General features: G+C 40.4%; 65 protein-coding genes and 4 tRNA genes. 13 read left to right on the top strand and 56 right to left on the bottom strand.

The window, feature by feature from the left end; translation table 11 throughout:
• Positions 1-162: 162 nt before the first annotated feature.
• The 5 genes from IE080_RS17900 to IE080_RS17880 all read left to right on the top strand — a co-directional run bounded on the left by IE080_RS17900 (position 163) and on the right by IE080_RS17880 (position 6717).
• A complete protein-coding gene (locus IE080_RS17900; protein ID WP_189586042.1) occupies positions 163-678 on the top strand; it encodes a CPBP family glutamic-type intramembrane protease in 516 nt (171 codons plus the stop codon).
• Between the two features lie 75 nt (positions 679-753).
• A complete protein-coding gene (locus IE080_RS17895) occupies positions 754-3615 on the top strand; it encodes a M16 family metallopeptidase (RefSeq protein ID WP_189586039.1) in 2862 nt (953 codons plus the stop codon).
• Positions 3616-3828: 213 nt separating this feature from the next.
• Positions 3829-4446 (top strand): hypothetical protein, encoded by a 618-nt coding sequence (locus IE080_RS17890; protein ID WP_189586036.1) that lies wholly within the window; start codon positions 3829-3831, stop codon positions 4444-4446.
• Between the two features lie 404 nt (positions 4447-4850).
• Positions 4851-5537 carry a hypothetical protein gene (locus IE080_RS17885; protein ID WP_189586034.1) on the top strand — a complete coding sequence of 229 codons (687 nt, stop codon included), beginning with the start codon at positions 4851-4853 and terminating at the stop codon, positions 5535-5537.
• Between the two features lie 4 nt (positions 5538-5541).
• Positions 5542-6717 (top strand): hypothetical protein, encoded by a 1176-nt coding sequence (locus IE080_RS17880; protein WP_189586031.1) that lies wholly within the window; start codon positions 5542-5544, stop codon positions 6715-6717.
• A 52-nt stretch (positions 6718-6769) separates the two neighbouring features.
• Here IE080_RS17880 and eno read toward each other — a convergent pair whose 3' ends face one another.
• The 49 genes from eno to IE080_RS17635 form a co-directional block, all read right to left on the bottom strand.
• A complete protein-coding gene (eno, locus tag IE080_RS17875; RefSeq protein ID WP_189586027.1) occupies positions 6770-8050 on the bottom strand; it encodes a phosphopyruvate hydratase in 1281 nt (426 codons plus the stop codon).
• Positions 8051-8080: 30 nt separating this feature from the next.
• Positions 8081-9178, bottom strand: coding sequence for a glutamine-hydrolyzing carbamoyl-phosphate synthase small subunit (gene carA / locus IE080_RS17870; RefSeq protein ID WP_189586025.1), 1098 nt, complete (start codon positions 9176-9178; stop codon positions 8081-8083).
• A gap of 121 nt (positions 9179-9299) precedes the next feature.
• Complete coding sequence (rplQ, locus tag IE080_RS17865; RefSeq protein ID WP_189586022.1) at positions 9300-9785, bottom strand: 50S ribosomal protein L17; 486 nt, start codon at positions 9783-9785, stop codon at positions 9300-9302.
• A 5-nt stretch (positions 9786-9790) separates the two neighbouring features.
• Positions 9791-10780, bottom strand: coding sequence for a DNA-directed RNA polymerase subunit alpha (locus IE080_RS17860; RefSeq protein WP_189586019.1), 990 nt, complete (start codon positions 10778-10780; stop codon positions 9791-9793).
• Between the two features lie 31 nt (positions 10781-10811).
• On the bottom strand, positions 10812-11417 hold the full coding sequence (gene rpsD / locus IE080_RS17855) for a 30S ribosomal protein S4 (protein ID WP_189586016.1): 606 nt from the start codon (positions 11415-11417) through the stop codon (positions 10812-10814).
• A gap of 19 nt (positions 11418-11436) precedes the next feature.
• Positions 11437-11835 (bottom strand): 30S ribosomal protein S11, encoded by a 399-nt coding sequence (gene rpsK, locus IE080_RS17850; protein ID WP_189586013.1) that lies wholly within the window; start codon positions 11833-11835, stop codon positions 11437-11439.
• Positions 11836-11850: 15 nt separating this feature from the next.
• The gene (gene rpsM, locus IE080_RS17845) at positions 11851-12228 is read right to left on the bottom strand and encodes a 30S ribosomal protein S13 (RefSeq protein WP_189586010.1); all 378 of its coding nucleotides are present in this window, start codon (positions 12226-12228) and stop codon (positions 11851-11853) included.
• A gap of 5 nt (positions 12229-12233) precedes the next feature.
• Positions 12234-12350 carry a 50S ribosomal protein L36 gene (gene rpmJ, locus IE080_RS17840; protein ID WP_189586007.1) on the bottom strand — a complete coding sequence of 39 codons (117 nt, stop codon included), beginning with the start codon at positions 12348-12350 and terminating at the stop codon, positions 12234-12236.
• Between the two features lie 6 nt (positions 12351-12356).
• Positions 12357-12575: a translation initiation factor IF-1 gene (infA, locus tag IE080_RS17835; protein ID WP_040480068.1), complete on the bottom strand. Its 219-nt coding sequence runs from the start codon at positions 12573-12575 to the stop codon at positions 12357-12359.
• Between the two features lie 2 nt (positions 12576-12577).
• Positions 12578-13351 carry a type I methionyl aminopeptidase gene (gene map, locus IE080_RS17830; RefSeq protein ID WP_189586004.1) on the bottom strand — a complete coding sequence of 258 codons (774 nt, stop codon included), beginning with the start codon at positions 13349-13351 and terminating at the stop codon, positions 12578-12580.
• Positions 13348-14670 carry a preprotein translocase subunit SecY gene (gene secY, locus IE080_RS17825; RefSeq protein WP_189586001.1) on the bottom strand — a complete coding sequence of 441 codons (1323 nt, stop codon included), beginning with the start codon at positions 14668-14670 and terminating at the stop codon, positions 13348-13350. Before secY ends, map begins: the two co-directional genes overlap by 4 nt.
• Positions 14671-14676: 6 nt before the next feature.
• Positions 14677-15123 carry a 50S ribosomal protein L15 gene (gene rplO / locus IE080_RS17820; protein WP_189585998.1) on the bottom strand — a complete coding sequence of 149 codons (447 nt, stop codon included), beginning with the start codon at positions 15121-15123 and terminating at the stop codon, positions 14677-14679.
• A gap of 2 nt (positions 15124-15125) precedes the next feature.
• Positions 15126-15305 (bottom strand): 50S ribosomal protein L30, encoded by a 180-nt coding sequence (gene rpmD / locus IE080_RS17815; RefSeq protein ID WP_189585995.1) that lies wholly within the window; start codon positions 15303-15305, stop codon positions 15126-15128.
• A gap of 5 nt (positions 15306-15310) precedes the next feature.
• A complete protein-coding gene (gene rpsE / locus IE080_RS17810; RefSeq protein WP_189585992.1) occupies positions 15311-15829 on the bottom strand; it encodes a 30S ribosomal protein S5 in 519 nt (172 codons plus the stop codon).
• A gap of 5 nt (positions 15830-15834) precedes the next feature.
• Positions 15835-16185, bottom strand: a complete 351-nt coding sequence (gene rplR / locus IE080_RS17805) for a 50S ribosomal protein L18 (protein WP_189585989.1) — start codon at positions 16183-16185, stop codon at positions 15835-15837.
• 5 nt (positions 16186-16190) lie between these two features.
• Positions 16191-16748, bottom strand: a complete 558-nt coding sequence (gene rplF, locus IE080_RS17800) for a 50S ribosomal protein L6 (RefSeq protein ID WP_189585986.1) — start codon at positions 16746-16748, stop codon at positions 16191-16193.
• Between the two features lie 9 nt (positions 16749-16757).
• Positions 16758-17153, bottom strand: coding sequence for a 30S ribosomal protein S8 (rpsH, locus tag IE080_RS17795; protein WP_189585983.1), 396 nt, complete (start codon positions 17151-17153; stop codon positions 16758-16760).
• 84 nt (positions 17154-17237) lie between these two features.
• On the bottom strand, positions 17238-17507 hold the full coding sequence (rpsN, locus tag IE080_RS17790) for a 30S ribosomal protein S14 (protein WP_189585980.1): 270 nt from the start codon (positions 17505-17507) through the stop codon (positions 17238-17240).
• Between the two features lie 4 nt (positions 17508-17511).
• Positions 17512-18069 (bottom strand): 50S ribosomal protein L5, encoded by a 558-nt coding sequence (gene rplE, locus IE080_RS17785; RefSeq protein WP_189585977.1) that lies wholly within the window; start codon positions 18067-18069, stop codon positions 17512-17514.
• Positions 18062-18406: a 50S ribosomal protein L24 gene (rplX, locus tag IE080_RS17780; RefSeq protein WP_189585976.1), complete on the bottom strand. Its 345-nt coding sequence runs from the start codon at positions 18404-18406 to the stop codon at positions 18062-18064. The genes rplE and rplX overlap by 8 nt, the downstream gene beginning before the upstream one ends.
• A gap of 2 nt (positions 18407-18408) precedes the next feature.
• Positions 18409-18777 (bottom strand): 50S ribosomal protein L14, encoded by a 369-nt coding sequence (rplN, locus tag IE080_RS17775; protein ID WP_189585973.1) that lies wholly within the window; start codon positions 18775-18777, stop codon positions 18409-18411.
• Positions 18778-18779: 2 nt separating this feature from the next.
• Positions 18780-19043, bottom strand: coding sequence for a 30S ribosomal protein S17 (gene rpsQ, locus IE080_RS17770; protein ID WP_189585970.1), 264 nt, complete (start codon positions 19041-19043; stop codon positions 18780-18782).
• 7 nt (positions 19044-19050) lie between these two features.
• A complete protein-coding gene (gene rpmC, locus IE080_RS17765) occupies positions 19051-19245 on the bottom strand; it encodes a 50S ribosomal protein L29 (RefSeq protein WP_189585968.1) in 195 nt (64 codons plus the stop codon).
• 8 nt (positions 19246-19253) lie between these two features.
• Positions 19254-19673, bottom strand: coding sequence for a 50S ribosomal protein L16 (gene rplP, locus IE080_RS17760; RefSeq protein ID WP_189585965.1), 420 nt, complete (start codon positions 19671-19673; stop codon positions 19254-19256).
• Between the two features lie 23 nt (positions 19674-19696).
• A complete protein-coding gene (gene rpsC, locus IE080_RS17755; RefSeq protein ID WP_189585963.1) occupies positions 19697-20437 on the bottom strand; it encodes a 30S ribosomal protein S3 in 741 nt (246 codons plus the stop codon).
• Positions 20438-20450: 13 nt separating this feature from the next.
• On the bottom strand, positions 20451-20837 hold the full coding sequence (gene rplV, locus IE080_RS17750; protein ID WP_189585960.1) for a 50S ribosomal protein L22: 387 nt from the start codon (positions 20835-20837) through the stop codon (positions 20451-20453).
• Between the two features lie 2 nt (positions 20838-20839).
• Positions 20840-21118, bottom strand: coding sequence for a 30S ribosomal protein S19 (rpsS, locus tag IE080_RS17745; protein WP_009034213.1), 279 nt, complete (start codon positions 21116-21118; stop codon positions 20840-20842).
• 2 nt (positions 21119-21120) lie between these two features.
• Positions 21121-21945 (bottom strand): 50S ribosomal protein L2, encoded by an 825-nt coding sequence (rplB, locus tag IE080_RS17740; protein WP_189585957.1) that lies wholly within the window; start codon positions 21943-21945, stop codon positions 21121-21123.
• A gap of 17 nt (positions 21946-21962) precedes the next feature.
• Complete coding sequence (gene rplW / locus IE080_RS17735) at positions 21963-22250, bottom strand: 50S ribosomal protein L23 (protein ID WP_189585954.1); 288 nt, start codon at positions 22248-22250, stop codon at positions 21963-21965.
• A 6-nt stretch (positions 22251-22256) separates the two neighbouring features.
• Positions 22257-22883: a 50S ribosomal protein L4 gene (rplD, locus tag IE080_RS17730; RefSeq protein ID WP_189585951.1), complete on the bottom strand. Its 627-nt coding sequence runs from the start codon at positions 22881-22883 to the stop codon at positions 22257-22259.
• 4 nt (positions 22884-22887) lie between these two features.
• Positions 22888-23520: a 50S ribosomal protein L3 gene (gene rplC, locus IE080_RS17725; protein ID WP_189585948.1), complete on the bottom strand. Its 633-nt coding sequence runs from the start codon at positions 23518-23520 to the stop codon at positions 22888-22890.
• Between the two features lie 248 nt (positions 23521-23768).
• Positions 23769-24074, bottom strand: a complete 306-nt coding sequence (gene rpsJ / locus IE080_RS17720; RefSeq protein WP_009183381.1) for a 30S ribosomal protein S10 — start codon at positions 24072-24074, stop codon at positions 23769-23771.
• Positions 24075-24087: 13 nt separating this feature from the next.
• Positions 24088-26208, bottom strand: a complete 2121-nt coding sequence (fusA, locus tag IE080_RS17715) for an elongation factor G (RefSeq protein WP_189585945.1) — start codon at positions 26206-26208, stop codon at positions 24088-24090.
• A gap of 6 nt (positions 26209-26214) precedes the next feature.
• Positions 26215-26682 carry a 30S ribosomal protein S7 gene (gene rpsG, locus IE080_RS17710; RefSeq protein ID WP_189585942.1) on the bottom strand — a complete coding sequence of 156 codons (468 nt, stop codon included), beginning with the start codon at positions 26680-26682 and terminating at the stop codon, positions 26215-26217.
• 19 nt (positions 26683-26701) lie between these two features.
• Positions 26702-27109 (bottom strand): 30S ribosomal protein S12, encoded by a 408-nt coding sequence (gene rpsL, locus IE080_RS17705; RefSeq protein WP_189585939.1) that lies wholly within the window; start codon positions 27107-27109, stop codon positions 26702-26704.
• Positions 27110-27210: 101 nt separating this feature from the next.
• Positions 27211-27528, bottom strand: a complete 318-nt coding sequence (locus IE080_RS17700) for a DUF3467 domain-containing protein (RefSeq protein ID WP_189585936.1) — start codon at positions 27526-27528, stop codon at positions 27211-27213.
• A gap of 63 nt (positions 27529-27591) precedes the next feature.
• Positions 27592-31902, bottom strand: coding sequence for a DNA-directed RNA polymerase subunit beta' (gene rpoC / locus IE080_RS17695; protein WP_189585934.1), 4311 nt, complete (start codon positions 31900-31902; stop codon positions 27592-27594).
• A gap of 47 nt (positions 31903-31949) precedes the next feature.
• Complete coding sequence (gene rpoB, locus IE080_RS17690; RefSeq protein WP_189585931.1) at positions 31950-35825, bottom strand: DNA-directed RNA polymerase subunit beta; 3876 nt, start codon at positions 35823-35825, stop codon at positions 31950-31952.
• 158 nt (positions 35826-35983) lie between these two features.
• Entirely contained in the window at positions 35984-36364 is a 381-nt protein-coding gene (gene rplL, locus IE080_RS17685; RefSeq protein WP_189585928.1) for a 50S ribosomal protein L7/L12, read from the bottom strand.
• Between the two features lie 53 nt (positions 36365-36417).
• Positions 36418-36954: a 50S ribosomal protein L10 gene (gene rplJ, locus IE080_RS17680; RefSeq protein ID WP_189585925.1), complete on the bottom strand. Its 537-nt coding sequence runs from the start codon at positions 36952-36954 to the stop codon at positions 36418-36420.
• 2 nt (positions 36955-36956) lie between these two features.
• Positions 36957-37655: a 50S ribosomal protein L1 gene (gene rplA / locus IE080_RS17675; RefSeq protein ID WP_189585922.1), complete on the bottom strand. Its 699-nt coding sequence runs from the start codon at positions 37653-37655 to the stop codon at positions 36957-36959.
• A gap of 10 nt (positions 37656-37665) precedes the next feature.
• The gene (gene rplK / locus IE080_RS17670; protein WP_189585919.1) at positions 37666-38109 is read right to left on the bottom strand and encodes a 50S ribosomal protein L11; all 444 of its coding nucleotides are present in this window, start codon (positions 38107-38109) and stop codon (positions 37666-37668) included.
• Between the two features lie 3 nt (positions 38110-38112).
• Complete coding sequence (gene nusG / locus IE080_RS17665; RefSeq protein ID WP_189585916.1) at positions 38113-38670, bottom strand: transcription termination/antitermination protein NusG; 558 nt, start codon at positions 38668-38670, stop codon at positions 38113-38115.
• Positions 38671-38687: 17 nt separating this feature from the next.
• Positions 38688-38876, bottom strand: coding sequence for a preprotein translocase subunit SecE (secE, locus tag IE080_RS17660; RefSeq protein WP_189585913.1), 189 nt, complete (start codon positions 38874-38876; stop codon positions 38688-38690).
• A 16-nt stretch (positions 38877-38892) separates the two neighbouring features.
• Positions 38893-38963, bottom strand: a tRNA-Trp gene (locus IE080_RS17655).
• A 112-nt stretch (positions 38964-39075) separates the two neighbouring features.
• Positions 39076-40263 (bottom strand): elongation factor Tu, encoded by a 1188-nt coding sequence (gene tuf / locus IE080_RS17650; RefSeq protein WP_189585910.1) that lies wholly within the window; start codon positions 40261-40263, stop codon positions 39076-39078.
• A gap of 60 nt (positions 40264-40323) precedes the next feature.
• A tRNA-Thr gene (locus IE080_RS17645) sits at positions 40324-40395 on the bottom strand.
• Between the two features lie 29 nt (positions 40396-40424).
• Positions 40425-40497: transfer RNA gene (locus tag IE080_RS17640), tRNA-Gly, on the bottom strand.
• Positions 40498-40524: 27 nt separating this feature from the next.
• Positions 40525-40607: transfer RNA gene (locus tag IE080_RS17635), tRNA-Tyr, on the bottom strand.
• A gap of 323 nt (positions 40608-40930) precedes the next feature.
• On the opposite strand from IE080_RS17635, the gene IE080_RS17630 reads away from it, so the two are divergent.
• Both IE080_RS17630 and IE080_RS17625 read left to right on the top strand, forming a co-directional pair.
• Positions 40931-41695 carry an SDR family NAD(P)-dependent oxidoreductase gene (locus IE080_RS17630; protein ID WP_189585908.1) on the top strand — a complete coding sequence of 255 codons (765 nt, stop codon included), beginning with the start codon at positions 40931-40933 and terminating at the stop codon, positions 41693-41695.
• Positions 41696-41701: 6 nt separating this feature from the next.
• Positions 41702-42463, top strand: a complete 762-nt coding sequence (locus IE080_RS17625) for a M15 family metallopeptidase (RefSeq protein WP_189585905.1) — start codon at positions 41702-41704, stop codon at positions 42461-42463.
• Positions 42464-42577: 114 nt separating this feature from the next.
• Here the strand turns inward: IE080_RS17625 and IE080_RS17620 are convergent, their stop codons facing one another.
• Positions 42578-43300, bottom strand: coding sequence for a head GIN domain-containing protein (locus tag IE080_RS17620; RefSeq protein WP_189585902.1), 723 nt, complete (start codon positions 43298-43300; stop codon positions 42578-42580).
• 128 nt (positions 43301-43428) lie between these two features.
• Positions 43429-44808, bottom strand: a complete 1380-nt coding sequence (locus IE080_RS17615; protein ID WP_189585899.1) for a TolB-like translocation protein — start codon at positions 44806-44808, stop codon at positions 43429-43431.
• A gap of 92 nt (positions 44809-44900) precedes the next feature.
• Between IE080_RS17615 and IE080_RS17610 the strand changes: the two genes are divergently transcribed.
• Complete coding sequence (locus IE080_RS17610) at positions 44901-46760, top strand: BACON domain-containing protein (protein WP_189585896.1); 1860 nt, start codon at positions 44901-44903, stop codon at positions 46758-46760.
• Positions 46761-46762: 2 nt separating this feature from the next.
• Here the strand turns inward: IE080_RS17610 and IE080_RS17605 are convergent, their stop codons facing one another.
• From IE080_RS17605 to IE080_RS19660, 3 genes are all read right to left on the bottom strand, one after another.
• The gene (locus IE080_RS17605; RefSeq protein WP_189585893.1) at positions 46763-47179 is read right to left on the bottom strand and encodes an META domain-containing protein; all 417 of its coding nucleotides are present in this window, start codon (positions 47177-47179) and stop codon (positions 46763-46765) included.
• Positions 47180-47240: 61 nt separating this feature from the next.
• Positions 47241-47837 carry an N-acetyltransferase gene (locus IE080_RS17600; RefSeq protein ID WP_189585891.1) on the bottom strand — a complete coding sequence of 199 codons (597 nt, stop codon included), beginning with the start codon at positions 47835-47837 and terminating at the stop codon, positions 47241-47243.
• An 11-nt stretch (positions 47838-47848) separates the two neighbouring features.
• Positions 47849-47980, bottom strand: coding sequence for a hypothetical protein (locus IE080_RS19660; protein ID WP_262893065.1), 132 nt, complete (start codon positions 47978-47980; stop codon positions 47849-47851).
• A 346-nt stretch (positions 47981-48326) separates the two neighbouring features.
• Between IE080_RS19660 and IE080_RS17590 the strand changes: the two genes are divergently transcribed.
• On the top strand, positions 48327-48767 hold the full coding sequence (locus IE080_RS17590; protein WP_189585886.1) for a very short patch repair endonuclease: 441 nt from the start codon (positions 48327-48329) through the stop codon (positions 48765-48767).
• Positions 48768-48789: 22 nt separating this feature from the next.
• Here IE080_RS17590 and IE080_RS19565 read toward each other — a convergent pair whose 3' ends face one another.
• Positions 48790-49359, bottom strand: coding sequence for a hypothetical protein (locus IE080_RS19565; RefSeq protein ID WP_229800718.1), 570 nt, complete (start codon positions 49357-49359; stop codon positions 48790-48792).
• A gap of 92 nt (positions 49360-49451) precedes the next feature.
• Between IE080_RS19565 and IE080_RS17580 the strand changes: the two genes are divergently transcribed.
• Genes IE080_RS17580 through IE080_RS17570 form a run of 3 tightly spaced genes read left to right on the top strand, consistent with a single transcriptional unit; the run spans position 49452 to position 52410 of the window.
• Complete coding sequence (locus IE080_RS17580; RefSeq protein ID WP_189585883.1) at positions 49452-49658, top strand: helix-turn-helix domain-containing protein; 207 nt, start codon at positions 49452-49454, stop codon at positions 49656-49658.
• 11 nt (positions 49659-49669) lie between these two features.
• On the top strand, positions 49670-51055 hold the full coding sequence (locus IE080_RS17575; RefSeq protein ID WP_189585880.1) for an McrB family protein: 1386 nt from the start codon (positions 49670-49672) through the stop codon (positions 51053-51055).
• Positions 51052-52410, top strand: a complete 1359-nt coding sequence (locus tag IE080_RS17570; RefSeq protein WP_189585878.1) for a 5-methylcytosine restriction system specificity protein McrC — start codon at positions 51052-51054, stop codon at positions 52408-52410. The genes IE080_RS17575 and IE080_RS17570 overlap by 4 nt, the downstream gene beginning before the upstream one ends.
• A gap of 7 nt (positions 52411-52417) precedes the next feature.
• On the opposite strand, the gene IE080_RS17565 is transcribed toward IE080_RS17570, so the two are convergent.
• Entirely contained in the window at positions 52418-52693 is a 276-nt protein-coding gene (locus IE080_RS17565; protein WP_189585875.1) for a hypothetical protein, read from the bottom strand.
• Positions 52694-52830: 137 nt separating this feature from the next.
• Between IE080_RS17565 and IE080_RS19655 the strand changes: the two genes are divergently transcribed.
• The gene (locus IE080_RS19655) at positions 52831-52962 is read left to right on the top strand and encodes a hypothetical protein (RefSeq protein WP_262893064.1); all 132 of its coding nucleotides are present in this window, start codon (positions 52831-52833) and stop codon (positions 52960-52962) included.
• Positions 52963-52986: the final 24 nt, after the last annotated feature.

Genomic DNA, 52986 nt, shown 5'->3' with positions numbered 1-52986 from the left:
TTCCAACATAGGGGCTTACTTTTCATTCATAACAGAAAGAGTAGCTATATTTATTCCTTTCAAACAATTTTCACTAATGGCCGACTTTAGTCGGACACTAGTGAAAAATTATTTATTACAATTCAACGGGAAAATACTATTGAGCAAATACTTATTCCAACCATGACAAACTGGAAAGACCCGATCCGTTTATTCATCGAAAATCACAAGCATCGAGTACCATTACAACTTCTCCTTTGCTTTTTTGCTATAGAGGTGTTTTACACTATTACGTACTCCTGGGTAGTTAATTGGCTCGTAGATGATTCTGTATTTGAAATTGACTTTCTACAGGACATGTCCACCGCGGAATTATTTTGGGTTGCGGTATTTGTAGGCCCACTTTTGGAAACTTTCCTTTTTCAATATCTTATAATTGAATTAGTCTTTTGGTTTGAATCAATCATTAAAAAACAGATCCCATTGTTGATTCCAATCCTCCTTTCAGCAATACCATTCGGACTTACGCACGATTACAACACCTATTATCTTGTGGCCGCCACCATCTCAGGGGTCATATTCGCTTTCTTTTATATCATGGCCAAGCAGGTAAATGGTCTTAACCCTTTCTGGTCAGTATTTTCAGTACATGTTTCTACGAATTTGGTGAGCTTTATTCTCAACCAATTCTTTGAATAAATCAGCTAGCAATTATGAAACCTAAAAACGAAACCTTTATTTATAAAGCCCGTTGGAAAAATAAAATTTAAACCTATGAAAAAGCTATTTTTACTACTCTTTTTTCTACCCTTAGGTATTTTCGCCCAACAATTACAAGTAGAAACCTATCAATTACCAAATGGACTCACCATCTATCTGCACGAAGACAAAACTAGACCTGAAGTACTCGGTGCGGTAGTCGTTAATGGTGGGGCTATTTGGGATCCAGCGAATGCGACAGGCATGGCCCACTATCTCGAACATATGCTCTTCAAAGGAACTACCGAGATCGGAACCATTGATTTTGAAAAAGAGTCCATGTACCTGGCAAAAATCGATTCTCTCTACGAGGAACTTGGAAAAACAAGATCAGAAGAGCTCCGAAAAGCTATCCAACTCCAAATCAATGAACAAAACTTGCTCGCCTCCGAATTTGCGGTAGCCAATGAGTTTGACCGACTCATCAATAGCATCGGAGGTAAAGGACTGAACGCCTTCACCTCCCACGACATGGTGATGTACTACAATACGTTTCCTCCCCATCAATTGGAAAAATGGTCCGAAATCTACTCGCATCGCTTCATCAACCCAGTTTTCCGCTTGTTTCAATCCGAATTGGAAACGGTATATGAGGAAAAAAACATGTACATGGACGATCCTTCCTACAAGGTAATCGAGACCTTTGACCGGGCTTTTTACAAAAACCACCCATATGGGCAACGGGATATCCTAGGAGAAGTGGAGCACCTCAAAAACCCATCCCTTAAGCGTATGTACGAGTACTACAACACCTACTACGTACCAGCCAATATGGCCCTGATCATCAGTGGCGATATCGATATTCAACAAATCAAGCCAATTTTGGAAGAAAAATTCGGTCGATGGGAAGTCAAGGACAAGCCTGCCCGTGAGTTTATAGCAGAAGCAGATTTCAATGGCAAAGAGGTCATCAAAGGTCGCTTCCTACCCATCAAAGCAGGAATTGCTGGCTACAGAACTGTGCCCGTAGGACACCCTGATGAAGCTGCCCTTACCGTCATTAATGAACTGCTCAGCAATCGTAGCGAAACGGGGCTTTGGGACAAACTAACCTTGGACAACAAACTCCTTGCCGCTGAAATGGAAGCCGATATCCAAGTGGAACATGGGCGTACACTTGTCATCTTTGTCCCTAAAATAGTGGGACAGTCGCTGAAAAAGGCTGAAAACATGATGTTGGCGGAATTGGAAAAACTCAAATCTGGAAATTTCGATGAACAGTTATTAGAGGACATCAAACTAAATTACACAAAACGTCAGCAACTCAACTTGGAATCCAATTTCCAAAAAGCATACCTCTTAGCAAATGCATTTATCAGCGAACGCCCTTGGGAGGAAGTGCTCAGCATGACCGAGCAAATTCAAAACATCAGCAAAGAGGATGTAGTAGCCAATGCGAATAAATATTTCGGGGAAAATAGATTGGTCTTGTACTCTAGAACAGGATTCCCAAAGAAAAACAAACTACCCAAACCGCCATTCACTCCCGTTAGCCCCAAAGGCACAGAGTCTGAGTACGCAAAAGCATTTAAGGCAATGCCTGAGCTTCCGCTAAATCCAAGCTTCGTGGATATAGCAGAAGCTGTTCAAATCACGAAACTCAACGACTTGGTACACCTTTACCATTCTCCCAACCCTATCAACAGTATTTTCAGCTTTACGGTAAACATCCAACGGGGAGACTTTCAGGACAATCAATTGGAATACTTGGCTTCCATGCTGAATTCAGCTGGAACAGCTACCAAAAGTCGAGATGAGTTTAAGGCAGCTTTAGCACGCTTGGGCACCAGCTTATCATTGTACAGCTCTGATTTACAGTTTACGATTTCCATGCAAGGGTTAGAGGAAAACTTTCAAGCAAGCATTTCATTACTTCAGGAACTTCTTTCGGAACCTGTTTTCACAGAGGTTGGAAAAAAGAAGTATCTGTCTGGAGTTCGATTTGAACGTCGAATTGAAGGAAAGGACTTGGATGCCAAATCGGATATCATCAGCGATTATCTTTTATATGGAGAAAACTCGCCCTACCTTACACGCATGTCTACCAAGGAAATCAAGGCCTTACCATTCAGCGCCCTCCAAGAAAGCTTGAATACATTGTTAGCTACGGAAGCATTACTTTCCTATGTAGGCAATACTCCCAATCAAGAGGTTGAGCAGATGCTGAAAAATTCTTTGGGCACTATATTGACAGGGAAAGAAGCAAAGATGATGGAGGAGCAGCCACTTGCAACGCACACCAAGCCTACCGTTTTCTTTATCAATGATAAAAAGGCTATTCAAACCCAAATTTACTTTTTAAGTAAAAGTAAGCAGTCTCGCGTGAAGGAAGATCAATATGCCATCAATGCATTCAATGAGTATTTCGGCAACTCCATGTCGGGCTTGGTATTTCAAGAAATCCGGGAATTCCGTTCTTTAGCTTATGCAACTTGGGCACGATTAAATAACGGCTCTATCCGTGGACGAAATGCATATACCATCGGTTTTGTAGGCTGTCAAGCAGACAAAAGCGTGGAAGCCATGAGCGTGTTCCGGGATCTACTTCATGAACTCCCGAAAAAAGAAGATCGCCTACCTGAAATCCAAAAATCATTGGTGCAGACTGCGGCGTTTTCAAAACCCTATTTCCGAACCATGCCACAGACGATATATAATTGGCAACTACTAGGCTTCGATCAGGATCCGAACCAATTGTTTTTTGAGCACTACCAAAACATTGGCTTTGATGCTATAGAAAGAGCCTACGAAACTTATGTAGAAGGAAATCCAATGAGTTTCAGTATTGCCGGGAATAAAAAATCCATGGACATGAAAGCCTATGAAACATTTGGCGAAGTAGTAGAAATGGACTTAAAGCAAGTGCGCAAAAAATAAACCTAGCATCATTCACTAGTATACTTATGAAATCGTGGAAGAGGATTAAAAAAATCAGCCTCTACTTTATAGCTAATTTAGTGGTCGTTTTAATCGTAGGAAAATTAATTGAGCACTACATCCACGGAGGGCCTTTAGGTACTGGCCACTATGCTGCTATGTTCGCTGCTTCATTTTGGGTTAATTATTCTATTGTGAAAAAATAAAAATCACATGTATAAGCTCAAAAGTGTTTATTTTAAAATCATTGTTATATGGGTAGTATTCCTGCTACCCACTACTTCTTTTTCTCAGGATATTATCTGGAAAGAAGATGGAGAAGTATTGGATGTATTTATCCATAAAATGAGGTTCGCGCGTGTAGTATATCGATTGGAAGACGATAAAAAGGCCCCTAAATTCCGCCTGCGCTATCAAGACATATCCAAAGTAGAGCGCGTGGACGGTACTATTCATTATTACATGGAAGGAAGGGAGATCAGTATGGAACCTACGGAGCTATTTATGTTGGGCTGGACGGATGCAGATTTTCATTATAAGGTACATCCTCTTGCCCAAACAGTATCACTGCTAAGCATGGGAGTATTCTCATACGCCTCACTTGCCTATTCCTCTCTCTTTGTTATTGGCTATAACACCCCATTTTCAATAGGTAGTTCCCTACCAAAAGATCATAATCTAAGATACCCAGATATCAATTTATTCGCAGATGAAGCATATGCTGCGGGATATAGAGATAGAGCTTCCCGGATCAAAGAACGTAGAGTAAATACCATGGGTGGAGTAGGCTTTGGAATCGGAGCTATAGTATTTTTAGCTTTAACCCTATAATAGATTATCACAATGATATTCCTCGTCGAATTAATAATTGACCTGATCATGATTGGCATCATCCAATTTGCAGGCTTTGTATCAAGAACTTTTGCATTCAAAAAGTCCAAACCCCAACTTTCTGATTTCAAAAGAAACTTCGTGGCAGCACTTTTCCTATTTATCCTTATCGTGAGCGTTTATAGCATATTTTTCAAAAGTTAATACCCCATCAACTAAAAAGATATGTTTTACCCATTAATAGATAAGAAGTTAAGTGATTAGACAAACATTAAACTAAGCCAAGCATATAAATCATAAAACAATCCTTATTACCTCCCCATGTAATTTTTCCAATATTTTTTCTTACATTTTTCAGCCAGTCACTGAAGTTATTCGTACATCTAAAGAAAAAAACTTCCATTATGCTTACATCTTTTAAAACTCTAGGCTTATCGGCCTTTGCCCTTTTTGTAATGGGTTCATTTAGTGTTCAAGCTCAATTTATTTCCCGAATGGGACCGGTTGATGGATTCACTAAACCAGAGGACATCACAATCCTCCATGATTACAGCGAAACCAAAGATCTCATCAAAATAGGAGAAGCACACTCCAAGGCTAGAGGTGCTTGGGTATTCACAGCTATCAACGCCATAGATACGAGGGCCAGAAAAAAACTCTTAGAAGAAGCAAGTTCCAGAGGAGCTTCACATGTTTGGATCACCCAGCGTATGCCCTACGGAGGCTTGGAAAAGTTTTACAGTTATCAAGCAGTATTGTACCAAGCTCCTGAGAAAAAAATCACCGAAGCACAGGTTAGAGAAGTACTAAGCAAAGGCACATTCGCCCATCAGCAAACAGCCAGAACAAATCGAAATGGGTATGGAATAAAGCTGAAGTCAATCAATAAAGAAAATGTCATCACATTGCACGAGGGTTCAGATATATTCAGTACAGATCAAGGCGTATTTGTTACTATCCAAACCCCTAAAAGAAATGAAGTACGCACCTTTACCTACCAAATCATTGGAATACAAGAGAATTTGATTTTCTTGTCAGAGGTTGTGAAACCGAATAAAATCTACGCTGTTCATCAATTGTATAAGCGATGATTGTATGAACATCAACTACTTCAACTCAGCCTTCCTGTTCAGTTTCCTCCTCCTTAGTCTTGCTTGTACTAAGAGAGAAACTGAAACCCTTTCCTCTGTCAATATCAGTAGCTATGAAATCGTCGTTGAAGACTCAGTTGTAGTGGACTATATTGGTATTTTAGGCTGGTCACATATTAGTCCCGATGGAGCACATTTCCTAGCCATGAACCTTCAAAACTCGGAAATCCTGCTAATCGACCAAGTCGGTAATATCCTGCAAACCTATCAGTTTACAGGTGACCAACCTGATGCTATCGGCTCCAATCCCATTGCACGACCACAATTTAAGAATTCAGAGTCTTTTGCGGTACTGGGGGTGAATGGCTTTTTCCAGTATGATTTCGCAGGTACACTCTTGGGTAAATTCAAACCAGACTTTACGCCAGCCATGGGCTATCAAGTGTATCATGCAGATTTGTTCCAATTCAGAAATGAAAATGAAGCGCTGGCTTTACTAGGTTCAAGAAATCAAAAAGGTTCCGGGTTCTATTCCATCGATTCAGGTACTATTCTGGAAAAAATCAATGTAGCTGATAACACATTCACTGGAGTTGTACCCTACCCAACAAGTTCCCGTTTCAGTAAACCGGATGAAATCTACACACAAACGTCCACCTATCCGGTAATGCGTGTAGAGGGCTCAGGAGTTTATGTAGCCTTTACCAATGACCCGACCTTGTATTATTATAAATGGTCAGACTTAGAGAATCCAGCCAAGGAAATAGCATTGAAGTTTGATGCCTTTGAGCAAATCAAAGGAAAGGACCCAAAAGCTATAGACTTGGATGTAATCAGTTTCGATACACGATCATTTGCCTATGGCTCCATCAATCATCTGCACAGCTATCAAAACCAACCCCTAATTGGTTACGAGAGCGGTCTGTCAGATGAAGCTTATGAGCGTGCCATTGAAGGCGCCAATGGTTTCCAAGAGATTTTCCAAGCAATCGCAAAGGTCCAAGTCGCCAAATGGTCGATAGTTTCCGAAGACGGAACCCTTATCCCCATTGAGATCCCATCAGAACTTGGGAGAATAGAATTTATAGATTCAGAGCAAAATATCTGGATTTCACCTAACAAAAGTGAACGGGAACGTGACTACGAGGTACTTTTCAAAGCTAAATTAAAAGCTAAATAAAAAAGGGGCAATCTGAAAACTGATTGCCCCTTTTTGCATTGTTATCTATGATTTACTTCTTCTGAGGAAATACTGCTGCATCACCCAACTGCTCCTCAATTCTTAGCAACTGATTGTATTTAGCCATTCTATCGGAACGGGAAGCTGAACCAGTCTTGATTTGGCCACAGTTGGTAGCTACTGCCAAGTCAGCGATGGTATTGTCTTCCGTCTCACCAGATCTATGGGACATTACAGCAGTGAAACCAGCCTTATGCGCCATATTGATAGCATTTAAGGTCTCAGTCAAAGTACCGATTTGGTTCACTTTAATCAAAATGGAGTTAGCAGACTTTTCGTTGATTGCTCTTTGCAAAAACTTCACGTTGGTCACCAATAAGTCATCCCCAACAATCTGCACTTTGCTACCGATTTTCTCAGTCAACATCGCCCAACCTTGCCAATCTTCCTCAGCACATCCATCTTCGATAGAATCGATTGGATACTTCTCGGTCAATTCAGCCAAGTAAGCAACTTGCTCTTCTCTACTTCTTATTTTACCATTAGGACCTTCAAATTTGGAGTAATCGTACTTGCCATCTTTGTAGAACTCAGAAGCAGCACAATCCAACGCAAGTGTAATGTCATCACCAGGTGTATAGCCAGCATTTTTAATAGCATCCAAAACACAACCCAAAGCCTCTTCTGTACCGCCAGAGAAGTTAGGAGCGAAACCTCCTTCATCACCTACTGCTGTTACCAAGCCTTTGTCATGCAAGATTTTCTTTAAGTGATGGAAAATCTCAGCACCCATACGGATAGCATCGGTAAAGTTGCTCGCACCTACAGGACGGATCATAAACTCTTGGAATGCAATCGGAGCATCAGAGTGAGAACCACCGTTGATGATGTTCATCATAGGCACAGGCAAGGTATTCGCATTGACACCACCTACGTAGCGGTACAATGGCTGACCAGCTTCCATTGCAGCTGCTTTCGCTACCGCAAGGGAAACACCCAATATAGCATTTGCTCCCAACTTACTCTTGTTAGGCGTGCCATCCAAGTCAATCATGATTTGGTCGATGGTATTTTGCTCAAAAATATCCATACCCACCAATTCAGGAGCAATCACATTGTTCACATTGGCAACGGCTTTCAATACGCCTTTGCCCAAGTATTTTGATTTATCACCATCTCTCAATTCCACAGCTTCATTGATACCGGTAGATGCACCACTTGGTACAGCCGCACGGCCAAAAGCACCTGTCTCAGTGAAGACATCCACCTCAATGGTGGGATTGCCTCGGGAATCTAAAATTTGTCTGGCGTGAATAGATTGAATCAACGTCATAATAGTAATTTTAAAGGTTTAAGAGTTATTTTAATTTTTATGCATGAAAGATACAAAATCGTCAAATAAATACCTCGAATCATGAGGTCCCGGAGAAGACTCCGGATGGTACTGCACAGAAAAAGCTGGCTTCCCTTTGACGCGGATACCTGCTACTGTATGATCATTCAAGTGTACGTGGGTCATTTCTACCACATCACTTTTCTCCACTTCTTCTCTATTGACTACAAAGCCATGATTTTGAGAAGTGATCTCACTTTTCCCTGTTAGCACATTTTTAATCGGGTGATTAAGTCCTCTATGTCCATGGTGCATTTTATAGGTAGAAATACCACAAGCTTCTGCTAGAATTTGATGCCCAAGGCAGATACCAAAAACAGGCTTACCAGACTCTAAAATCTGTTTCGTCGTATGTACTGCGTACTCCATGACTGCTGGATCACCTGGGCCATTGGATAAAAAGAAGCCATCGGGATTCCAAGCCTGTAATTCTTCGAAGGTAGTTTTGGCAGGAAATACTTTACAGTAGACTCCCCTATCGGCAAGATTGCGCAGAATATTCAACTTAATACCGAAATCCAAGCAAGCTACTTTAATGCTCGCATGTTCATCCCCAAAGTAAAAAGGTTCTTTGGTACACACCTCCGATGAAAGTTCCAAACCATTCATATCAGGTACCAAATTCAATTGCACCTTCAAGCCTGCCAAGTCATCCTCATATTCAGAACTGATAACGGCATTCATAGCACCTTTACTGCGCAGATGACGCACTAACTTACGGGTATCAATATCCGCGATACCGGTAATTCCATGCTTGACCAAATAGTCCTGCAAAGAACCATTGGCATCTAAGCGGCTAAAGGTTTGTGAAAAGCTATTCACCACAATCCCGGCGATGGTAGGAGCTGCTGACTCCACTTCGGCGTCAATGACACCATAATTACCGATGTGAGAAGTGGTGGTAACAACGATTTGACCGGTGTAAGAAGGATCCGTGTAGATTTCCTGATACCCTGTCATACCTGTATTGAAGCAGATTTCGCCTCCATTGGTACCTGGACTACCTATGAGAGTACCTTTGAAAATGGTACCATCTGCTAATAGAAGAGTTGCTTTTTGTTGATTCATGTTGGTTTTAGAACTGCCCAAAGTTACAAATTTTAAAAGATTAGCCTGAATAAACAGGACATAAAAAAAGGGATTGAGCAAAAAGCCCAACCCCTTTTCTATGTGAATCAGTCTGCATGAATTATTCAGCTGACTTTTCTTCAGTACTTTCTGTAGTGTCAGCTTCGTTAGAAGCTTCAGCCTTACCAGAACCTCTTCTACTTCTTCTAGTAGTTTTCTTCGCTGGCTTAGCATCTTTCAACATCAATTCGTTGAAGTCTACTAGCTCGATGATACACATTTCTGCATTATCACCTAGACGGAAACCAGTTTTGATGATTCTGGAGTAGCCACCATTTCTCTCACCTACTTTCTCTACTACTTCACCGAAAAGAACCTTGATAGCTTCTTTGCTTTGAAGATAAGAGAAAACAATTCTTCTATTGTGAGTAGAATCTTCCTTCGCTCTTGTGATCAAAGGCTCTACATATTTTTTCAATTCCTTAGCCTTAGCAAGCGTGGTGGAAATACGCTTGTGAAGAATCAGGGAAGTAGCCATATTAGAAAGCATTGCTTTTCTATGGCTGGCAGTCCTGCCAAGGTGGTTAAATTTCTTACCGTGTCTCATGTTATTTATTCTTCATCAAGTTTATACTTAGAAAGATCCATGCCAAAGGTCAACCCTTTTTCTTGAATCAATTGCTCAAGCTCAGCCAAAGACTTCTTACCAAAGTTTCTGAATTTCATCATGTCAGAAATTTCTAACTTAGCAAGATCGCCTAATGTCTTCACGTCAGCAGCTTTCAAACAGTTGAATGCTCTAACAGAAAGATCCAAATCGCTCAAAGATGTCTTCAACAATTTTCTCATGTGTAGGAATTCCTCATCGATAGGCTCAGGTGAATCTGCTCCAGGAGCATCGATTACCATAGTCTGATCAGAGAATAACATGAAGTGCTGAATCAAGATTTTAGCAGACTCCTGCAATGCTTTTTCTGGGTGGATAGAGCCATCTGTAGTTACTTCCAGAATCAATTTCTCGAAGTCAGTTTTTTGCTCAACCCTAGTGTTTTCTACACTATACTTTACATTCTTGATAGGTGTAAAGATGGCATCGATAGGAATCACACCAAATACTTGCTCTTTTGGCTTAGACTCTTCCGCTGGAAGGTATCCTCTACCTTTCTCAACTGTCAATTCAATTTCGAAGCTTTTCGACTCGTCTAAGTGACAAATTACCAACTCAGGGTTTAAAACTTCGAAAGAGGTAGTGAACTTGGCGATATCTCCAGCAGTGAAAACAGACTGATTTTTTACTTCAACAGTGATTTTTCCATCAATGGAGTCATGCACTTTCTTGAATCTTACTTGCTTCAAGTTAAGAATAATATCAGTCACATCTTCAACAACACCCTCAATCGTGGCAAATTCATGCACAACACCTGGAAGCTTCACAGAAGTGATTGCATAGCCTTCCAAGGAAGATAACAAAATTCTTCTCAAGGCATTACCAATGGTGACCCCATAGCCCTTTTCTAGTGGCTTGAAGGTAAACAAGCCATGAAAATCATCGGCCTTTTCCATTACCACTTTTTCGGGCATTTGAAATGCTAATATGGACATATCAATAGTTCTATTTAAGTCTGAAAGTTTATTATTTAGAGTAAAGTTCGACGATCAACTGCTCCTTGATGTTTTCAGGAATATCTTCCCTTACCGGAACAGAGACAAACTTTCCAGTTAAAGAAGCATTATCCCACTCTAACCAAGAAAAACGAGAACTACTCTTACCTGCTAAGCTGTTTGTGATAGCTTCCAAAGACTTGGAACGCTCTCTTACAGAAACCACATCACCAGGCTTAAGGGTATATGAAGGGATGTTAACCACTTCACCATTTACTAAAATATGCTTGTGCGAAACTAATTGTCTAGCACCTCTTCTTGTAGGAGCAATTCCTAATCTGAATACGGTGTTGTCCAATCTAGCTTCCAACAACTGCAACAAGTTTTCACCTGTAATACCGCCTTTTCTTGAAGCAATATCAAACAATTTCGCGAATTGTCTTTCCAATACACCGTAGATGTATTTTGCTTTTTGCTTTTCACCAAGCTGAATAGCGTATTCAGATTGTTTTTTTCTTCTACCTCTTCCGTGTTGTCCTGGAGGATAGTTTTTCTTTTGGAGAGCTTTGCTATATCCTTCGATAGGCTCACCGAATCTTCTGGCGATTTTTGCCTTTGGACCTGTATATCTTGCCATTGTGTATCTTATTTAGAAATTATACTCTTCTACGTTTAGGAGGACGACATCCGTTGTGCGGAAGTGGAGTCACATCAACAATCGTAGTTACATCAAGACCAACATTTTGCAAAGTTCTGATCGCAGATTCTCTACCGGAACCAGGACCCTTCACAAACACTTCAATTTTTCTTAATCCTAAGTCATAAGCTACCTGACCGCAGTTTTGAGCGGCCATTTGTGCAGCGTAAGGAGTATTTTTCTTAGAACCTCTGAATCCCATTTTACCGGCAGAAGCCCAAGAAATCACCTGACCAGAATTGTTAGTAATAGAGATGATGATGTTGTTAAAAGAAGCTTTGATGTGCGCTTGGCCAACTGCTTCAACCTTAACTACTCTCTTTTTACTTTTAGCTTTATCGTTTCTTTTCTGAGCCATAATCTATGTCAAGATTTATTTAGTTGCTTTTTTCTTGTTAGCAACAGTCTTTCTCTTACCTTTTCTAGTTCTTGCGTTGTTTTTGGTTTTTTGACCTCTTACTGGAAGACCCTTTCTGTGTCTCAAACCTCTGTAACAACCGATATCCATCAATCGCTTGATGTTCAACTGAATTTCGGATTTCAATGCTCCTTCAGTTCTAAATTCCGTAGCAATAATGTTACGGATCGCTGTGGACTCATCGTCGTTCCACTCTCCTACTTTCTTATCATAAGAAATTTCAGCCTTTTCTAGGATAGCTCTAGCAGAGCTTCTACCGATACCGAAGATATAGGTAAGGCCAATTTCGCCACGTTTGTTGTCTGGAATGTCAACACCTGCAATTCTTGCCATAATGATTAACCTTGTCTTTGTTTAAACTTAGGATTTTTCTTGTTGATGACGTAAAGCTTACCTTTTCTTCTGATCACTTTACATTCAGCACTTCTCTTCTTGATTGATGCCTTAACTTTCATGATATTTTATTTATATCTGTAAACGATTCTACCTTTTGAAAGATCGTAAGGAGATAACTCAAGTTTTACCTTGTCCCCTGGAAGGATCTTGATATAATTCATTCTCATTTTCCCAGAGATATGGGCAATCAGTTGATGTCCATTCTCCAGCTCCACTTTAAACATCGCGTTTGATAACGCTTCTATGATTGTTCCATCTTGTTCAATAGATGTTTGCTTCGCCATATTTAGAATTTAATAATATCTTCTATGTATTGATGTGTAGTCAGTATTTCAGTTCTATCCTCAAATATCGCTACGGTATGCTCAAAATGAGCAGAAGCCTTTCTATCAGCAGTTCGGATCGTCCAACCATCCCTCTCCTGTACAATATTTCGTGTACCAAGATTGATCATGGGCTCGATAGCTATGACCATTCCACTTTTCAAAGGGGTGCCACTGCCTCTTTTCCCATAATTAGGAACTTCCGGAGCTTCATGAAGATTCTTTCCTAGTCCGTGACCAACTAATTCACGTACCACCGTAAATCCTTTGGATTCAACAAACTTTTGAATGGCATGACCAATATCTCCAATCCGATTACCGAAAACAGCTTTCTCGATCCCTAGATAAAGTGATTCTCGGGTAACTTTGAGTAATGACAAAACAGCAGGGGAAACTTCACCGACAGGGTAAGTATAAGCGCAATCGCTATGAAAACCTTGGTGAAAGACTCCACAATCCACTGAGATTATATCGCCATCTTTCAAAATATAGTCTCCGGGAAAACCATGCACTACGACCTCGTTAACTGAGATGCATAGCGTCGCGGGAAACCCGTTGTAACCTTTGAAGGAAGGTACACCACCGTTGTCTCTGATGTACTCTTCCGCAATTTTATCTAGAAAAGAGGTCTTTACCCCTTCTTTAATATGCTTGGCAACTTCGCCGTGAGCTTTACCTAATATTTGAGCACTTTCTTTGATTAACTGGACTTCATCTAAAGTCTTGTAGTGAATCATATTGCGGGCGCGTAATTTGAAGTGTTGTTTTTCATATTACCACTCTTCATCATACCCTCATAATGTCTCATCAACAAGTAACTTTCGATTTGTCTTAGGGTATCCATGATAACACCCACCATAATCAATAAGGATGTACCACCATAGAATTGAGCAAACTCTCCGCCTACACCGGCAATAATAGCGAATGCAGGAAGAATAGCGACTACAGAAAGTAGTATAGATCCTGGAAGTGTAATTCTAGAGATGATGTTATCAATGAAATCAGCAGTAGGAGCACCTGGCTTGATACCAGGAACAAATCCACCGTTTCTTTTCAAATCTTCAGAAATTTGCTCAGGGTTGACCGTGATCGCAGTGTAGAAGAAGGTGAAAAGAATAATCATGATAGCAAATACTAAATTGTACTGCCAAGATGTGAAATCACTAAATGTGCTACCGATGTAGTTTGCAATATCATTGTCAGCAGACCAAATCTGCGCAATCAAAGCAGGAAGGAACATCAAAGACTGAGCAAAGATGATTGGCATAACACCGGAAGCATTCACCTTGATAGGGATATACTGTCTCTGACCGCCATATACTTTTCCACCTACAACTTGCTTTGCATACTGTACAGGGATTCTGCGGGTAGCCTCTGTCAAAGCAACAGTACCTAACACCACGAAGAACAATACAGCAGCTTCTAACAATAAAAGCAACATACCAGAAGTACCTTTAGAAAGAACCTCAGCAATAATAGCACCAGGGAATCTGGAGATAATACCAATCATGATCAACATAGAGATACCGTTACCGATACCTTTTTCAGTGATCTTCTCACCAATCCACATACAGAACATAGTACCAGCAGAAAGCAATACCAATGAACTGAACATAAATAGTGTAGTATCAACCATTACTGCGCCAGTTGGAAGGATGGTAGCGGTGATGTAACCAATACCTTGAGCAACTGTAATTGCAATTGTCAATACACGGGTGATCTGATTGATTCTTTTACGACCCGATTCTCCCTCTTTCTGTAATTTTTGAAAATATGGAACTCCAACAGTTAACAGCTGCAACACGATGGATGCAGAGATGTATGGCATGATACCCAAACCAAAGATGGAAGCATTACTGAAGGCACCACCTAGGAATGTATCGATCAAACCAAATATACCTTCTGGTGCGTCACCTAACTTAGATGGATCTACACCTGGTAAAACGATGAAAGAACCCAATCTGAATACAATCAGCAAGCCGATTGTATTCAAGATACGGATCCTCAAATCTTCAATAGAAAAGATATTCTTAACTGTTGAGATGAACTTTTTCATTTAATCTTAAATCTTGTTTACTGATCCGCCTACTTTTTCGATAGCTTCAACAGCGGAAGCAGAGAAAGAGTGAGCACTTACATTTAATTTGGCCGTAAGTTCGCCTCTACCCAACACTTTTACAACATCTTTTTTAGAAACTAATCCGTGTTCTACTAAAGTATCGAAAGTAATGGTGTCCAAATTGAACTCAGAAGCCAAATCTTGCAGTGTATTCAAGTTGATTGGTTTCGCAAAAACTTTATTTAAGCTCTTGAAACCAAACTTAGGTACTCGTCTCTGAAGTGGCATCTGACCACCTTCGAAACCAAGCTTAGTTTTGTAACCAGATCTTGATTTGGCACCTTTATGACCTCTTGTAGATGTTCCTCCTCTTCCAGAACCAGTACCACGACCAATTCTTTTACGAGATTTGATAGAACCTTCTGCAGGTTTTAGTGTATGTAGTTTCATAATTAAGCTTCCTCCACTTTTACAAGGTGACTAACTTTATTGATCATACCATTGATAGCAGGATTTGATTCTACTAATACAGACCTGTTGATTTTTCCAAGACCCAAAGCGATGATAGTTGCTTTTTGATCTTTTGGTCTTTTGATGGTACTTTTAACTTGTGTGATTTTTACCTTCGCCATTTCTCTTAGCCGTTAAATACTTTTGACATTTTAACACCTCTCTGCTGAGAAACGCTGATAGCATCTCTTAATTGTACCAAGGCATCAATAGTAGCCTTTACCACGTTGTGAGGATTGGATGATCCTTTGGATTTAGCCAATACGTCTGTAACGCCAGCAGATTCCAAAACCGCACGCATCGCACCACCGGCAATAACACCGGTACCTGCTGCTGCTGGCTTGATCAATACAAAACCACCACCGAATTTACCAAGTTGCTCATGAGGAATAGTACCTTTCAATACAGGTACTCTTACCAAATTTTTCTTAGCGTCTTCGATTCCTTTTGTGATTGCATCTGTAACTTCGTTAGCTTTTCCTAGGCCGTAACCTACCACGCCATTTCCGTCACCTACTACCACGATTGCAGAGAAAGAAAATCTACGACCACCTTTTACTACTTTCGCAACACGGTTGATCGCTACTACTTTTTCTTTTAACTCAGTATCTGTTGCCCTGATGGGTTTTCTTCTTAGTTGAGACATAATTATTAGAATTTAAGGCCACCTTCTCTAGCACCGTCGGCTAAAGCTTTAACGTTACCATGATACAAATAGCCGCTTCTATCAAATACTACTTCCGCAACACCCTTTTCAACAGCTCTTTCAGCTAGTTTTTTACCAACCTCTTTAGAAACTGATACATTGGCATTTTTTACGGAACCAAGTTCTTTGGAAGACGCAAAGGCAAGCGTATGACCTTTCAAATCATCCACTAATTGAGCGTAAATACCAGTATTGCTTTTAAATACTGACAAACGAGGTCTTGAATCAGTACCGTTGATTTTTCTACGGATACTTTTTTTGATTCTAAGTCTTCTGAAATTCTTATTAAAAGCCATCTTAATTATTTTTTACCAGCAGTTTTACCAGCCTTACGTCTTACAATTTCACCTACGAAGCGTACACCTTTACCTTTGTAAGGTTCAACCTTACGCAAGGAGCGGATTTTTGCAGCTATCTGACCTACTAATTCTTTGTCGATACCTTCCAAAGTCACCAAAGGGTTTTTACCTTTTGGAGTCTCTGTAGTCAATTTGATTGACTCAGGAAGCGCAAAGAAAATACTGTGGGAATAACCAAGGGAAAGTTCTAACACTTGTCCTTGATTAGATGCCTTGTAACCCACACCGACTAGTTCCATCTCTTTTTTGAATCCATCGGATACACCAACAACCATGTTGTTGATCAAAGAACGGTACAATCCGTGTAGAGACTTATGTCTTTTGGAGTCCGTTGGTCTTTCTACAAGCAATTCATTGCCTTCAACCTTCACGGTAATATCGGGATTCACATCCCTCACTAGCGTACCTTTGGGACCTTTAACAGTGACAGTATTGTGTGCTGACACGTCTACAGTAACACCCGCAGGTAGATTTATTGGTTTTTTACCTATTCTTGACATGGCGGTTTATTAATATACGTAGCAAAGTACTTCTCCACCGATACCCTCTACTCGGGCTTCTTTATCGGTCATTACACCCTTAGATGTGGACAGGATAGCAATTCCCAAGCCGTTGATAACTCTTGGTAGGTCTCCATGTTTCACATACTTTCTCAAACCTGGCTTACTAATTCTTGAAAGGCTTACGATTGCGTTTTGCTTGGTTGCCGGGTTGTACTTCAAAGCTATTTTAATAGTTCCTTGAGGACCATTCTCCTCGAACTTATAGTTTTGAATATAACCTTTGTCAAACAACACTTTGGTCATTTCCTTTTTGATGTTAGAAGCAGGTATCTCAACTATACGATGAGACGCCTTGATGGCGTTTCTCAATCTCGTTAGATAATCAGCTATTGGATCAGTCATAATTATATAAGTCTAACTGCACTTTCCCAAACGGGCGTGCAAAGTTACACAATGATTTTCAGAATAAAAACAGTTATCCGATTTTTACCAGCTAGACTTGGTTACACCTGGGATTTTTCCAGCAGAAGCCATTTCTCTGAAGGTTACCCTGTTGATACCAAACTTCCTCATGTATCCTTTCGGACGACCGGTCAATTTACATCTGTTGTGTAGTCTAACCGGAGATGAATTTTTAGGAAGTTTATCCAAAGCTTCATAATCACCAGCAGCTTTCAGTTCTGCTCTTTTCTTAGCAAACTTGGCTACAAGATGTTCTCTTTTTCTCTCGCGAGCTTTTAATGACTCTCTTGCCATATTCTTATTGATTATTTTTGTTTACGAAAGGCATACCGAAAGCTTTCAACAATGCATAGCTTTCTTCATCAGTTGCAGCAGTAGTCACAAAAGTGATGTCCATACCGGAGATTCTGTTTACTTTCTCGATGCTGATTTCAGGGAAAATGATCTGCTCGGTTACACCCAAGGTATAGTTACCTCTTCCGTCAAAACCTTTATCGCTGATACCTTTGAAATCTCTTACACGAGGAAGCGCAACAGTCATCAATCTGTCTAAGAATTCGTACATTCTGTCACCTCTTAAGGTAACTTTTGCACCAATTGGCATACCCTCTCTCAACTTAAAGTTGGATACAGAGGTCTTAGCTTTAGTGGCTACAGCTCTCTGACCAGTGATCAAGCTAAGCTCTTCTACTCCTTGGTCTACCAACTTTTTGTCAGCAACAGCAGCACCGATACCTTTGTTAACCACAATTTTGGTCAACTTTGGTACTTGCATTACTGACTTATACTGAAACTTCTCCTTCAATTCAGGAGCGATTTCTGTCAAATATCTATCTTTTACTCTAGGCTTAGCCATTGATCACCTCCCCTGTTTTTTTGGAATATCTTACCAATTTACCTTGCTCATTTCTTTTTCTACCAGTTTTGGTAGCTTCACCTGTTTTAGGATCGATAAGCATCAAGTTACTAATATGAATCGGAGCTTCTTTTTTCTCGATTCCTCCTTGAGGATTGGAAGCTGTAGGCTTCACATGCTTTGTTACCATGTTAAGACCTTCTACGATAGCCCTTCTTTTTTCAAGATCTACGGACAAAACTTTACCTGTTTTGCCTTTATCATCTCCTGACAACACCTTTACGACGTCATCTCTTCTGATGTGTAGCTTTGGCTGCTTGTTAAATTTTCTTTCCATGATTACAATACTTCTGGGGCTAAAGATACAATCTTCATATACTGCTTATCTCTCAACTCTCTCGCAACAGGACCGAAGATACGGCTACCTCTTGGTTCGTTGTTGTTGTTCAATAATACAGCAGCATTATCTTCAAATCTGATGTAAGAACCGTCTTTACGTCTGATTTCTTTCTTCGTTCTCACGATAACCGCTTTAGAAACGGTACCTTTTTTCATGTTGCTGGAAGAAAGAGCAGATTTAACTGTCACTACAACTTTGTCTCCGATGGAAGCATACCTTTTCTTGGTACCACCCAAAACGCGGATTACTAGCACCTCTTTGGCACCGGAATTATCCGCAACGCTTAGTCTGGATTCTTGCTGTATCATGATTACTTAGCCCTTTCTATAATTTCTACTAATCTCCAACGCTTGTTTTTACTCAGCGGACGAGTTTCGCTAATTTTGACAACATCGCCTTCTCTAGCATCATTTGTCTCGTCATGAACCATAAATTTGGTAGTCTTCGCAACAAACTTGCCGTAGATTGGGTGTTTCACCTTTCTCTCTACGGCAACTGTGATAGATTTCTCCATCTTGTTGCTGACTACTTTGCCAATTCTCTCTTTACGTAGATTTCTCTCAGTAGTAGCCATCTTTATCTTATTTAGCTATTTGTTTTTCTGTCAAGATCGTTTGTAGTCTCGCGATAAAACGTCTTGATTCCCTAATTTTATTTGGATTCTCAATAGGAGAAATAGCATGAGCGAAATTTAACTTGGTCAAATTCTGCTGCTCAGCGGCTATACGCTCGATGATTTCACTTTCGGAAAGTGATCTGATTTCTGAGTTTTTCATAGTGTTTATTATCCTACGTAATCTCTACGTACAATGAAATTCGTACTAACAGGAAGTTTTTGCTGTGCCAATCTCAAGGCCTCTTTCGCTACCTCCAAGCTTACGCCTGTTGCTTCGAAAAGGATTGTTCCTGGCTTGATTACTGCAACCCAGTATTCAGGAGCACCTTTACCTTTACCCATACGTACTTCTGCAGGCTTCTTAGTGATTGGTTTGTCAGGGAAAATTCTGATCCAAACCTGACCTTCTCTCTTCATTGCTCTTGTCATAGCAATACGAGCGGCCTCAATCTGACGGGAAGTTATCCAACCTGCCTCTAGGGACTTGATACCAAAGTTACCGAACGAAAGAGTATGACCTCTTTGAGCGATCCCTTTGATTCTGCCCTTATGCATTTTTCTATATTTTGTTCTTTTCGGCTGTAACATGATTTCTCACTAATGGTGATAAATTAGTTATTTCTCTTTCTTCTCTTTGGACCGCCTTCTCTGCGCTTGCCTCTGTTGGCTTGGTTACCAGCATTAGACTTGCTCTCAGCAGCACCAATGTTAGGAGAAAGGTCTCTCTTTCCGTATACTTCACCCTTGAAGATCCATACTTTGATACCAATGATACCATATACAGTCAAGGCCTCAGATACTGCATAATCGATGTCTGCTCTCAATGTATGCAAAGGAATTCTTCCTTCTTTATACATCTCGGAACGTGCCATCTCAGCACCACCTAATCTACCGGAAAGTTTGATTTTGATACCTTCAGCACCCACTCTCATGGTAGCAGCAATTGATTGCTTCATCGCTCTTCTGAAGGAAATACGCGCTTGTAATTGCTGAGCGATAGACTCACCAACCAATTTCGCATCCAATTCAGGACGCTTAATTTCAAAGATGTTGATTTGAACATCCTTGTTGGTAAGTTTCTTCAACTCTTCCTTCAATTTATCAACTTCAGCACCACCTTTACCGATTACCACTCCTGGTCTAGCAGTGTGGATAGTCAAAGTGATTCTTTTCAAAGTTCTTTCGATGATAACTTTAGAGATACCTCCTTTTGGAATTCTAGCGTTGACATATTTTCTGATCTGCTGATCCTCATATAGTTTATCAGCGAAATCTTTGCCACCGTACCAGTTAGAGTCCCATCCCTTGATTACACCAAGTCTAAAACCAATTGGGTTGATTTTTTGTCCCATAGTCTGATTTTAATTAGTTGTTTTCTGTTGTTTCTACTTCATCAGCGGTAACACCTGTGTTGACTTCATCAACGATCAAGGTTACATGATTTGATCTTTTACGGATTCTGTGAGCTCTACCCTGAGGAGCAGGTCTTAGTCTTTTCAACATACGACCTTCGTCAACAAAGATAGTTTTCACATATAAATCTGCGTCTTCCAGCTTTACATCTGGGTTTTTCGCTTGCCAATTGGCTACAGCAGAAAGAAGAAGCTTCTCTAACTTAATGGAACCGTGGTTCGGAGTAAACTTCAATATGCTTAGTGCATGTCCTACTCTTTTACCTCTCACGAGGTCAGCTACCAAACGCATTTTGCGTGGAGAAGTAGGAACGTTGTTTAATCTTGCTATTGCTTCCATGATTATCTCTTTCCTTTATCTTTTTTGGCAATGTGACCTCTGAAGTTTCTGGTAGGTGCAAATTCACCCAATTTATGTCCAACCATGTTGTCAGTTACAAACACTGGGATAAACTTGTTTCCATTATGCACTGCAAAGGTGTGGCCTACGAAATCCGGGGAGATCATTGATCTTCTGGACCAAGTTTTGATCACAGACTTTTTCCCTGATTCGTTCATAACATCCACTTTCTTGGCCAAATGGTGCTCTATATAAGGACCCTTTTTTAATGAACGTGCCATAGTTATTTCGTACGTCTACTGATAATGAATTTATTTGAATATTTCTTAGGTGATCTAGTTTTCTTACCTTTTGCAAGTAAGCCTTTTCTAGATCTTGGATGTCCACCGGATGAACGACCCTCACCACCACCCATTGGGTGATCAACTGGGTTCATCGCCACACCTCTGGTTCTAGGTCTTCTTCCCAACCAACGGTTTCTACCGGCTTTACCTAACCTAACATTCATATGGTCAGCATTGGATACAGTACCTACTGTAGCCAAACACGCACCAAGGATTAATCTCATTTCGCCAGATGGTAATTTTACAGTTACGTACTTACCTTCTCTCGCTACAATCTGAGCATAGCCGCCCGCACTACGTGCTAAAGCGCCACCTTTTCCTGGCTTAAGTTCGATGTTATGAACAATCGTACCTAAAGGCATATTGGTCATGTGCATCGCGTTACCCACTTCTGGAGCAACACTCTCACCGGAAATCACTGTTTGTCCAACTTGCAAACCTTCCGGGGCAATAATGTAGGTCTTGGTACCGTCTGTGTAGTACAACAAAGCAATACGAGCGGATCTGTTTGGATCGTACTCAACTGACTTTACTACCGCAGGAATACCAAATTTATTACGCTTAAAATCGATGATTCTAAGTCTTCTCTTGTGACCACCACCGATATAACGGGAGGTCATTTTACCTGCATTATTTCTACCACCTGTCTTTTTCAACGGGGCCAACAAAGATTTCTCTGGCTTTGATGCAGTAATTTCATCAAAAACAGGAGCCACTCTAAATCGGGTACCCGGGGTAACAGGCTTTAACTTTTTAACTGCCATTGTTATCTATGATTCAATTAAATTTCTCCGTAAAAATCGATCACTTCACCTTCAGCAACTTTCACGATTGCCTTTTTGTAAGGCTTAGAAAATCCTGAAACTATTTTTGTTTTGGTGTATCTGGTTTTTGGCTTACCTGGCATTCTCAAGGTACGCACAGCTTCCACTTTCACACCGTACATTTTTTCGATGGCTTCTTTAATTTCTGGCTTAGTAGCTGTTTTTTCAACTACAAATCCATAAACGCCTTTTTCGTTCATGGCAGAAATCTTCTCCGTAATCAAAGGTCTCTTTAATATCTGCATGACTTCTTACGATAAAATGTTTTCTAATTTACTTACAGAGCCTTCGCACAATACCAAGCTGTCAGCATTCAACAACTCATAAGTATTCAAAGAGTCAACCGTCACCACTTTCGCCTTAGGAAGGTTTCTGCTGGATAGGTATACGTTTTTGTTTACTTCTGGAAGTACCAACAAGGTTTTCTTGTCGGCTAGTGAAAGACCATTTAAGAAAGCGATATAGTTTTTAGTCTTTGGAGTATCAAAGCTGACACCTTCCAATACTAGTAAGCTATTCTCTTTTACTTTATAAGACAAAGCAGACTTACGAGCCAATTGCTTCAATTTCTTGTTCAATTTGAAGGAATAGTCTCTTGGCTTAGGACCAAATACTCTACCTCCTCCTCTGAACAATGGAGATTTCAAAGAACCCGCTCTGGCACCACCGGTACCTTTTTGCTTTTTAATTTTCTTGGTTGAACCAGCTACCTCATTTCTCTCTTTAGACTTGTGAGTACCTTGTCTCTGGTTAGCCAAAAATTGTTTGACATCTAGGTAGATCGCGTGATCGTTAGGCTCTATTGCAAAAACCTCATCTGAAAGCGTGATTTTTCTACCTGTATCTTCGCCGTTATGTTTTAATACTGCTAATTCCATTTTCTTACTTCTCTAGAATAACGAAAGAATTTTTTGGACCAGGAACAGAACCACTCACGAGTAGCAAGTTCTTTTCAGGATAGATTTTAAGGACTTTCAGGTTGACAACTTTCACTCTGTCACCACCTGTTCTTCCCGCCATTCTCATACCTTTGAATACTCTTGAAGGCCAAGAACAAGCACCGATAGAACCTGGGTGTCTCTGTCTGTTATGCTGACCGTGAGTTTGACCACCCACACCGGCAAAACCATGTCTCTTTACAACCCCTTGGAAACCTTTACCTTTGGAAGTACCGATTGCATCTACGAAGTCACCTTCTACGAATACCTCATCAGCAATAACTGATTTACCAAGTTCAACCTGACCTTCGAATTCGACTCTAAAGTCTCTGAATTCAACAACTTTCTGCTTTGGCGTCGTACCGGCCTTTTTAAAGTGTCCGATCAATGGCTTAGGAGTGTTTTTCTCCTTACGCTCACCGAATGCCAATTGAACAGCGTTGTACCCGTCTGTTTCAACATTTTTTACTTGCGTCACTACGCAAGGACCAGCTTCTATTAGCGTGCATGCGACATTACGTCCATCGGCACTGAAAATGCTAGTCATTCCTACTTTTTTACCTATTATTCCAGACATCTTCTGTTATATAATAATCTTGAAACCCAAGAGCTTACGCACAAGGGTGCTTTTTAAGGACTGCAAAGTTATTAATTTAATTTCACCAAGCAAAACCCAACTTTAATATTTTCAATTATTTACCAAAATAAATTTGGTGAAAGCATACATTTCTTACCCGCGTAAGTAAAACTTATCTACAAAATGCCTCAAAAAACAAAACCTGCAACGAAAACGCTGCAGGTTTCAGTAAAGGATTGTGTATACTGTCAGACTTTGATTTCTACATCAACTCCACTTGGAAGTTCGATTTTCATCAAGGCATCAACAGTTTTAGAGCTATTGCTGTAGATGTCTACCAATCTTTTGTACGTACAAAGCTGATATTGATCTCTAGCTTTTTTGTTTACGTGTGGTGACTTCAATACAGTAAATTTCTCCTTCTTAGTAGGCAATGGAATTGGCCCTACTACAATGGCTCCGGTAGCTTTCACCGCCTTTACGATCTTCTCTGATGACTTATCCACCAAGCTGTGATCGTATGATTTTAATTTTATTCTGATTTTCTGATTCATTTTCTTTCAGGATTTAGGCTTTTTCACCTTTTACTTTCGCAATCACTTGTTCAGCGATGTTGGTTGGAACTGGCTCATAGTGAGAGAAGGTCAAAGACGCTGTCGCTCTACCAGAAGAGATGGTTCTCAAATCAGTTACATAACCGAATAATTCAGATAATGGAACGCTTGCCTTCACTACTGTAGAAGAACCTTTGGTATCCATACCTTTCATCAAACCTCTTCTTCTGTTCAAGTCACCTGTAATAGGACCAGTATATTCATCTGGAGTTACTACATCCACCGCCATGATTGGCTCCAACAATTGTGGTCTACACTTCTTAGCAGCTTCTTTGAAACCAAGTCTAGCAGCCAATTCGAAAGACAATGCATCGGAGTCAACATCGTGGTAAGAACCGTGGAACAATCTTACCTTCATAGATTCGATTGGGTAACCTGCCAATGGACCGTTCTTCATAGCTTCCGAGAAACCTTTTTGAACAGGGGCGATAAATTCTTTAGGAATCACACCACCTACGATACCATTCACAAACTCCAATCCTGGCTTAATTTCGCCAGTCTCAGGATCTGCATCCTTAGGACCTAATTCGAATACGATGTCAGCAAATTTACCTTTACCACCTGTCTGCTTCTTGTAAACTTCTTTGTGTTCAACAGAACCAAACAAAGCTTCTTTGTAAGCAACCTGAGGAGCACCTTGGTTGATTTCAACCTTAAATTCTCTCTTCAGACGGTCAATGATAATTTCCAAGTGAAGCTCACCCATACCTCTCAAGATAGTCTGACCAGTTTCGTGATCTGTATTTACTTGAAGTGTTGGATCTTCTTCTACCAATTTAGCGATCGCCATACCCAATTTATCAACATCAGCCTGAGTTTTAGGCTCAATAGCATATCCGATAACTGGCTCAGGGAACACCATAGACTCCAATACTACTTTACGCTTTTCATCGCAAAGGGTATCACCGGTCTTGATATCTTTGAAACCTACTACTGCACCGATATCACCGGCCTGTAGTCTAGGGATCTGGTTTTGCTTATTCGCATGCATTTGGAATACGCGGGAGATACGCTCCTTATTGCCAGAACGGCTATTGAATACGTATGAACCAGATTCCAATACTCCTGAATAAGCTCTCACGAAACACAATCTACCTACGAATGGGTCAGTTGCGATCTTGAAAGCCAAACCAGTGAATGGCTCGTTCTCATCAGGAGAAATGCTTACTTCTTTATTTTCGTCGTTAAGGTCAGTAGCGATGATATCATCCTTATCCAATGGAGAAGGTAACAATTCCATCACCAAGTCCAACATGGTCTGAACACCTTTGTTTTTGAAAGATGAACCACAAACCATAGGAACGATCTTCATGCCGATAGTGGCCTGACGAAGTGCAGCTAAGATTTCAGCTTCTGTAATTGAATTTGGATCCTCGAAGTATTTCTCCATCAAGGTCTCATCAAACTCAGCAACTGACTCTAGCAAGTGCTCTCTCCACTCAGCTACTTCTTCTTCCATGTCTTCTGGAATAGGAATAACTTCATATGTCATCCCCATGTCAGCCTCATTCCAAGTGATCGCACGGTTGTTGATCAAATCAACTACCCCTTTGAACTTGTCTTCGGCACCGATAGGAAGTTGCAATGGCACTGCATGACTTCCCAACATTTCTTTTACTTGTTTACAAACTTCAAGGAAGTTAGCACCGGATCTGTCCATTTTGTTAACGAAACCGATACGGGCTACTTTATAGTTATCAGCTAATCTCCAGTTAGTCTCAGATTGTGGCTCTACACCATCAACTGCACTAAAAAGGAATACCAATCCATCCAAAACTCTCAAAGATCTGTTTACTTCTACAGTGAAGTCAACGTGTCCCGGAGTATCGATGATGTTGATTTGGTATTTGTTATTTCTATAATCCCAGAATACTGTAGTGGCAGCTGAAGTGATGGTAATACCTCTCTCCTGCTCCTGAGCCATCCAGTCCATGGTGGCCGCTCCGTCGTGTACTTCACCGATTTTGTGGGAAACACCGGAGTAAAAAAGGATACGTTCAGTAGTCGTGGTCTTACCCGCATCAATGTGCGCAGCAATACCAATGTTCCTAGTAAATCTTAAATCTCTTGACATTATCAATTAAAATCTAAAGTGTGAGAATGCTTTATTGGCTTCAGCCATTCTGTGTGTATCATCTTTTTTCTTAACTGCCGCACCTTCACCTTTGGACGCGGAGATGATTTCACCTGCTAATCTATCCATCATAGTTTTCTCACCCCTTTTTCTGGCATAATTGATCATCCATTTGATGCCTAGGGACAATTTTCTTTCAGGTCTAACTTCCATTGGGACCTGGAACGTAGCACCACCAACTCTACGACTCTTCACCTCTACAGCGGGAGTAATATTGTTAAGCGCTTTTTTCCAAACCTCAAGACCGTTCTCACCTACTTTTTGTTCAACCTTCTCGATTGCATCGTAGAAGATTTTGTAAGCAATACTCTTCTTACCATCTACCATTAGACAGTTAACGAACTTTGTTACCAAAGTATCATTGAACTTCGGATCAGGAAGAATATATCTCTTCTTTGGTTTCGCTTTTCTCATTTCTTTGTAATGTTTTTAATTATTTCTTTTTGCCTGTTGCAGCAGCTGGAGCTCCTGGCTTAGGTCTCTTAGCACCGTACTTGGAGCGACCTTGCTTACGGTCTTTTACTCCTGCAGTATCCAATGCACCTCTGATAATGTGGTAACGTACACCTGGTAGATCCTTCACACGACCACCTCTGATCAATACGATCGAGTGCTCTTGCAAATTGTGACCCTCTCCTGGAATGTAGGCATTCACCTCTTTACCATTCGTCAATCTAACCCTGGCCACTTTTCTCATCGCTGAGTTTGGCTTCTTAGGGGTGGTAGTGTACACTCTGGTACATACACCACGTCTTTGAGGACATGCATCCAAAGCTTTTGACTTGGATTTGGTCTCTAGGACGTTTCTACCTTTTCTTACTAACTGTTGTATAGTAGGCATTAACTGATAGATTTATAAATACTTCCTTTAAACTTGTAAATTTTGGACTGCAAAGGTAGGGAAATCAGTAAAACAAACAAAATTAAGCTGTTATATTTTTATTAAGCCTCCCCAAAGTTACCCCCAAAATTCATGGGAAATCCTGGTGCTTCCTGTCCAATTGGTATCTTCCCGAATGCTTCTTCGTACTTACCGATATTATCTTTCAAAGCCGCCAATAACCTTTTGGCATGATCGGGGGTCATGATAATGCGTGATTTTACCTTGGCCTTAGGTACACCTGGCATCAGACGGATAAAATCAATAACAAATTCTGAATTGGAATGAGCTATCATCGCTAAGTTAGAGTAAATACCCTCCGCTACCTCTTCGGTCAACTCCACATCTATTTGTTGATTCGGTTGATTATTTTGGTCCATATCATATAGGGATTAAAAAAGGCCTGTACGTAAATACAGGCCTTTCAATAATTAGACGTTTATTTATTTAACAGCCTCTTTTGATTTTCTGGCTGAACGTTCTCTTTCAGTAGACATGCGCTCCATATCTTCCAAGGAACCGACAATCATGCTTTGGAACTTACGCTGACCCGTACCTGCAGGGATTAAGTGACCTACAATTACGTTTTCTTTCAGACCCAATAGCTCATCGCGCTTACCTCTGATAGCCGCCTCGGACAATACTTTCGTAGTTTCCTGGAATGAAGCAGCAGAAATAAAGCTTTCTGTACCCAAAGATGCCGCAGTAATACCTTGCAAGGTTGGCTTGGAAACCGCAGTTTCAGCATCTCTTACTTGTACCAATTTCAGATCCTTACGCTTCAAACTGGAATTTTCATCCCTCAACCTTCTCGCTGTAATGATCATACCTGGCTTTAAGGTAGAAGAATCACCCGCATCCATAACCACTTTCTTATCCAAGATATTATCATTCTCTTCACGGAATGACCACTTATCTACAATTTGTCCTTGTAAGAAGTTAGTATCACCTGCATCCAAGATTTCAACTTTTTGCATCATTTGGCTTACAATCACCTCAATGTGCTTATCGTTGATTTTCACACCTTGAAGTCTGTATACCTCCTGAATCTCATTCACCAAGTACTCCTGCACCGCAGTAGGCCCTTTGATGGATAGGATATCATTAGGAGTGATTGCTCCATCGGACAATGGCTCACCAGCTCTGATGAAGTCATTTTCCTGTACAAGAATGTGCTTAGATAGAGAAACCATGTAACGCTTCTTCACTCCATCTCTGGATTCGATGAAGATTTCACGATTACCACGCTTGATACCTCCGTAAGTTACCACACCGTCGATTTCAGATACCACCGCAGGGTTGGATGGGTTTCTGGCCTCAAACAATTCAGTCACTCGTGGAAGACCACCCGTAATATCTCTTGTCTTACCAACAGAACGAGGGATTTTTACCAAAATTTGACCAGCTTTTACTTTTTCACCAGCTTCAACAGCTAAGTGAGCACCTACTGGAATGTTGTAGCCCTTGGAGTCTTCTCCATAGTTTACTACTACTGCAGGGTTTTTGGTTTTATCCTTCGTGTCGATGATTACTTTCTCTCTAAAGCCTGTCTGATCATCGGCAACTTCTTTATATGTGATACCTTCGATGATTGCATCGAATTCTACTGTACCATCAAACTCGGAAAGGATAACCGCATTATATGGATCCCAAGTACATAGTGAATCACCTTTAGTGATTTTCTGTCCATCTTGTACGTTCAACACCGCACCGTAAGGAACGTGATTGGATACAAGTGTTTTACCTGACTTGGCATCGTTGATCTTGATTTCTCCGGATCTACCCATGACGATGGATACTTTTTCTCCATCCTTGTTAGTAGTCTCGATCCATCTCAATTCTTCTTCAAATTCTACAACCCCGTCAAATTTCGCATTGATGCTTGCTTCAACGGAGATGTTGGAAGCAGTACCACCCACGTGGAATGTTCTCAAGGTCAACTGTGTACCTGGTTCACCAATAGACTGTGCCGCAATAACACCTACCGACTCACCTGACTGTACCATTGCGCCGGTAGCCAAGTTACGTCCATAACACTTCGCACACACACCTCTTCTGGTCTCACATGTCAATACTGATCTGATTTCAACTTCGTCAATAGCTGACTCATCTACTTTCTTAGCGATTTCTTCTGTGATTTCGATACCGGATGGAATCAACAATTCTTCGGAAATCGGATCGTAAACATCGTGAACAGATACTCTACCCAAGATTCTTTCAGAAAGTGGCTCTACAATTTCGTCATTGTCTTTCAACGCAGAAACTACCAAGCCTCTCAAGGTACCGCAATCTTCTTCAGAGATAATCATATCCTGAGCTACGTCCACCAAACGACGGGTCAAGTAACCAGCATCGGCAGTTTTCAAAGCGGTATCTGCAAGACCTTTACGAGCACCGTGTGTAGAGATAAAGTACTCCAATACATCCAAACCTTCTTTAAAGTTGGAAAGGATTGGGTTCTCAATGATCTCACCTACGGAACCTTGCAAGTTTTTCTGTGGCTTAGCCATCAAACCTCTCATACCACCTAACTGACGGATTTGTTCTCTCGAACCCCTTGCACCGGAGTGCATCATCATGTAGATGGCGTTGAAGCCTTGCTTATCTTCTTCCATTTGCTTCATCAAGATGTTGGTCAAATGGGAGTTGGTTCTTGTCCAAATATCAATTACCTGGTTGTAACGCTCGTTGTCAGTGATAAGACCCATGTAGTAGTTGCTGGAGATTTGCTCCACCTCTTCTTTGGCCTTATTTACCAAGACATCCTTATCTTCAGGGATAATTACGTCGTTCAGACCCATGGACAATCCACCTTGATAAGCCATTTGGAAACCTAGGTGCTTGATATCATCCAAGAATTGAGCTGTACGGGCAATTCCACAGATTTTTACAACTTCTGAAATGATTTGCTGAAGTTTTTTCTTCGTCAACAATTCGTTAACGTATCCTACTTCTTCAGGAACATATTGGTTAAAGATCAAACGACCTGCTACCGTATCGATGATTTTCTCTTCGATTGTTCCATCTTCATTTCTCACTTTCACTTTACACTTGATGTGCGCGTGCTTGGAGATTTCACCTTCATTCAAGGCAATGATTACCTCTTCTTCCCCATAGAAAGTCATTCCCTCACCTGCAACAGGCTCTTCTGGAGTTGACTTTTTACCTTTGGTTACGTAATAAAGACCCAATACCATGTCTTGAGATGGTACTGTAATCGGTGCACCGTTGGCAGGGTTCAAGATGTTATGAGCAGATAGCATCAAGGTAGAAGCTTCCAAAATAGCCTCATGTCCTAATGGAACGTGAACGGCCATTTGGTCACCGTCAAAGTCAGCGTTGAAGGCAGTACACACCAATGGGTGCAACTGAATAGCTTTTCCTTCAATCAACTTCGGTTGGAATGCCTGGATACCCAATCTGTGAAGCGTTGGAGCACGGTTAAGCAACACAGGGTGTCCTTTCAACACGTTTTCCAAGATATCCCAAACTACCGGATCTTTTCTATCTACTATTTTCTTTGCAGATTTTACTGTCTTCACAATACCTCTTTCAATCAACTTACGGATGATGAATGGTTTGAAAAGCTCAGCAGCCATATTTTTAGGCAACCCGCACTCATGCAATTTCAATTCTGGACCTACTACGATAACCGAACGACCGGAGTAATCCACACGCTTACCAAGCAAGTTTTGACGGAAACGACCTTGCTTACCTTTCAACATATCAGAAAGGGACTTCAATGCTCTGTTACCATCTGCTCTTACAGCGTTAACTTTTCTTGAGTTATCGAATAGGGAATCAACAGCTTCCTGCAACATCCTTTTTTCGTTTCTCAAGATTACTTCTGGAGCTTTGATATCGATCAGACGCTTTAAACGATTGTTACGGATGATTACTCGTCTGTACAAATCGTTCAAATCGGAGGTAGCAAATCTACCACCATCCAAAGGCACCAATGGTCTCAACTCTGGTGGAATCACAGGAACCATACGTACCACCATCCACTCTGGACGGTTTTCGATACGAGTTCTAGCATCTCTGAAAGCTTCAACGACTTTCAGGCGCTTCAAGGCTTCTGCTTTTCTCTGCTGAGAAGTATCAGTAGCAGCCTGATGCCTCAAGCTGTACGAAAGATCATCTAAATCCAGGCGCGCAAGCAACATTTCGATCGCTTCTGCACCCATCTTAGCGATAAATTTGTTTGGATCATCATCATCAAGCATATGGTTTTCCTTCGGAAGCTTGTCCATGATATCCAAATACTCGTCCTCAGTCAAAAAGTCTAGGTACTGAACACCGTCCTCAGCCTTGATACCAGCTTGAACAACAGCATATCTTTCATAGTAAACAATCTGATCCAATTTCTTGGTAGGCAAACCTAGCAAGTAACCGATTTTGTTAGGAAGTGACTTGAAGTACCAGATGTGTGCTACAGGAACCACCAATTCGATGTGTCCCATACGCTCTCTACGTACTTTTTTCTCAGTCACTTCAACACCACAACGGTCACAGATAATGCCCTTGTATCTTATGCGCTTGTACTTACCACAATGACACTCCCAATCTTTCACAGGACCGAAAATACGCTCACAGAACAAACCACCCATTTCAGGCTTGTAGGTTCTGTAATTGATTGTTTCGGGCTGCGTTACTTCACCGTGTGAACTATCCAGAATGGATTCTGGAGAGGCCAAACTAATGGTGACTCTGGAGAAGTCGTTGTTTAGTTTTTTATTTTTTCTGAACGCCATAATTGTTGAAGAGTATGTTAAGGGCCTTGCGGCCCATTTTTTTTGAATTAATCTAAGGTGATTTCAAGAGCCAAGCCTCTCAATTCATGAACCAATACGTTGAATGATTCTGGAATATTTGGCTTAGGAAGGTTTTCACCTTTTACGATAGCCTCGTATGCTTTCGCTCTACCTACCACGTCATCGGATTTCACTGTCAAGATCTCCTGCAATACGTGAGAAGCACCGAAGGCCTCCAAAGCCCACACTTCCATCTCTCCAAATCGCTGACCACCAAACTGGGCTTTACCACCCAATGGCTGCTGCGTGATCAAAGAGTATGGTCCGATGGATCTTGCGTGCATCTTGTCATCAACCAAGTGACCCAATTTCAACATGTAAGCAATACCTACAGTTACCGGCTGATCAAACATCTTACCGGACAAACCATCATAAAGATACGTTCTTCCGTAAGCTGGCAATCCAGCAGCATCCAATTCGGCAGCTACTTCTTCCATAGTCGCACCATCGAAGATTGGAGTAGCGTACTTCTTACCTAGTTTGTAACCGGCCCAAGCTAGAACTGTTTCGTAGATCTGACCGATGTTCATTCGAGAAGGTACCCCTAGCGGATTCAATACGATATCCATTGGTGTTCCATCTTCCAAGAATGGCATATCCTCATCACGTACGATTCTAGCAACGATACCCTTATTACCGTGACGACCGGCCATCTTATCACCTACTTTAAGCTTACGCTTTTTAGCGATGTAAACTTTAGCCAATTGTACAATACCTGCAGGTAATTCGTCACCTACTTCAAGGGTAAATTTGTCTCTCTTGAATCTACCCGAGATTTCATTTCTAGAGTTCACATAGTTTTTAACCAACTGCTGAACCAATGAATTCACGCGTGCATCTTCTGTCCAATCATCCAAGATGATATCGGAGATCAAATTAGCCTCTTCAGGTACGTTATAGTTAGACTCATCTCTGTATGGGTTTTTAGCAGGGAATAAGTTTTGCTCAATATTCTTTGCGTTAAACTTCACACCTTTAGAGATGATCTCATCACCAAATTTATGTCTTACTCCACTGGAAGTCATGCCATCCAATAGCGTAATCAATTTGTTGATCATACGTGCACGGATGCCTAATAAGTCTTTTGCATACTTGCTCTTCAACTTCTCAACTTCAGCTTTCGCCTTCGCACGAAGATCTTTATCTTTCTTAGGTCTAGAGAACAATTTGGTCTCAATAACCACACCATTCAAAGAAGGAGAAGCTTTCAAAGAAGCATCTTTCACATCGCCTGCCTTATCACCAAAGATTGCACGAAGCAATTTCTCTTCTGGAGTTGGGTCAGTCTCTCCTTTTGGAGTGATTTTACCGATGATGATGTCACCTTCTTTTACTTCAGCACCTACACGGATGATACCATTTTCATCCAAATGCTTCACTGCTTCCTCAGATACGTTAGGGATTTCAGAAGTCAATTCTTCCTCACCTCTCTTGGTATCTCTTACTTCCAACTGAAATTCTTCGATGTGAATAGACGTAAAGATATCTTCACGTACCACTCGCTCGGAAATTACAATCGCATCCTCAAAGTTGTATCCTTGCCAAGGCATGTAAGCAACTCTCAAGTTCTTACCCAAAGCAAGCTCACCTTTATTAGTAGAATAACCTTCTACCAATACCTGACCTTTAGTCACGCGATCACCTTTCAACACCAATGGAGTCAAGTTGATCGTAGTATCTTGGTTGGTTCTTCTAAACTTGATCAAGTTATAGGTTTTGTATTCATCGCTGAAGTTTACCAACAACTCATCATCTGTTAAGTCATACTTGATGGTGATTTTGTTAGCATCTACGTACTCTACCACACCGTCAGCTTCCGCCAATACCAATGCTCTAGAGTCTCTTGCTGCTTTACCTTCCAAGCCTGTACCTACATAAGGAGATTCAGGTCTCAACAAAGGCACTGCTTGGCGCTGCATGTTAGATCCCATCAAGGCTCTGTTTGCATCATCATGCTCCAAGAATGGAATCAAAGAAGCCGCAACAGATACAATTTGATTAGGAGCTACGTCCATGTAATTGATCTCTTGTGGAGTCAAAACTGGGAAGTCACCTTCTAAACGTGCTTTTACTCGCTCGTTGATAAAGTTACCACTGTCATCCAATGGTGCATTTGCCTGGGCGATGTTATTATTATCTTCCTCTTCTGCGGTCAAGAATACAATATCATTCGCATTCATGCTCACTTTGCCACCCTCTACTTTTCTGTAAGGAGTTTCCAAGAAGCCCATGGAATTGACTTTTGCATGCACACACAGAGAGGAAATCAAACCGATGTTTGGACCTTCCGGAGTTTCAATCGTACATAGACGACCATAGTGCGTGTAGTGAACGTCACGAACCTCAAAACCAGCTCTTTCACGGGAAAGACCACCTGGACCCAAGGCAGACAATCTTCTCTTATGGGTCAATTCAGCCAATGGGTTGGTCTGATCCATGAATTGAGAAAGCTGATTGGTTCCAAAGAAAGAGTTGATCACAGAAGAAAGTGTACGTGCATTGATCAAGTCAACAGGTTTGAAGTCTTCGTTGTCACGTACGTTCATACGCTCACGAATAGTTCTGGACATTCTCGCCAAACCTACTCCAAACTGACTGTACAACTGCTCACCTACTGTACGAACCCTTCTATTAGAAAGGTGATCGATATCATCAACTACTGCTTTGGAGTTGATCAAACCGATCAAGTACTTCACAATGCTAATGATGTCTTCTGTAGTCAATACAATTTTCTCAGAATCAATATCTAATCCTAATTTTTTGTTGATTCTGTAACGACCAACTTCTCCTAGATCATAACGCTTATCAGAGAAGAACAATCCGTGGATTACTTCTCTTGCAGTAGCCTCATCCGGAGCTTCAGTATTTCTTAATTGACGGTAGATTACCTCAACCGCTTCTTTCTCCGAGTTGGAGTTATCTTTTTGAAGCGTATTGTAGATAATGGAGAAGTCAGCCACATTCACATCTTCTCTGTGAAGAATGATGGACTTAGCTCCTGAATCTAAAATCAATTCTATATCTTCTTCAGTTAAGATGGAATCTCTTTCCAATAGAACTTCATTTCTATCAATAGAAACCACCTCACCGGTATCTTCATCCACAAAGTCTTCTACCCATGTTTTCAACACACGAGCAGCTAATTTTCTGCCGGCAATTTTCTTAAGGCTTGTTTTGTTAGCCTCAATCTCTTCAGAAAGGCCAAACAAGTCCAAGATTTCTTTATCAGAACCATAACCGATCGCTCTTAAAAGCGTGGTTACTGGGAATTTTTTCTTACGGTCGATGTATGCATACATGACATTGTTGATGTCTGTCGCAAATTCAATCCAACTCCCTTTGAAAGGAATAATTCTGGCAGAATAAAGTTTGGTTCCGTTGGTATGCTTCGATTGAGCAAAAAATACACCTGGAGATCTATGCAACTGAGAAACGATTACGCGTTCCGCTCCATTGATCACGAAAGAACCTTTTTCAGTCATGTAAGGAAGATTACCCAAGAATACTTCTTGCTCGATAGTTTCGAAATCTTCATTATCCTCATCATGACAAAGCAACCTAAGTTTAGCTTTTAAAGGCACTGAGTAAGTCAAGCCTCTATCTATACACTCTTCTACAGAGTATTTTGGTGGATCTACCGCGTAGTCAATAAATTCAAGGGTAAAGTTTTCTCGTGAGTCACTTATAGGAAAGTTCTCAGAAAACACCTTAAATAAACCATCCTGTCTTCTTCTTTCGGCAGGAGTATCCAATTGGAAAAAATCTTTGAAAGATTGTAACTGGATATCTAGGAAATCAGGATAGTCTTTGACTACCTTAATAGATGAGAAACTTTTCCTTTCGGTTTGATTCTGGATAGCCAAGGCAGTTTTTGTTTTAGTGATAATTTTTAACCAAATACGACAATTGTCGCTAGAAATAGTGCAATTTTAATCCTGAGCACAAACAGGAAAAGACCTGACTCATCAAGTCAGGTCTATCTTCATAACCTTAACCTACAATCAGGCAAAGGTTAATCAAATTATTTTACTTCTACTTCAGCTCCAGCTTCTTCTAGAGACTTTTTCAAAGCATCAGCTTCGTCCTTAGCAACGCCTTCTTTCACAGCTTTAGGAGCACCATCAACTAATTCTTTTGCTTCTTTCAAGCCAAGACCAGTCAATTCTTTCACAAGCTTTACTACTGCTAGTTTCTGAGCACCAGCAGATTTCAAGATAACGTCAAATGAAGTCTTTTCTTCAACTTCAGCAGCAGCACCACCACCAGCACCAGGAGCAGCAACAGCTACAGCCGCAGCAGCTGGTTCGATACCGTAATCTTCTTTAAGGATATCAGCTAACTCTTTTACCTCTTTTACAGTCAAGTTTACCAACTGATCAGCAAGTTGTTTAAGATCTGCCATTGTATTAAATATTTAAATTGTTGATTTTTTTACTAATTGATTTTATAAATTGATTATTCTCTCTCAGAAAGTGTTTTAACAAGTCCTGCGATAGTATTTGGTCCACTCTGAAGAGCAGATACCAAGTTGGTCATTGGAGACTGTAGCAAGCCGATAACATCACCAATAAGTTCATTTTTAGACTTAAGGTTCGATAACAACTCTAGATTTTCTTCTCCAACAAATACATCTGAATCGATGTAAGCACCTTTGAATACTGGACGCGTTTCTTTCTTACCACGTTTCTTTCTGAAATCTAAAAGAACTTTTGCAGGAAGATTTCCAACCTCTTTTGAAAACAAAATACCGGAAGAACCTTTCAATACTTTTGCAGCGAAATCGCTGTAATCGCCTTCTAAGTTTTCCAATGCTTTTGCAATCAAAGTGTTTTTGTACACTTTGTACTCAATTCCTTTTTCGTAACAAGTTCTTCTGAAAGCATTAACGTCAGCTACTGAGAATCCTGCTGCATCTGTAATGTAGAAGTAAGGAGTCTCTTTGAACTTCTCGGTAAGACCTTCGATTATTTGTAATTTCTCTTCTCTAGTCATGATTAAATACCTTGAATGCTACCCTTATCTACTTTAACACCAGGAGACATTGTACTTGATAAGTGAATGCTCTTGAAATATGTACCTTTAGAAGAAGCAGGCTTCAACTTAGAAATAGTAGCGATAAGTTCTTTTACATTGTCCTGAATTTGTTCAGGAGTAAAGGAAACCTTACCAATACCAGCGTGAATGATACCAAATTTATCTACTTTGAAATCAATCTTACCAGCTTTAACTTCTTTCACAGCTTTACCAACCTCTAAGGTTACAGTACCTGATTTTGGGTTAGGCATCAAGCCTCTTGGACCCAAAACTCTACCTAGTCTACCGACCTTTGCCATAACGTTTGGCATAGTGATGATAACATCAACATCTGTCCAACCGCCTTCAATTTTGGCAATGTAATCGTCTAGACCTACATGATCTGCACCAGCTTCTTTTGCTTCTTGTTCCTTGTCAGGAGTACAAAGTACAAGTACTTTTACATCCTTACCAGTTCCATGCGGAAGAGCTACCACACCTCTCACCATTTGATCAGCTTTACGAGGATCAACGCCCAAACGAACGTCTACATCCACAGAAGCATCAAATTTAGTCAATGTGATATCTTTTACGATTTGAGAAGCATCCTCTAAGGAGTACTGCTGGCTTGGGTCGTACTTAGAAAGAGCTTCTTTTTGCTTTTTTGTTAACTTAGCCATAGTGTTTTATTTATTCCTCCCAAGGGGCTTTTCCAGAAACAGTGATACCCATACTTCTAGCGGTACCTGCAATCATTTTCATGGCAGATTCCACTTTGAAAGCGTTTAAGTCAGGCATCTTCACTTCAGCAATCTCTTTTACTTGATCCCATGTTACGGAACCTACCTTTTTTCTGTTTGGCTCAGCAGAACCAGCTTTTACTTTCGCAGCCTCGATCAGCATATTTGCAGCTGGAGGAGTTTTTACAACGAACTCAAAAGATTTGTCAGAAAAAACAGTAATCAAGACAGGCAATACATGACCCATTTTTTCTTGGGTACGGGCATTGAATTGCTTACAGAACTCCATAATGTTCAAACCCTTGGAACCAAGAGCAGGACCTACCGGAGGTGAAGGATTAGCCTGGCCACCTTTCACTTGTAATTTCACATAACCAGTGATTTCCTTAGCCATTTCTTAATCTTGTTTTTCTACTTGTATAAAGTTTAATTCGACAGGAGTATTTCGTCCGAAAATCTTAACCATAACGTTAAGTTTTTTCTTATCTTCAAATACTTCCTCAATTGTACCAGAGAATCCACTAAAGGGACCGTCCATTACTTTTACGGTTTCCCCGACTATAAATGGAGTATCTAATTTCTCAGCAAACTCATCAATCTCTTCAACACGACCTAAAATCCTGTTGACTTCTGATTGTCGTAATGGTTCAGGGGTTTTGGAAGCTCCCCCCTGGTTTGATCCAAGAAATCCGATTACACCCGGTATGCTTGTAATTACGTGATTAGCCTCACCATAAGCGAGATCCGCATGAACTAAGACGTATCCAGGAAAGAAGTTCTTCTCTCTGACACGTTTTTTTCCATTACGCATTTCGTAAACTTTCTCGGAAGGAATCAAAACCTCGGGAATATAATCCTCAAGTTTGTTGCGGACAATTTCATTATCCAAGTAAGACTTGGCTTTTTTCTCTTGCCCAGCTACCACCCGTAGTACGTACCACTTATGTTCAGCCATCAGTAAATTTTATGCGATTAGAATAAATCGTAAAACCACTTCATCAAATTTTCGAAGCCCAGATCTATCACACCTATAACTAAGGCAAAGATCAAAGAGGCTACCAGCACCAAAACAGCACTGTTTTGTAGAAACGAATAAGAAGGCCAAGTGACCTTGTTCTTCATCTCATCTATCGATTCTATGACAAAATTTTTAACGTTCATGGTTTTACTCTATTTGCACGGGCAGAGAGATTCGAACTCCCATCAACGGTTTTGGAGACCGCTATTCTGCCATTGAACTATGCCCGTAGATTATTTATACCCCAAAAGGGACTGCAAAAGTATTGATAATACCTTTAAGAAACAAATGCGATCCCAAAAATTTTCAGGATCGCATTTGAAATTTATGCTTAATTATGGATTAGTCCAAAATTTCAGTTACCTGACCAGCACCTACAGTTCTACCACCTTCACGGATAGCGAAACGTAGACCTTTTTCCAAAGCAACTGCGTTAAGCAAGTTCACTTCGATAGTAACGTTATCACCTGGCATAACCATTTCTACGTTCTCAGGAAGTTTGATCTCACCAGTTACGTCAGTAGTTCTTAAGTAGAACTGTGGACGGTATTTGTTGAAGAATGGAGTATGACGACCACCTTCTTCTTTAGAAAGTACGTAAACCTCAGCGTTGAAGTGAGCGTGTGGCTTCACAGAACCTGGCTTACAGATAATCATACCTCTTCTGATTTGAGACTTTTCAATACCTCTCAACAATAAACCAACGTTGTCACCAGCTTCACCTCTGTCAAGGATCTTACGGAACATTTCAACACCAGTTACAGTTGACTTAAGGCCTTGAGCACCCATACCGATAATATCTACAGGGTCACCAGAGTTGATAACACCTCTTTCGATTCTACCAGTAGCTACAGTACCACGACCAGTAATAGAGAATACATCTTCAACAGGCATCAAGAAATCCTTGTCTACCAAACGCTCAGGAAGTGGAATGTGTGTATCTACAGCATTCATCAATTCCATAATTTTCTCTTCCCACTGAGGCTCACCGTTCAAACCACCAAGGGCAGAACCAGCGATTACAGGAATATTGTCACCGTCGAAATCGTAGAAAGAAAGCAATTCTCTAACTTCCATTTCAACTAGTTCTAATAACTCAGGATCATCAACCATATCCACTTTGTTCAAGAACACAACAAGTGCAGGTACACCTACCTGACGAGCAAGAAGGATGTGCTCTCTTGTTTGTGGCATTGGTCCGTCAGTTGCAGCTACTACTAGAATAGCGCCATCCATCTGAGCAGCACCAGTTACCATGTTCTTAACGTAGTCAGCGTGACCTGGACAGTCTACGTGTGCGTAGTGTCTAGACTCAGTTTGATACTCTACGTGAGAAGTGTTGATTGTGATACCTCTTTCTTTTTCTTCTGGAGCGTTGTCGATAGAAGAGAAATCTCTTAGTTCAGAAAGACCTTTTTTGGCCAATACTGTTGTAATGGCAGCAGTCAAAGTTGTCTTTCCATGGTCTACGTGACCAATCGTACCTACGTTAACGTGTGGTTTGGAACGGTCAAAGGTTGCTTTTGCCATGTGTGAAAATCCTCTGTTTTAGTTAAAGATATAGATAAGTAAATTTTTCTATGTTTTCAGAGCCAACGACGGGATTTGAACCCGCGACCCCTTCCTTACCAAGGAAGTACTCTACCCCTGAGCTACGTCGGCTTAAACTTAGACATGCTATAAAAGCATAGAGCGGGAGACGAGGCTCGAACCCGCGACCTGCAGCTTGGAAGGCTGCCGCTCTACCAACTGAGCTACTCCCGCTTTTAAAATAATCATCAAATTATTTTGTGGGGGAAACAGGATTCGAACCTGTGAAGACATAAGTCAACGGATTTACAGTCCGTCCCAGTTGGCCGCTTTGGTATTCCCCCAACTGATTTCGCTAAGATTTCTGTGTTTTAGATGTCTTAACGGATGGCAAAATTATACCCTTTTCTTAAACATTCAAAATTCTATCAAAAATTTTCAAATGAATTTTCTCTCAATACGAATAAGTATTACAAAATCAGCCCATTAATTTTCAAAATGTAAGAAAAAACCTTCAAAATCACTTATCCATTACCTCCTACCATTCAGTTACTCCTTATGAAAAAGTAAGAATTACAGTGCTGTTTTTAAATCCTTGGATATTTTTGTACTTTAATCCTGTGTTTCAAACCGTCTCACATATAAATAGTTCACTGGCCTATCCACCATGTCTAGAAAAATCGCATTAATCACAGGGGCGACCTCCGGTATCGGCTGGTCCACTGCCCTTTCATTGGCACAAATCGGCTATAATATCATCGCAACCGGCAGACGCCTCGAGCGACTTCAAGAATTAGAGAAGGAACTCCGACTGGAAGGTGCAGATTGTATCAAGCTTTGTTTTGACATCCGGGACAAAGAGGATGTGAAAGAAGCCTTGGCTACATTACCCGAAAATTGGAAAGCGATTGATGTTCTGGTTAATAATGCGGGCAATGCCCATGGACTAGACCCTATTCATCAGGGAAGTTTAGAGGACTGGGATGCCATGATGGATATCAATGTCAAAGGACTCCTATATGTATCCAAAGAAATTATGCCTTGGATGATTGCCCGGCAACAAGGTACGATCGTGAATATTGGTTCGATTGCAGGAAAAGAAGTCTATCCCAATGGGAATGTATATTGCGCTTCCAAACATGCAGTTGACGCTATTACCAATGGTATGCGTATGGACTTGAATCCATTCGGCATCCGAGTGATTGGTGTTCACCCAGGTTTAGTGGAGACAGAATTCTCCTTAGTCCGCTTCAAAGGCGATAGTGAACGTGCCAAAACCGTATATAAAGGATACCAACCCCTAAGCCCGGAAGATATTGCCGAAACCATCGCTTTTGCTGTAAGCAGACCTCCACATGTGGTCTTAGCAGATATTATTATGCTGCCCACAGCGCAGGCATCTGCTACTGTTATCAAGAAAAACCTTTCCTAAGCTCCTATGAATACTCCTGTCCGCACCATCATTCTTCTTTTCCTGACGCTTCACCTTGCTTGTGAAAGCAAAATGACCGAAACCACAGCCACCGGTGTAGACTTCAATGATTTGGTCAGTATAGGAGATGAACAGTTTCAAATCATAGATCAGGTAGGAGAATTGGAGCAAAGTCTAATTGATGCAGGCTTGGTGGACGTAGAAGCTGTTATTCCAGGTATTTATGTAGACCTCAAATATTCAACTGAAGATAACTTCTTCGGGAAGGATGTTTATGGAGATCTATACCGTTGCTACGTACAGCCCATCGTAGCTGAGATGCTAAAAAAAGCCCATCAAAAATTAAAAGAGGATCATCCCGAACTCACCTTCTTGGTTTATGATGGTGTCCGCCCTGTACGGGTACAGCAGATTCTATGGGACAACTTAGACAAACCTGACAGCATTAAGCCATTGTACGTAGCAGATCCCAAAATTGGAGGTTTACATAATTACGGAGTTGCTGTAGACCTGACCTTAGCCTATCAAGAAACTGGGGAGGCCTTGGATATGGGCACACCTTTTGATTTCTTTGGATACCCAGCTTATCCAGACCGAGAACAACAAATGCTCCGTGAAGGCAAAATCACCCAAGAACACATCACCAACCGGGAAATCCTTCGCAAAGTCATGAAGCATGGAGGATTTACAGGCATCGGTTCTGAATGGTGGCACTTCAATGCCTTTTCTAGAAAAGAAGCGGCAGAAAGGTTTGGGCTCGTGAAGTGAGCCTGACAAGCTTATGATCTGAGACGAGATGTGAGACGAGAAGTGAGAGGCGAGAAGCGAGCGAGATGTGCACTGTAATAGTGAGACTGTTCTCTGTTCACCCCTCACTACTCACTAATTTCTATTCACCTTTCCTATCCCTGAAACTTTCTCATGGACCACCGTCGGGTTTCCTTTGTAGGACACGGTGCCAATGCCACTCATATCCAAGGATAACTCCCCTGTACAATGAATGGAAACTGCCCCTATCCCACTGCTTTCTACCTGACAATCCTTGGCCATCAATTTGGACGCATCGATATTTCCTACCCCCTCATTTTTCAACAGCAAGCGTTCCGTATCGCCTGTCAACTGCATTTTCCCAACAAAATTCAACACAGCCTCCACGGAATTAGCATCCAAATCCAATTCTATATTCCCTACTCCATTACCTGAAATTTTGAAATCTCTCACACCCAAACGCTGCGTGGATTTGACTTGGCCTGCACCGTCAAACTTCAATTGCTCCAATTGATTCACTGTGAGGCTGATTTTGAGATCATTGGTCAACTTCACATCTTCTTTGGGACGCTTGAGGGAAATTGTCAGCACATCTCCGGATTGGGATACCTCCACTTTTTCTACCAAGCTCTCGTCTCCACTGATTTCTATCGATGGATTATCCCCTTGAGCAATATACACATCAAAAGCACCCTTGAGCACCAATTGGGTAAAGTCAGCTAAGGCCATATCTTTTGCCCCCATTTCTCCTGTAAATTCTTTCTCTTTTATCTTAAAATCACAGGCAGATACCAACAGTAGAAGTGCCAGCATCCCTTGAATAGCATACATTTTCATAGTGGGTTGTTTTAAATTGATACAAAATTGTCCTTAATCGAACATTTTAGAAGTTTTTCAGGATTACTCCATTGGAATATACTGAAAATCAAAAAAAAACAAGCCACCTAAGAAGAAAATAAACAAATTCAATTGATCGGAACAGTTAAAATGGACCAAGAGAAGCGATTGTTTTCTTGATTTCTGCCCTTTTCAATCAGATACATTTTATCCTCTTGGGAATTGACAAAAGCGAAGGGAATTTCCGTATGGTAATATTGCACCTCCCCATTCACCATGCGAGATTGTCTCGGAAGGGTCACATTCAGCTCCTGTCGGTAATCCGAAGCATTGAAAACAGTAAAGGAGGGCTGTATATTGCTTAGAAACATCCGATCTATATTTTCATCCCGAACGGTATAAATAAGCGGTTTGCGCTTTCCAGGTATTACCGTCACAAAAGGGGTGGATCCGGGAAATTTAGTCACGTATCTCAAATCCCAGACCTGCTCTTCACTGAACTGATGAACATTTCCTGTTCGGGTAAAAAATCGCGTACCCGTCCGATCAAACCAAACCTTTCCTCCAAATCGATGATCCCCATGATAAGGAGAATCATATAGTAATCGTGGCCAACCTCCTTCTATTTTAAACTTATATACATCATCGGGCATTGTGGAAGTACTAGCTAAGAGTAAATATTCACCACTTGGATGCATGCTAATATTCGCATTGCTGTAAATGCGCGCATTATAGGCATAATCTGCCTCCGAGCCTTGTAAATTGACTGCATAGATATGTGAATGCTGTTGCTGGGAGTCGGTAATGTACACCCAATCATTGGAACCCAATAGTAGGTCATGGATAGGAAAAGGAACACTCTTCCGCTGAATCAACTGTCCAGTCGGTAATTCTAAGTATGAAAATGCCGACTCATGTCCTACTAAAATACGGTTTCCCGTTGCATCGATTGAAAGTTTGGACCCTTGGATTTCCAATACAATAGTTTGTAAATTTTTCCCATCAGGATCCATCATCAAGAGTCTGCGATTACTCGCCAAAGCCCAAATTCGATTGAGGTTGGGATCGTATACTGCATCCAAAATTTCATCTTCCAGCATCCATCTCCCAGCTTGTGGCGCTAATATTCTGACTTCTATTTCCCTAGCAACGGTATTTCCAGACTTAAGAATCAACAGTTCCGACCGAAGCGCTCCATCAGAACCAACAGAAAGCCAGCGAACATCCACTTCCTGAACGCCATTTGCTGCCAAGATTCCTCCAAAAGGTGAAACCAACACATCTTCAGATAAACTCTCTAAGGACCAATTGACAGGGTAATTACTGGTATTGATGATTTGGAGCTTTTTAGTTTCATCTGGATCTTCAAAGACTAAGACATTATGACTGACGTCTAATCTATCCGGTCCCTCCAAAGACTCACCCATAGGACCGCATGCCAAGATGACTCCTAAGAAGAGTAAACTGCACCAGAAAGAAGCGCAAAATGAAGTTTTAGAAAAATTCATAGCTGGGAAATAAAATTTTTTATAATCGAATGCGGTAAATATAGTTACAATAGTGATACATTTGGATTCCCAGACAAATAAAATTCATTCCCATGCGCTTACAAATTATTCGTTCCCTGTTCTTCCTTTCATTGCTCTCTTTAGTACTGGCTTGTGATGAAGAAGGTAATCAACCCAAACAATTTGGTCAGTTGATTGGAATTATCAGTAGCGAAGAGGGACTGAAAATCGATGGAGCGCAGGTGGAAATCAAAAATTCAAGCTTTTCCCGGACAATCCAAAGCAATTATGAAGGGCGGTACAACTTTGAGCGTATCCCTGTAGGTGAGTACGAACTTTCGATCAGTGCCGCCTCCTATATTTCGAGCACCGTTTCGGTCACGATTGTAGAAAATATTGTCACAGAGCGAAATGTAAGTTTGGAATTAGGAACAGTCATACTAGAAGTAGACAAACAAACTTTTGAAGCCAATATCAAGGATGGGGTTTCTTTTGTTGCGGTCACCTCCAATGCCTCTTGGGTAGCTAGTACTGCTGTAGATTGGATTAATCTGGAAGAACCAAATGGGCAGGGCAATAGAAACCTCAATTTCATTTATACAGCTAACCCTGGTGATGAGCCTCGAGAGGGGATAATTGAAATCAAGGCCGGAAATGAAATCCGAAAGGTCACCATCAAGCAAGCTGCCCCGATAAATATCAAAAAAATCACGCCGATTTTTGGGGAAGAAACCAGTCAACGGGTAGCTGCCTTCGAAATTGAATTTACAGGACCTATCAAAGACCTAGATTTACGCCCCATCATCACTTGGTGTCAGCATAATTTTTCACCCGTCACCATCAATGCAGCCCGTACAAAAATTACGTATTCTTACAGCTGTGGGCGAGCAGGTGGCAGCTACCCATTTACCATCGAATACAAAGATGACATGAACAATGGGTATACTAAAAACATTCATATCAACTACTTTGATGAATCCCTACCTTTCGAAGGCTTAGTCATATCCACGGCTATGGTACCTGGCAAAGATCAGGTTTGGATGCTTACCGAAAGACCTTCCCGACTGCATTTTATCGATCTGGTAGATTTTAAACTTCTCAAAAGCATAGCCCTCCAATCGGAACAACCTTCTCACGTCAGTTACAACCCCTTCAATCAACAAGTCTATGTGGCTTCGATGGACGGACGCATTCAGGTCTTCAACAGTGCCACAGGCAATCTCAGCAGTAGCATCACACTCCCTCCTGTTCCCTTTCAGCCGCATGATAATTATTATGTCCATGAAATGGCATTTACCACGGCTGGAAAAGCTGTCATGGAACTGTATCAGGTGGGTAGCAGCGGAATCACATGGTTTACCTTAGATAGCCAACAGGGAAATGCCGTTGCTAACCACCCTAGGAAAGGCTGGGAAAATGATGAAATCTATGAGACCAACTTTCCACGCAGCAATGGAGTGGATAAAAATGTGTACTTCTATGGGATTGGAGGAGACATGAGAGGGCTGATGAAGTTCGACGAACAATTGAATCAATTAACCACCATCGCCAGCGGTGTAAATGATCCGATGATTCGAAACATGTTTATGGACCGTATGTCCGAGCGCTTTGTCTTGTTTGATGGAGATACCTATGTAGTAGATAAAGGTAACCGCATTGATTTGGGATTTTTAGGTTACTCCTTTATCCGGGTGGAATTTTGCAGAAGCTGTAGCAGTAATCAGGTGCTGTTGATTCATGGCACCGGCAATCATCTTTTGGATTTTTATGATTATGGACAGAAACAGGTCCAAAAAAGATTTTCAACAGGGCCAACTGCTTGGAATCGACTCTATCATAGCTTGGATGGGAAATATATCAGCTTTGAAGCCAATGATTATGAGCAGATTCCAGGAACAGAAAACCTACGAGGGAAACTAGTCAGAATTTCTTTAGAGAGTATGAATCTCTAAAGCTAATTATTAGCTTCCACCCTTCTCAGACGATAGGTATCCACGAGGTTATCGTTGGAGCGTTGGAGGATGTACTCCCCACCCACCCTACTCAAGCGGAAGGATCCCGAAAGAATCAAACTCCAATCAAAGTCAGCGGTAAAGAAGCAGGCATTTTCGAAGGTAATATTCCCTCCCGAGACGGTAAACGTACCATTACAGATAACCGGGTAGCGATTGGGACCACCAGACCCCGAAAAGCTATTGCCTTCTAAAATCAGGCCCACATTGGCCACTCCTTCAGATTGTCCGTTCACGGTTCGTTCAAAAGTCCCTGCGAATTGTCCCTGCATACTTGTTGGGTCTACGTTTTCTGTGGGATTACAGGACCAAGCGGTCATTACCAGTCCGACTATGGCCCATAGCATCAAATGTTTCATTGGAATTGGAAGTTACGATAATAAGACGGAAAAACAGGTTCGGATGTCTTGGAATAAGGAATTATTTTGCGAGTAATTCAATGAGATCGTAATACATCAATCTAGTTTTGACGGGCCTATCATTAGAAACACCCGTATACTGACGCTCTTGTGCCTCATCTCCAAATAAAAATTTAAAACCATTACTTTGATAATATTTTAATGGATCGTCTTCATCATAGGCATCCACAACAATAAAGCGGCATCCAGTTTTATTCCCAGGATCAATAAACCATGACTTGATAAAATCCATAAGCTCTTTACCTATACCCCTCTTTTTAAACAATATATTTACACCAAGTCTTCCAATTAATACTGCAGGATAGCTTCTAAATTGTTTAACACGAGGTATTTGCTTATTGACATTTTTTTTCCGACTATTAGGCAAAAAATTCACTTTAATACTATCATTCGAAATAGAAAAAGCACAAACAATAGTTTTAGGATCTTCATCTAATAGAAAACAATATGATTTGCCTAGAAGCTGCGAGGAATAATCTAAAACATCATTTTGGAAAAAGTCATTTAGATCATGATGCCCACAATCGAATTGATTTGCATTTTTCAAAATCTCCTCATTCAAAAGAGAAAAAGTACAATTTTCTAACAAAAACCCCAAAATTCAATTATTTACATCATTTTTGCTTTTTTTAAAATAGCACGCGCTCTTTTCAACTCATTACTGAAATCCACAGTAGCGCTTTTTGTGATAGCTTTTTCAGCCATTTCAACAAAATTTTGAGCTTCCTTTTCCTTTAACACAGGAATACTCTTGATAGTCAGGGCCATATAATTATTGATAATTGATTACAAAATTCATCAAACTATCCCAATTAAACAAATCTCAAATTATCTCCAAAAGAAATAAGTTTATGTGTATACCCAAAAAATTATTACTGTATCTTCAATTTAACTTTAAAATCTGAAAGATTTATATTTCCCATATCCACAATCCTTTATGGTAACAAATTCACGGAGGAAGAGTAACCATTAAGAAGTGAAGAAACATTAAGATAGCACAAGCCTTAATTACCTTAATGGTTACCAACCCATGACAAAAAAGCCCCAACCACCCACTATCAAACCCTAACCTGAACCAAAAATTAGTGTGCCGAGGTTTTCGGAGGCAGAGGGCTTTTATACCACGCCCCAGCGCTCCTTCAATATGTCAAGGATCAAGGGCAAGAATACCCAACCTGAAAAACTGCTCCGAAAGGCACTTTGGCATGCGGGAGTCAGGTACAGGAGCAATAAACAAAAACTCCCCGGCAAGCCTGACATCAGCCTGATCAAATACAAGCTGGTGATCTTTATAGACGGTTCCTTTTGGCATGGGCATGATTGGGAAAACAGAAAGGAGACGATCAAATCAAACCGTGACTTTTGGATTCCTAAAATCGAACGAAATATGCAGCGTGACAGGGAAATCAACGATTATTACCAATCCAAAGGCTGGACTGTGCTGCGGTTTTGGGATTTTGAGGTCAAGAAGGAATTGGGGATGTGTGTGAAAAGGGTGGTGGATGTATGGAGTGGATTACATTTGTAATAAACCGTAGCTTTCCAATACCTCAGATTTCATATCCTTTTTCAATCCCTTCCAAAAATTCCTTGAAATCTCTTTTATCAGTAACACCTTCTTCTGTCCATTCAAACTCCTCAAATTCATGCCATTCATGGTCAATCTCAGGGTCATAAGGATGATATTGTAATCTCGGCAATTTCCACTCTTGCGGAACAAAAAACTCATTGGAAATCAATTTCTGCCTCAACTGTTCTGATGCTTTTAGAGGTGTAATAAAATCAGGATTTGCAAAAACAACGTATCCGAACTGCTTGTAATTTGCTCCGTCCCTATATAGGTAATTTAACTTTAGATTTAAAGGTTTCTTTCCATGCCCAATCGGTATTTGATTTAAATATTCATCCAAATCACTTTCGGAATCAAATGCAGCGAGGGGTTCTTTACCAATTTCAAAAAACAGGATCAAGTCAACCAAACTTTCAAAAATCCTAAAATGATTTCCTTCAAAATTGTACACATAGACTTGTTTGCTTTCCTCGAACCTTGCCAAGTTTAAAATTTCTATTGATCTGGAAGGAGAAAGGTATTCTGTGGTAACGGGGATGATTTTGTTCATATTGAATAAGTTTCAAATCAAATATACAACAAAATAGCTTTTTGTAGACTATAGTCCGTGGCACAATAAGCCACATTTTTTCAGATTGCAATATGGACATCAAAGTAGCTTATGGCGAGAAAGTAAAAGCCATTAGAAAAAGTCAGAATATATCTCAGGAAAAACTCGCTGAACTGGCTGAGTTGGACCGAACATATATTTCTGATATTGAAAATGGTAAAAGGAATGTTTCAATCGAAACGGTCTATAAAATCGCCAAAGCGCTAGATAAGCCAATGGTTAGTTTTTTTGAGTTTTAATTTTTGAAAAAATGATACAAGACGTAATTACTTTAATTGAAGAATGGGCTGCTGAATTTGGTGCTAATAATGAAAATGAGTTCTCCAAATCTTACATTTTAAGAGAAAATATAAAGCCAGATGTCTTAAAAGATAATGGAGCATATTTCGGTTTTATCCATCCCGATGAAGAAACATCAGGAGCATATCATGATTATTCTTTTGTTATTTTCCCTACTGAAGAGCACAAACCATGGGTTGTATCTTTTTGTGTTGGCTCGAGTAATTTTAAAAGAGATTACGAATTGGCAAGTCGTCCTGGGTTAAAGAGGCTATTTACAAAGCTAACCAACAATGACGGTTATTGCTCAACTGATTTTACAAATACTACTTCCTCTCTTCCTTCAAGCTTTAGTAAAAATTCAAAAATTCAGCATTTATCGCGGACTATTGGGAAATATTCACAAGTAATTAATTGTTGTCAAATTATTGACAATCCTCTTAATGAAGAAGGGAAAAAATATATTAAAGGTTTCTTAGCTGCCTACGCTAAAATAAGAGAATGGCCAACAAATTCACAACATAGAAACGCTGTTTCAAATGCGTTAAAACCATTCCTAAAAGAGGATAAAGTAAAAGATTTAGAAACTATTCAAAAGTTAATTAAAGAAAGAAAATTTGTTATTCTCCAAGGCCCACCCGGAACTGGAAAAACTACCCTAGCAAAAGAAATTGCAACCAAATCTTCGGCAAAAAACTTCTTCACTCAGTTTCATGCTGAGACCACGTATTCTGACTTCATTTATGGTATTAGACCTAATCTTAACAGTGGTAATCTTTCATATGAAGGCTCTTTGGGCAATCTAGCTGAGGCAGTATCTTATGCAAGAGATAATCCAAAAGAAGATATAGTTCTTGTCATCGATGAAATAAATAGAGCTAACCTTTCTAATGTCTTGGGACCTGTTTTTTACCTCTTTGAACATAAAATGAAAGAAGCAGACGTATCCATTAAAGTTGCTCCTGGTTTAGAAATAAAACAGCTACCATCGAATTTCTATGTGATTGCAACTATGAATACAGCAGATAGAAGCTTAGCTGTGGTTGATTTTGCGCTAAGAAGACGTTTTGCATGGTATACTGTTAAACCGAAACCTATTTTATCTTCAAATTTTTATAAAGATGACTTCAATAAAATTGCTGAAATTTTTGACTGGCATGCTACATCTAATGAGTTGAATCTTCAGCCAGGCCAAGGTTACTTTATTGCTGAATCAGAAAATGAAATTGAAAATAGAATCAGATATGAAATTTTTCCTCTGATTAAGGAGTATATTCAAGAGGGTTTGCTGACTTCTGCAATTGAAGAGTTCAATAGTTATTTTATTGATAGGATTAACCAACCACTTTTCGAATGACTAAAGACCAAGGGTTATTTCATGAAATTCCTTGTTTAACTGAAAGATCTTCAACTATCAGCGGTAAGGAATTACAGAAAAAGGTTTTTAAAGGAGCCGATAAAAGGATCATTGGCCATTATTTGCAAAAATTTATCCAATACAATTCAAAATTATTCAGCTTTTTGGGAATAGAAGCTAAAATCGAAGGTTCGGATCTAAATGCATCTATTTTTTTTAAAACTTCTGAATTCATTGGTACCATCCCACTTAGAGCCCCTGATACAGGAAAACAGATAGGCGATTTTGTTGTTTCCCCTAGGTTTACAGGAACTAACAGATTTGAGGAGTATGTCGAAATTTTGGACTTACTGGGTGATGAAATTAGTCCTCAATTCATTGATAGTCTCCCATTAGCGTCCAAAAGAGCTTTTAGACCACCGCTATATTTAGAAGCTGTAAAATTTATATCAGCTTTAGAAAAACTAGTTAAACAACATTGGAGAAAATTTGACAATAAGGAAATTCAATCATACCAACCAAGTGGTCAAGTAAACTGGAATAAATATGCAAACCAAAGTTTTAAAGTTGAACAAAGACTAATTTACCCGACAAGAAAAAATTTTTTAAGCGAATTCCACTCGGAGTTTAGTGAAATCAGATTTGTATACGACTTGTGCAAATCAGAATTATTAAGCTCCAACACACCAATAAGTATTAGGTCCTCAATTTCAAAAAGAATTTCATTTTTGGATGAAAAATTATATTTCCAAAAGCCTAAAATCACCTCAAAAATTCAAATAACGAATGCAGATGGTGTGACGATAAAAGAAGCAAAGCATATTGGAAATAGAATTCTAAATTTCAATTTAATCGATGGGACAGCATGGAGAGTAGACTTTGCTGATGTTTTTGAAAAGTTTATTCAGCAGATCTTTAAAGAAGTAGCCAAATCGATAGGCGGTAAATTTATACCCAATCTAAAGATCTACTCTAATTCTAAAAAGAGATTCCAGTGGAGCTTAAATAACTTAGAACCAGACGGAGTCTTACTAAAAGATGATCAAGTGATATTTATAGATGCAAAATATAAATCTCATCTCTATAATAAATTTGATCAAAGCGAGACGTTAAAGGAAGATCATAGAAGAGACCTGCATCAAATTCTAGCTTACAGTTCCTTTAACGATGCTAAGAACAAATCTGGTTTTTTATGTTATCCTTCCAATAAAATAGAACTCTCAAAAATTGAATATGATTTTTCTCAATTAGGATTTTGCAATCACGTCCTGATGCTAGGAGTCCCCTTTAGGAAATCAATTATTCCTGAAACCAAAAATCTTATTATCGAAAATCTAGAATTACTAAATCTTTAAAAAATACTCACACCCCCTCCACCACAATCCCTCCAAAATGATGCTCCGCAGCTACGCAGGGGATTCCTTGGATATAGCAGATGGTACTTGTGTAAGACTCTCCGGTATCCTTATATGCTCCCTGACAGCCATGACCAAACATGGCGACATTAAAAAAGTCTACCGGCCTTCCTTCCTCATCTGTCATATGTTCCCTACAATCATGGCACACATAACGGGGATACCTTGACGAATAATCCACTTCCTGCTGACATACATGACAATACTGTTTCGGCTTTTCCATAAGCTTGATTTTGTTTGCATTACTAAGTTCGCTCAAAAGGGATAGTTATAAAAATAATTGACAGCTATTGTCGGGGTTTAATTATCAATAGAAAATTTACCATATTGGCTTCTTGAAAACTTCAAAATCTTTGAGCTATGAAATCACTAAAAAAAATACTTTATGCGATTTTCACCATCTTGATCATCAGTGTAGATTCCGATGATCTTGACCACCGATCCGGCTATCTTGACCACCCTTTGATCAAGGGTATTCAGTTACCGTTTTAATGGCGATTAAAGTTATCGTTTTTT

Origin of the sequence: Mongoliitalea lutea, from assembly GCF_014652135.1 — a bacterium.
Classification (GTDB): Bacteria; Bacteroidota; Bacteroidia; order Cytophagales; family Cyclobacteriaceae; genus Mongoliitalea; species Mongoliitalea lutea.
This window is presented reverse-complemented; position numbering and strand designations above follow the sequence as displayed.

Bases quoted from the DNA above. Each gene is read 5' to 3' on its own strand.
- IE080_RS17900 (WP_189586042.1), top strand. From the start codon at position 163: ATGACAAACTGGAAAGACCCGATCCGTTTATTCATCGAAAATCACAAG.
- IE080_RS17895 (WP_189586039.1), top strand. From the start codon at position 754: ATGAAAAAGCTATTTTTACTACTCTTTTTTCTACCCTTAGGTATTTTC.
- IE080_RS17890 (WP_189586036.1), top strand. From the start codon at position 3,829: ATGTATAAGCTCAAAAGTGTTTATTTTAAAATCATTGTTATATGGGTA.
- IE080_RS17885 (WP_189586034.1), top strand. From the start codon at position 4,851: ATGCTTACATCTTTTAAAACTCTAGGCTTATCGGCCTTTGCCCTTTTT.
- IE080_RS17880 (WP_189586031.1), top strand. From the start codon at position 5,542: ATGAACATCAACTACTTCAACTCAGCCTTCCTGTTCAGTTTCCTCCTC.
- eno (WP_189586027.1), bottom strand. From the start codon at position 8,050: ATGACGTTGATTCAATCTATTCACGCCAGACAAATTTTAGATTCCCGA.
- carA (WP_189586025.1), bottom strand. From the start codon at position 9,178: ATGAATCAACAAAAAGCAACTCTTCTATTAGCAGATGGTACCATTTTC.
- rplQ (WP_189586022.1), bottom strand. From the start codon at position 9,785: ATGAGACACGGTAAGAAATTTAACCACCTTGGCAGGACTGCCAGCCAT.
- IE080_RS17860 (WP_189586019.1), bottom strand. From the start codon at position 10,780: ATGTCCATATTAGCATTTCAAATGCCCGAAAAAGTGGTAATGGAAAAG.
- rpsD (WP_189586016.1), bottom strand. From the start codon at position 11,417: ATGGCAAGATATACAGGTCCAAAGGCAAAAATCGCCAGAAGATTCGGT.
- rpsK (WP_189586013.1), bottom strand. From the start codon at position 11,835: ATGGCTCAGAAAAGAAACGATAAAGCTAAAAGTAAAAAGAGAGTAGTT.
- rpsM (WP_189586010.1), bottom strand. From the start codon at position 12,228: ATGGCAAGAATTGCAGGTGTTGACATTCCAGACAACAAACGTGGCGAA.
- rpmJ (WP_189586007.1), bottom strand. From the start codon at position 12,350: ATGAAAGTTAAGGCATCAATCAAGAAGAGAAGTGCTGAATGTAAAGTG.
- infA (WP_040480068.1), bottom strand. From the start codon at position 12,575: ATGGCGAAGCAAACATCTATTGAACAAGATGGAACAATCATAGAAGCG.
- map (WP_189586004.1), bottom strand. From the start codon at position 13,351: ATGATTCACTACAAGACTTTAGATGAAGTCCAGTTAATCAAAGAAAGT.
- secY (WP_189586001.1), bottom strand. From the start codon at position 14,670: ATGAAAAAGTTCATCTCAACAGTTAAGAATATCTTTTCTATTGAAGAT.
- rplO (WP_189585998.1), bottom strand. From the start codon at position 15,123: ATGAAACTACATACACTAAAACCTGCAGAAGGTTCTATCAAATCTCGT.
- rpmD (WP_189585995.1), bottom strand. From the start codon at position 15,305: ATGGCGAAGGTAAAAATCACACAAGTTAAAAGTACCATCAAAAGACCA.
- rpsE (WP_189585992.1), bottom strand. From the start codon at position 15,829: ATGTCTCAACTAAGAAGAAAACCCATCAGGGCAACAGATACTGAGTTA.
- rplR (WP_189585989.1), bottom strand. From the start codon at position 16,185: ATGGCTTTTAATAAGAATTTCAGAAGACTTAGAATCAAAAAAAGTATC.
- rplF (WP_189585986.1), bottom strand. From the start codon at position 16,748: ATGTCAAGAATAGGTAAAAAACCAATAAATCTACCTGCGGGTGTTACT.
- rpsH (WP_189585983.1), bottom strand. From the start codon at position 17,153: ATGACTGATCCAATAGCTGATTATCTAACGAGATTGAGAAACGCCATC.
- rpsN (WP_189585980.1), bottom strand. From the start codon at position 17,507: ATGGCAAGAGAGTCATTAAAAGCTCGCGAGAGAAAAAGAGAACATCTT.
- rplE (WP_189585977.1), bottom strand. From the start codon at position 18,069: ATGGCTAAGCCTAGAGTAAAAGATAGATATTTGACAGAAATCGCTCCT.
- rplX (WP_189585976.1), bottom strand. From the start codon at position 18,406: ATGGAAAGAAAATTTAACAAGCAGCCAAAGCTACACATCAGAAGAGAT.
- rplN (WP_189585973.1), bottom strand. From the start codon at position 18,777: ATGATACAGCAAGAATCCAGACTAAGCGTTGCGGATAATTCCGGTGCC.
- rpsQ (WP_189585970.1), bottom strand. From the start codon at position 19,043: ATGGCTACTACTGAGAGAAATCTACGTAAAGAGAGAATTGGCAAAGTA.
- rpmC (WP_189585968.1), bottom strand. From the start codon at position 19,245: ATGAAAAACTCAGAAATCAGATCACTTTCCGAAAGTGAAATCATCGAG.
- rplP (WP_189585965.1), bottom strand. From the start codon at position 19,673: ATGTTACAGCCGAAAAGAACAAAATATAGAAAAATGCATAAGGGCAGA.
- rpsC (WP_189585963.1), bottom strand. From the start codon at position 20,437: ATGGGACAAAAAATCAACCCAATTGGTTTTAGACTTGGTGTAATCAAG.
- rplV (WP_189585960.1), bottom strand. From the start codon at position 20,837: ATGGAAGCAATAGCAAGATTAAACAACGTTCCTACTTCTCCACGCAAA.
- rpsS (WP_009034213.1), bottom strand. From the start codon at position 21,118: ATGGCACGTTCATTAAAAAAGGGTCCTTATATAGAGCACCATTTGGCC.
- rplB (WP_189585957.1), bottom strand. From the start codon at position 21,945: ATGGCAGTTAAAAAGTTAAAGCCTGTTACCCCGGGTACCCGATTTAGA.
- rplW (WP_189585954.1), bottom strand. From the start codon at position 22,250: ATGCAGATATTAAAGAGACCTTTGATTACGGAGAAGATTTCTGCCATG.
- rplD (WP_189585951.1), bottom strand. From the start codon at position 22,883: ATGGAATTAGCAGTATTAAAACATAACGGCGAAGATACAGGTAGAAAA.
- rplC (WP_189585948.1), bottom strand. From the start codon at position 23,520: ATGTCTGGAATAATAGGTAAAAAAGTAGGAATGACTAGCATTTTCAGT.
- rpsJ (WP_009183381.1), bottom strand. From the start codon at position 24,074: ATGAATCAGAAAATCAGAATAAAATTAAAATCATACGATCACAGCTTG.
- fusA (WP_189585945.1), bottom strand. From the start codon at position 26,208: ATGTCAAGAGATTTAAGATTTACTAGGAACATTGGTATTGCTGCGCAC.
- rpsG (WP_189585942.1), bottom strand. From the start codon at position 26,682: ATGAGAAAAGCGAAACCAAAGAAGAGATATATTCTTCCTGATCCGAAG.
- rpsL (WP_189585939.1), bottom strand. From the start codon at position 27,109: ATGCCTACTATACAACAGTTAGTAAGAAAAGGTAGAAACGTCCTAGAG.
- IE080_RS17700 (WP_189585936.1), bottom strand. From the start codon at position 27,528: ATGGACCAAAATAATCAACCGAATCAACAAATAGATGTGGAGTTGACC.
- rpoC (WP_189585934.1), bottom strand. From the start codon at position 31,902: ATGGCGTTCAGAAAAAATAAAAAACTAAACAACGACTTCTCCAGAGTC.
- rplL (WP_189585928.1), bottom strand. From the start codon at position 36,364: ATGGCAGATCTTAAACAACTTGCTGATCAGTTGGTAAACTTGACTGTA.
- rplJ (WP_189585925.1), bottom strand. From the start codon at position 36,954: ATGACTAGAGAAGAGAAATTACAAATAATCGAAGGTCTTACCGAGAAG.
- rplA (WP_189585922.1), bottom strand. From the start codon at position 37,655: ATGGCTAAGTTAACAAAAAAGCAAAAAGAAGCTCTTTCTAAGTACGAC.
- rplK (WP_189585919.1), bottom strand. From the start codon at position 38,109: ATGGCTAAGGAAATCACTGGTTATGTGAAATTACAAGTGAAAGGTGGC.
- nusG (WP_189585916.1), bottom strand. From the start codon at position 38,670: ATGGCTGAACATAAGTGGTACGTACTACGGGTGGTAGCTGGGCAAGAG.
- secE (WP_189585913.1), bottom strand. From the start codon at position 38,876: ATGAACGTTAAAAATTTTGTCATAGAATCGATAGATGAGATGAAGAAC.
- tuf (WP_189585910.1), bottom strand. From the start codon at position 40,263: ATGGCAAAAGCAACCTTTGACCGTTCCAAACCACACGTTAACGTAGGT.
- IE080_RS17630 (WP_189585908.1), top strand. From the start codon at position 40,931: ATGTCTAGAAAAATCGCATTAATCACAGGGGCGACCTCCGGTATCGGC.
- IE080_RS17625 (WP_189585905.1), top strand. From the start codon at position 41,702: ATGAATACTCCTGTCCGCACCATCATTCTTCTTTTCCTGACGCTTCAC.
- IE080_RS17620 (WP_189585902.1), bottom strand. From the start codon at position 43,300: ATGAAAATGTATGCTATTCAAGGGATGCTGGCACTTCTACTGTTGGTA.
- IE080_RS17615 (WP_189585899.1), bottom strand. From the start codon at position 44,808: ATGAATTTTTCTAAAACTTCATTTTGCGCTTCTTTCTGGTGCAGTTTA.
- IE080_RS17610 (WP_189585896.1), top strand. From the start codon at position 44,901: ATGCGCTTACAAATTATTCGTTCCCTGTTCTTCCTTTCATTGCTCTCT.
- IE080_RS17605 (WP_189585893.1), bottom strand. From the start codon at position 47,179: ATGAAACATTTGATGCTATGGGCCATAGTCGGACTGGTAATGACCGCT.
- IE080_RS19565 (WP_229800718.1), bottom strand. From the start codon at position 49,359: ATGAACAAAATCATCCCCGTTACCACAGAATACCTTTCTCCTTCCAGA.
- IE080_RS17580 (WP_189585883.1), top strand. From the start codon at position 49,452: ATGGACATCAAAGTAGCTTATGGCGAGAAAGTAAAAGCCATTAGAAAA.
- IE080_RS17575 (WP_189585880.1), top strand. From the start codon at position 49,670: ATGATACAAGACGTAATTACTTTAATTGAAGAATGGGCTGCTGAATTT.
- IE080_RS17570 (WP_189585878.1), top strand. From the start codon at position 51,052: ATGACTAAAGACCAAGGGTTATTTCATGAAATTCCTTGTTTAACTGAA.
- IE080_RS17565 (WP_189585875.1), bottom strand. From the start codon at position 52,693: ATGGAAAAGCCGAAACAGTATTGTCATGTATGTCAGCAGGAAGTGGAT.
- IE080_RS19655 (WP_262893064.1), top strand. From the start codon at position 52,831: ATGAAATCACTAAAAAAAATACTTTATGCGATTTTCACCATCTTGATC.